58 protein-coding genes, 4 tRNA genes and 1 pseudogene (1 of these 63 cut by a window edge) are annotated in these 54,850 nt (G+C 66.3%); 31 read left to right on the top strand and 32 right to left on the bottom strand.

Annotation, left to right across the window (positions count from 1 at the left end; all coding sequences use genetic code 11):
* The 5 genes and pseudogenes from BST42_RS23750 to BST42_RS23770 all read right to left on the bottom strand — a co-directional run.
* Positions 1-269 (bottom strand): annotated as a pseudogene (locus BST42_RS23750) (hypothetical protein); the annotation flags it as partial.
* A gap of 116 nt (positions 270-385) precedes the next feature.
* Positions 386-823 (bottom strand): hypothetical protein, encoded by a 438-nt coding sequence (locus BST42_RS23755; protein ID WP_083121789.1) that lies wholly within the window; start codon positions 821-823, stop codon positions 386-388.
* 177 nt (positions 824-1,000) lie between these two features.
* Positions 1,001-1,091, bottom strand: a tRNA-Ser gene (locus tag BST42_RS23760).
* A 28-nt stretch (positions 1,092-1,119) separates the two neighbouring features.
* Positions 1,120-1,581, bottom strand: coding sequence for a nucleoside deaminase (locus BST42_RS23765; protein ID WP_083121790.1), 462 nt, complete (start codon positions 1,579-1,581; stop codon positions 1,120-1,122).
* The gene (locus tag BST42_RS23770) at positions 1,578-2,096 is read right to left on the bottom strand and encodes a tRNA adenosine deaminase-associated protein (RefSeq protein WP_036341938.1); all 519 of its coding nucleotides are present in this window, start codon (positions 2,094-2,096) and stop codon (positions 1,578-1,580) included. The genes BST42_RS23765 and BST42_RS23770 overlap by 4 nt, the downstream gene beginning before the upstream one ends.
* A gap of 96 nt (positions 2,097-2,192) precedes the next feature.
* Between BST42_RS23770 and BST42_RS23775 the strand changes: the two genes are divergently transcribed.
* Positions 2,193-3,137: a prephenate dehydrogenase gene (locus BST42_RS23775; protein ID WP_237159581.1), complete on the top strand. Its 945-nt coding sequence runs from the start codon at positions 2,193-2,195 to the stop codon at positions 3,135-3,137.
* On the opposite strand, the gene BST42_RS23780 is transcribed toward BST42_RS23775, so the two are convergent.
* The 5 genes from BST42_RS23780 to BST42_RS23800 are packed head-to-tail and all read right to left on the bottom strand — an operon-like array spanning position 3,100 to position 7,182.
* Entirely contained in the window at positions 3,100-3,702 is a 603-nt protein-coding gene (locus tag BST42_RS23780; protein WP_083121792.1) for a putative glycolipid-binding domain-containing protein, read from the bottom strand. The genes BST42_RS23775 and BST42_RS23780 overlap by 38 nt on opposite strands.
* Positions 3,699-4,487: an ABC transporter permease gene (locus tag BST42_RS23785; RefSeq protein ID WP_083121865.1), complete on the bottom strand. Its 789-nt coding sequence runs from the start codon at positions 4,485-4,487 to the stop codon at positions 3,699-3,701. Before BST42_RS23785 ends, BST42_RS23780 begins: the two co-directional genes overlap by 4 nt.
* Positions 4,484-5,128 (bottom strand): ABC transporter permease, encoded by a 645-nt coding sequence (locus BST42_RS23790; protein ID WP_083121793.1) that lies wholly within the window; start codon positions 5,126-5,128, stop codon positions 4,484-4,486. The genes BST42_RS23785 and BST42_RS23790 overlap by 4 nt, the downstream gene beginning before the upstream one ends.
* Positions 5,125-6,228 (bottom strand): ABC transporter ATP-binding protein, encoded by a 1,104-nt coding sequence (locus tag BST42_RS23795; protein WP_083121794.1) that lies wholly within the window; start codon positions 6,226-6,228, stop codon positions 5,125-5,127. Before BST42_RS23795 ends, BST42_RS23790 begins: the two co-directional genes overlap by 4 nt.
* Positions 6,229-7,182 carry an ABC transporter substrate-binding protein gene (locus tag BST42_RS23800; protein WP_083121795.1) on the bottom strand — a complete coding sequence of 318 codons (954 nt, stop codon included), beginning with the start codon at positions 7,180-7,182 and terminating at the stop codon, positions 6,229-6,231.
* 178 nt (positions 7,183-7,360) lie between these two features.
* Here BST42_RS23800 and BST42_RS23805 point away from each other — a divergent pair, with 178 nt between their 5' ends.
* A complete protein-coding gene (locus BST42_RS23805; RefSeq protein ID WP_237159582.1) occupies positions 7,361-7,684 on the top strand; it encodes a LapA family protein in 324 nt (107 codons plus the stop codon).
* On the opposite strand, the gene BST42_RS23810 is transcribed toward BST42_RS23805, so the two are convergent.
* From BST42_RS23810 to BST42_RS23820, 3 genes are read right to left on the bottom strand one after another with little or no spacing between them, the layout of a single operon-like run.
* Positions 7,681-8,706, bottom strand: a complete 1,026-nt coding sequence (locus tag BST42_RS23810) for a phosphotransferase family protein (protein WP_083121796.1) — start codon at positions 8,704-8,706, stop codon at positions 7,681-7,683. The genes BST42_RS23805 and BST42_RS23810 overlap by 4 nt on opposite strands.
* A 13-nt stretch (positions 8,707-8,719) precedes the next feature.
* Positions 8,720-9,328: a histidine phosphatase family protein gene (locus BST42_RS23815; RefSeq protein WP_083121797.1), complete on the bottom strand. Its 609-nt coding sequence runs from the start codon at positions 9,326-9,328 to the stop codon at positions 8,720-8,722.
* A 60-nt stretch (positions 9,329-9,388) separates the two neighbouring features.
* Positions 9,389-10,552 (bottom strand): CaiB/BaiF CoA transferase family protein, encoded by a 1,164-nt coding sequence (locus BST42_RS23820; protein ID WP_083121798.1) that lies wholly within the window; start codon positions 10,550-10,552, stop codon positions 9,389-9,391.
* 87 nt (positions 10,553-10,639) lie between these two features.
* Between BST42_RS23820 and BST42_RS23825 the strand changes: the two genes are divergently transcribed.
* The 5 genes from BST42_RS23825 to BST42_RS23845 are packed head-to-tail and all read left to right on the top strand — an operon-like array spanning position 10,640 to position 15,395.
* On the top strand, positions 10,640-11,683 hold the full coding sequence (locus BST42_RS23825) for a phosphotransferase family protein (RefSeq protein ID WP_083121799.1): 1,044 nt from the start codon (positions 10,640-10,642) through the stop codon (positions 11,681-11,683).
* The gene (locus BST42_RS23830; RefSeq protein ID WP_083121800.1) at positions 11,684-12,469 is read left to right on the top strand and encodes an SDR family NAD(P)-dependent oxidoreductase; all 786 of its coding nucleotides are present in this window, start codon (positions 11,684-11,686) and stop codon (positions 12,467-12,469) included.
* A 12-nt stretch (positions 12,470-12,481) separates the two neighbouring features.
* Positions 12,482-13,801 (top strand): acyl-CoA dehydrogenase family protein, encoded by a 1,320-nt coding sequence (locus tag BST42_RS23835; protein WP_083121801.1) that lies wholly within the window; start codon positions 12,482-12,484, stop codon positions 13,799-13,801.
* The gene (locus BST42_RS23840; protein WP_083121802.1) at positions 13,798-14,421 is read left to right on the top strand and encodes a TetR/AcrR family transcriptional regulator; all 624 of its coding nucleotides are present in this window, start codon (positions 13,798-13,800) and stop codon (positions 14,419-14,421) included. Before BST42_RS23835 ends, BST42_RS23840 begins: the two co-directional genes overlap by 4 nt.
* Positions 14,421-15,395 (top strand): NADPH:quinone oxidoreductase family protein, encoded by a 975-nt coding sequence (locus BST42_RS23845; protein WP_083121803.1) that lies wholly within the window; start codon positions 14,421-14,423, stop codon positions 15,393-15,395. The genes BST42_RS23840 and BST42_RS23845 overlap by 1 nt, the downstream gene beginning before the upstream one ends.
* A gap of 76 nt (positions 15,396-15,471) precedes the next feature.
* Here BST42_RS23845 and BST42_RS23850 read toward each other — a convergent pair whose 3' ends face one another.
* The 7 genes from BST42_RS23850 to BST42_RS23880 form a co-directional block, all read right to left on the bottom strand.
* A complete protein-coding gene (locus tag BST42_RS23850) occupies positions 15,472-17,349 on the bottom strand; it encodes an alkyl/aryl-sulfatase (protein WP_083121804.1) in 1,878 nt (625 codons plus the stop codon).
* 28 nt (positions 17,350-17,377) lie between these two features.
* Positions 17,378-19,282 (bottom strand): alkaline phosphatase family protein, encoded by a 1,905-nt coding sequence (locus BST42_RS23855; RefSeq protein WP_237159576.1) that lies wholly within the window; start codon positions 19,280-19,282, stop codon positions 17,378-17,380.
* Positions 19,283-19,439: 157 nt separating this feature from the next.
* Entirely contained in the window at positions 19,440-21,350 is a 1,911-nt protein-coding gene (locus BST42_RS23860; RefSeq protein ID WP_083121805.1) for an ArnT family glycosyltransferase, read from the bottom strand.
* The gene (locus tag BST42_RS23865; RefSeq protein ID WP_110918746.1) at positions 21,350-22,591 is read right to left on the bottom strand and encodes a bifunctional glycosyltransferase family 2/GtrA family protein; all 1,242 of its coding nucleotides are present in this window, start codon (positions 22,589-22,591) and stop codon (positions 21,350-21,352) included. Before BST42_RS23865 ends, BST42_RS23860 begins: the two co-directional genes overlap by 1 nt.
* Before the next feature lie 44 nt (positions 22,592-22,635).
* Positions 22,636-24,432, bottom strand: coding sequence for a glycosyltransferase family 39 protein (locus BST42_RS23870; RefSeq protein WP_083121806.1), 1,797 nt, complete (start codon positions 24,430-24,432; stop codon positions 22,636-22,638).
* On the bottom strand, positions 24,429-25,931 hold the full coding sequence (locus BST42_RS23875) for a sensor histidine kinase (protein ID WP_083121807.1): 1,503 nt from the start codon (positions 25,929-25,931) through the stop codon (positions 24,429-24,431). Before BST42_RS23875 ends, BST42_RS23870 begins: the two co-directional genes overlap by 4 nt.
* Positions 25,909-26,613: a response regulator transcription factor gene (locus BST42_RS23880; RefSeq protein ID WP_170310615.1), complete on the bottom strand. Its 705-nt coding sequence runs from the start codon at positions 26,611-26,613 to the stop codon at positions 25,909-25,911. Before BST42_RS23880 ends, BST42_RS23875 begins: the two co-directional genes overlap by 23 nt.
* Positions 26,614-26,773: 160 nt before the next feature.
* On the opposite strand from BST42_RS23880, the gene BST42_RS30365 reads away from it, so the two are divergent.
* From BST42_RS30365 to BST42_RS23920, 8 genes are all read left to right on the top strand, one after another.
* Positions 26,774-27,244 (top strand): DUF4249 domain-containing protein, encoded by a 471-nt coding sequence (locus BST42_RS30365; protein ID WP_110918747.1) that lies wholly within the window; start codon positions 26,774-26,776, stop codon positions 27,242-27,244.
* A gap of 7 nt (positions 27,245-27,251) precedes the next feature.
* The gene (locus BST42_RS23890; RefSeq protein WP_083121869.1) at positions 27,252-27,629 is read left to right on the top strand and encodes a DUF1622 domain-containing protein; all 378 of its coding nucleotides are present in this window, start codon (positions 27,252-27,254) and stop codon (positions 27,627-27,629) included.
* Between the two features lie 26 nt (positions 27,630-27,655).
* Positions 27,656-28,984: a threonine/serine exporter family protein gene (locus BST42_RS23895; RefSeq protein WP_237159578.1), complete on the top strand. Its 1,329-nt coding sequence runs from the start codon at positions 27,656-27,658 to the stop codon at positions 28,982-28,984.
* Between the two features lie 40 nt (positions 28,985-29,024).
* A complete protein-coding gene (locus BST42_RS23900) occupies positions 29,025-30,023 on the top strand; it encodes a phosphotransferase family protein (RefSeq protein ID WP_110918749.1) in 999 nt (332 codons plus the stop codon).
* Positions 30,020-31,198, top strand: a complete 1,179-nt coding sequence (locus BST42_RS23905; protein ID WP_083121810.1) for an acyl-CoA dehydrogenase family protein — start codon at positions 30,020-30,022, stop codon at positions 31,196-31,198. Before BST42_RS23900 ends, BST42_RS23905 begins: the two co-directional genes overlap by 4 nt.
* The gene (locus tag BST42_RS23910; protein WP_083121811.1) at positions 31,195-31,956 is read left to right on the top strand and encodes an SDR family NAD(P)-dependent oxidoreductase; all 762 of its coding nucleotides are present in this window, start codon (positions 31,195-31,197) and stop codon (positions 31,954-31,956) included. The genes BST42_RS23905 and BST42_RS23910 overlap by 4 nt, the downstream gene beginning before the upstream one ends.
* 90 nt (positions 31,957-32,046) lie before the next feature.
* Positions 32,047-32,316 (top strand): hypothetical protein, encoded by a 270-nt coding sequence (locus BST42_RS23915; RefSeq protein WP_083121812.1) that lies wholly within the window; start codon positions 32,047-32,049, stop codon positions 32,314-32,316.
* A gap of 96 nt (positions 32,317-32,412) precedes the next feature.
* Positions 32,413-32,712: a hypothetical protein gene (locus tag BST42_RS23920; RefSeq protein WP_083121813.1), complete on the top strand. Its 300-nt coding sequence runs from the start codon at positions 32,413-32,415 to the stop codon at positions 32,710-32,712.
* A gap of 10 nt (positions 32,713-32,722) precedes the next feature.
* Here the strand turns inward: BST42_RS23920 and BST42_RS23925 are convergent, their stop codons facing one another.
* Together BST42_RS23925 and BST42_RS23930 are read right to left on the bottom strand one after the other, a co-directional pair.
* Complete coding sequence (locus BST42_RS23925) at positions 32,723-32,920, bottom strand: three-helix bundle dimerization domain-containing protein (RefSeq protein ID WP_083121814.1); 198 nt, start codon at positions 32,918-32,920, stop codon at positions 32,723-32,725.
* A 68-nt stretch (positions 32,921-32,988) separates the two neighbouring features.
* Positions 32,989-33,540 (bottom strand): TetR/AcrR family transcriptional regulator, encoded by a 552-nt coding sequence (locus tag BST42_RS23930; RefSeq protein WP_083121871.1) that lies wholly within the window; start codon positions 33,538-33,540, stop codon positions 32,989-32,991.
* 90 nt (positions 33,541-33,630) lie between these two features.
* Between BST42_RS23930 and BST42_RS23935 the strand changes: the two genes are divergently transcribed.
* Both BST42_RS23935 and BST42_RS23940 read left to right on the top strand, forming a co-directional pair.
* Positions 33,631-34,038 (top strand): hypothetical protein, encoded by a 408-nt coding sequence (locus BST42_RS23935; protein ID WP_083121815.1) that lies wholly within the window; start codon positions 33,631-33,633, stop codon positions 34,036-34,038.
* Positions 34,035-35,486 (top strand): FAD-dependent oxidoreductase, encoded by a 1,452-nt coding sequence (locus tag BST42_RS23940; RefSeq protein ID WP_083121816.1) that lies wholly within the window; start codon positions 34,035-34,037, stop codon positions 35,484-35,486. The genes BST42_RS23935 and BST42_RS23940 overlap by 4 nt, the downstream gene beginning before the upstream one ends.
* A 33-nt stretch (positions 35,487-35,519) precedes the next feature.
* On the opposite strand, the gene BST42_RS23945 is transcribed toward BST42_RS23940, so the two are convergent.
* The 3 genes from BST42_RS23945 to BST42_RS23955 form a co-directional block, all read right to left on the bottom strand.
* On the bottom strand, positions 35,520-36,641 hold the full coding sequence (locus BST42_RS23945; protein ID WP_083121817.1) for a GGDEF domain-containing protein: 1,122 nt from the start codon (positions 36,639-36,641) through the stop codon (positions 35,520-35,522).
* Between the two features lie 180 nt (positions 36,642-36,821).
* A tRNA-Arg gene (locus BST42_RS23950) sits at positions 36,822-36,894 on the bottom strand.
* 41 nt (positions 36,895-36,935) lie between these two features.
* Positions 36,936-37,024, bottom strand: a tRNA-Ser gene (locus BST42_RS23955).
* An 84-nt stretch (positions 37,025-37,108) separates the two neighbouring features.
* On the opposite strand from BST42_RS23955, the gene hisC reads away from it, so the two are divergent.
* Entirely contained in the window at positions 37,109-38,167 is a 1,059-nt protein-coding gene (gene hisC, locus BST42_RS23960) for a histidinol-phosphate transaminase (RefSeq protein ID WP_083121818.1), read from the top strand.
* On the opposite strand, the gene BST42_RS23965 is transcribed toward hisC, so the two are convergent.
* A complete protein-coding gene (locus BST42_RS23965) occupies positions 38,157-38,744 on the bottom strand; it encodes a TIGR03086 family metal-binding protein (RefSeq protein ID WP_083121819.1) in 588 nt (195 codons plus the stop codon). The two genes, hisC and BST42_RS23965, sit on opposite strands and share 11 nt — an antisense overlap.
* A gap of 69 nt (positions 38,745-38,813) precedes the next feature.
* On the opposite strand from BST42_RS23965, the gene cysK reads away from it, so the two are divergent.
* The 3 genes from cysK to BST42_RS23980 all read left to right on the top strand — a co-directional run bounded on the left by cysK (position 38,814) and on the right by BST42_RS23980 (position 41,267).
* Positions 38,814-39,749 carry a cysteine synthase A gene (cysK, locus tag BST42_RS23970; RefSeq protein WP_083121820.1) on the top strand — a complete coding sequence of 312 codons (936 nt, stop codon included), beginning with the start codon at positions 38,814-38,816 and terminating at the stop codon, positions 39,747-39,749.
* Positions 39,750-39,753: 4 nt separating this feature from the next.
* Complete coding sequence (epsC, locus tag BST42_RS23975) at positions 39,754-40,338, top strand: serine O-acetyltransferase EpsC (RefSeq protein ID WP_083121821.1); 585 nt, start codon at positions 39,754-39,756, stop codon at positions 40,336-40,338.
* 104 nt (positions 40,339-40,442) lie between these two features.
* Positions 40,443-41,267 (top strand): crotonase/enoyl-CoA hydratase family protein, encoded by an 825-nt coding sequence (locus BST42_RS23980; RefSeq protein WP_083121822.1) that lies wholly within the window; start codon positions 40,443-40,445, stop codon positions 41,265-41,267.
* A 3-nt stretch (positions 41,268-41,270) separates the two neighbouring features.
* Here BST42_RS23980 and BST42_RS23985 read toward each other — a convergent pair whose 3' ends face one another.
* The 3 genes from BST42_RS23985 to BST42_RS23995 all read right to left on the bottom strand — a co-directional run bounded on the left by BST42_RS23985 (position 41,271) and on the right by BST42_RS23995 (position 42,410).
* On the bottom strand, positions 41,271-41,531 hold the full coding sequence (locus tag BST42_RS23985; protein ID WP_133057512.1) for a hypothetical protein: 261 nt from the start codon (positions 41,529-41,531) through the stop codon (positions 41,271-41,273).
* Between the two features lie 262 nt (positions 41,532-41,793).
* Positions 41,794-41,880, bottom strand: a tRNA-Ser gene (locus BST42_RS23990).
* A 17-nt stretch (positions 41,881-41,897) separates the two neighbouring features.
* On the bottom strand, positions 41,898-42,410 hold the full coding sequence (locus tag BST42_RS23995) for a MarR family winged helix-turn-helix transcriptional regulator (RefSeq protein WP_083121824.1): 513 nt from the start codon (positions 42,408-42,410) through the stop codon (positions 41,898-41,900).
* Between the two features lie 64 nt (positions 42,411-42,474).
* Here BST42_RS23995 and BST42_RS24000 point away from each other — a divergent pair, with 64 nt between their 5' ends.
* Positions 42,475-43,458 carry an NAD(P)H-quinone oxidoreductase gene (locus tag BST42_RS24000; RefSeq protein ID WP_083121825.1) on the top strand — a complete coding sequence of 328 codons (984 nt, stop codon included), beginning with the start codon at positions 42,475-42,477 and terminating at the stop codon, positions 43,456-43,458.
* A 12-nt stretch (positions 43,459-43,470) separates the two neighbouring features.
* Here the strand turns inward: BST42_RS24000 and BST42_RS24005 are convergent, their stop codons facing one another.
* Positions 43,471-44,667, bottom strand: a complete 1,197-nt coding sequence (locus tag BST42_RS24005) for a cysteine desulfurase-like protein (RefSeq protein ID WP_083121826.1) — start codon at positions 44,665-44,667, stop codon at positions 43,471-43,473.
* A 109-nt stretch (positions 44,668-44,776) separates the two neighbouring features.
* Between BST42_RS24005 and BST42_RS24010 the strand changes: the two genes are divergently transcribed.
* From BST42_RS24010 to wzm, 5 genes are read left to right on the top strand one after another with little or no spacing between them, the layout of a single operon-like run.
* Positions 44,777-46,759 carry a DUF6541 family protein gene (locus BST42_RS24010; RefSeq protein WP_083121827.1) on the top strand — a complete coding sequence of 661 codons (1,983 nt, stop codon included), beginning with the start codon at positions 44,777-44,779 and terminating at the stop codon, positions 46,757-46,759.
* A 28-nt stretch (positions 46,760-46,787) separates the two neighbouring features.
* Positions 46,788-47,297: a bacterial proteasome activator family protein gene (locus tag BST42_RS24015; protein ID WP_083121828.1), complete on the top strand. Its 510-nt coding sequence runs from the start codon at positions 46,788-46,790 to the stop codon at positions 47,295-47,297.
* A gap of 11 nt (positions 47,298-47,308) precedes the next feature.
* Positions 47,309-48,133, top strand: a complete 825-nt coding sequence (gene wzt, locus BST42_RS24020; RefSeq protein ID WP_083121829.1) for a galactan export ABC transporter ATP-binding subunit Wzt/RfbE — start codon at positions 47,309-47,311, stop codon at positions 48,131-48,133.
* Positions 48,130-49,044: a galactofuranosyltransferase GlfT1 gene (gene glfT1, locus BST42_RS24025; RefSeq protein WP_083121830.1), complete on the top strand. Its 915-nt coding sequence runs from the start codon at positions 48,130-48,132 to the stop codon at positions 49,042-49,044. Before wzt ends, glfT1 begins: the two co-directional genes overlap by 4 nt.
* Positions 49,041-49,871 (top strand): galactan export ABC transporter permease subunit Wzm/RfbD, encoded by an 831-nt coding sequence (wzm, locus tag BST42_RS24030; protein WP_083121831.1) that lies wholly within the window; start codon positions 49,041-49,043, stop codon positions 49,869-49,871. The genes glfT1 and wzm overlap by 4 nt, the downstream gene beginning before the upstream one ends.
* A gap of 67 nt (positions 49,872-49,938) precedes the next feature.
* Here wzm and BST42_RS24035 read toward each other — a convergent pair whose 3' ends face one another.
* The gene (locus tag BST42_RS24035; RefSeq protein ID WP_083121832.1) at positions 49,939-50,373 is read right to left on the bottom strand and encodes a pyridoxamine 5'-phosphate oxidase family protein; all 435 of its coding nucleotides are present in this window, start codon (positions 50,371-50,373) and stop codon (positions 49,939-49,941) included.
* A gap of 91 nt (positions 50,374-50,464) precedes the next feature.
* Positions 50,465-51,088, bottom strand: a complete 624-nt coding sequence (locus tag BST42_RS24040) for an HD domain-containing protein (RefSeq protein WP_083121833.1) — start codon at positions 51,086-51,088, stop codon at positions 50,465-50,467.
* Positions 51,089-51,194: 106 nt separating this feature from the next.
* On the opposite strand from BST42_RS24040, the gene BST42_RS24045 reads away from it, so the two are divergent.
* The 4 genes in view from BST42_RS24045 to BST42_RS24060 are tightly spaced (at most 44 nt apart) and all read left to right on the top strand, a layout consistent with a single transcriptional unit that may run on beyond the window.
* Positions 51,195-51,560 (top strand): GtrA family protein, encoded by a 366-nt coding sequence (locus BST42_RS24045; protein WP_083121872.1) that lies wholly within the window; start codon positions 51,195-51,197, stop codon positions 51,558-51,560.
* Between the two features lie 27 nt (positions 51,561-51,587).
* Complete coding sequence (dprE1, locus tag BST42_RS24050; protein ID WP_083121834.1) at positions 51,588-52,988, top strand: decaprenylphosphoryl-beta-D-ribose oxidase; 1,401 nt, start codon at positions 51,588-51,590, stop codon at positions 52,986-52,988.
* 19 nt (positions 52,989-53,007) lie between these two features.
* Entirely contained in the window at positions 53,008-53,787 is a 780-nt protein-coding gene (gene dprE2 / locus BST42_RS24055; RefSeq protein WP_083121835.1) for a decaprenylphospho-beta-D-erythro-pentofuranosid-2-ulose 2-reductase, read from the top strand.
* Positions 53,788-53,831: 44 nt separating this feature from the next.
* Positions 53,832-54,850: the 5' portion of a galactan 5-O-arabinofuranosyltransferase gene (locus BST42_RS24060; protein WP_083121873.1), read on the top strand. It continues 793 nt past the right edge of the window; the window shows 1,019 of its 1,812 coding nt (coding positions 1-1,019); its start codon is at positions 53,832-53,834; its stop codon lies beyond the right edge, outside the window.

Genomic DNA, 54,850 nt, shown 5'->3' on the forward strand with positions numbered 1-54,850 from the left:
CCCCCACCGCCGCCACCACCGCTGTGGTTGCCGCCGTTGAAGCCCGGCTCGGCGACCTCGGCCTCGGTGAGCTGATCGCTGGTGTCGGGAATGATCGTCGGGGCGCAGTTCATCGAGAAACTGTCCTCGGTGTCGGAGTCCGAGCACTGAGCCGCCAGCCTCGGCGCAGGGTCGGCGATGGCGAACACCGCGACGGCCGGGGCGGCCGCGATCGCCAATCCGATTGCGGCATAAAGCAATCGTCGGGTGCTGGTCGAAGCGGTCGTCATGTTCTCAAACCCCCTGGCATACCACGTTGAATCGTCAAAGCGCCAGGGTAGGTGAGGTTCCTGGGAATCGCGACGCGACCGGCGCTATTCACAGCCATGCCGCAGCCGGTGCGGTGTCAGCCGGCCGTACCGATGCCACTTCTGGAGATCGTGAAACCGCGAGCGCCCGCCGCGGTGCAGCTGACCCCACTCTCCTCGGACAGGCACTTGAATTGTCCGAGCGCCATCGTCTTTCCGTAGGCGAGGGTCGGGATCCCCTGTGCGGCGTTGCCGAGGCAGCTGACGCCGGTACACGACTTGAACGTGCCGTCGTTGTTCAACGTGACCGACTGGGGCGGGTTGTCGGTCTGGCAGTACACGCCGTCCTCGCCGACGCGGCCGCCGGTGTTGATCTCACAACTGATGTTGCGCGACGGCGAGTAGAAGCCGCAGTACTGGCCCACCGATGTGCAGACCGAATCGTCAGCCGCCGCACCCGGTGCACCGAGAAGCGAGCCGACGACGAAAACGGTTGTCGCCCCGACAAACACCCGAGCCCGGAAATCTTTCGCCATGCTTACTACTTTGACTGAAGGTCACGGGGTTTGCTGGCGATTCAGCAAAACAGGGGTCCGCGGTCGGCCCGCCGCGTCGAGCGTGCGGGTTGTCGTCGACATTTGGCGCCTTCTCCACCGAGATCCCGCACGGTCGGCGAACAAAAGCCCCGCAACCCACAGGGGGTTCGGGGCTTATGGCGGTGGCGGAGGGATTTGAACCCTCGGACGGGGGTTACCCGTCACACGCTTTCGAGGCGTGCTCCTTAGGCCGCTCGGACACGCCACCGCCGAAGAGCTTACGTGTCGCGGGCGGACTAACCCAAATCGCGTTGACGAGCGAAAAAGCCCTCCAACAGCGCGGCGCACTCGTCGGCAAGCACTCCCCCGCGCACCTCCGGCCGATGCGTCAGCCGCCGGTCGCGCACCACATCCCAAAGTGAGCCCGCGGCACCGGTTTTGGGTTCCCAGGCGCCGAACACCACCCGCGCCACCCGCGCCATCACCAACGCGCCCGCGCACATCGTGCACGGCTCGACGGTCACCGCCAGCGTCGTCCCCGCCAGCCGCCAGCCGTCGCCGTACACCCGGGCTGCCGCCCGCAGCGCCAGGATCTCGGCGTGGGCGGTCGGGTCACCGAGCTTTTCGCGGGCATTGGCTGCCCGGGCCAGCTCGGTGCCGTCGGGGCCGAAGACCACCGCACCGATCGGCACATCCTCGGAGCCGGCCAGCCCGGCGGCGTCGATGGCCGCGCGCACCAGAAGTTCGTCGGCGGTCACCGATCGAGTCGGTCGAGCACTGCTGACAGCTCGTCGGCGAAACCCATCTCTCGCGCGATCCGGCCGAGTTGTTCGTCGGCGTACAGATCGGTCTCGTCGAGGATCACGCTCAGCACCGGCTCGGGCAGCCCGATATCGGCCAGGACACCGAGGTCGCCCTCCTCAAAGGGGTCGGCGTCTTCGAGATCTTCCGGCGAAATGTCGGCGTCCAGAGTCTCCAGCGCCTCGGCGGCAATGTCGTAGTCCAGCGCTGCCGTCGCGTCCGACAGCAGCAGCCGGGTACCCGACGGTGCCGGCCGCACGATCAGGAAGAACTCGTCGTCGATGTCCAGCAGTCCGAACACCGCGCCGGCACTGCGTAATTCTCGCAACTCCGTCTCGGCGGCAGTCAGGCTGGTCAAAACCTTTGCGCTCATGGCCGAGCAACGCCACTTGCCGTCTTCGCGAACCACGGCGACCCCGAAGCCATCCGGGGCCTCCGACCCGGGGCTGTTCTGGGCACGCTGTGCTTCCATGGGCGCATACGCTAGTCGCTGATCAGGCCTTTTGACCAGGTACCCATCTGCTGTGCGGTTTGGATGTGTCAACCTGGACATGTGACGAAGACACCCGTGTGCGTCCTCGGTCTCGGGCTCATCGGCGGCTCGGTGCTGCGGGCGGCGGTCGCGGCCGGGCGTGAAGCACTCGGCTACAACCGATCCGTCGAGGGCGCCCAGGGTGCGCGGTTCGACGGTTTCTCCGCCACGACCGATCTCACCGAGGCGTTGGCGTGGGCGGCCGAGCGCGAGGCGCTGATCGTCCTCGCCGTCCCCATGCCCGCGGTGTCGCAATTGCTCAGCCACATCAAGGATGTCGCAGGCGAATGCCCGCTGACCGACGTGATCAGCGTCAAGCGGGCGGTGCTCGACGCGGTGCGCACGGCCGGCTTGCTTGACCGCTACGTCGGCGGTCATCCGATGGCCGGCACCGCCCACTCCGGTTGGACCGCGGGCAACGCCAGGTTGTTCGCGGGAGCGCCGTGGGTCCTCACCGTCGATGAGCACGTCGATGCTCGGGTGTGGGAGCAGGTGATGCACCTGGCGCTGGACTGCGAGGCCGTCGTCGTCCCCGCCACGTCCGACGAGCACGACGCGGCGGCCGCCAGCATTTCGCATCTACCGCATCTGCTCGCCGAGGCATTGGCGGAGACAGCCGGCGAGGTACCGCTGGCATTTGCTCTGGCGGCCGGCTCATTTCGGGACGGCACGCGCGTCGCGGCAACGGCCCCCGATCTGGTGCGCGCCATGTGCGAGGCGAACGCCGAGCAGCTGCTGCCAACCCTCGACCGCGCGTTGGAGTTGCTGAACCAGGCCCGCGCATCGCTTGCCGACCGGGGCTCGGTGGCCGAACTCGTCGAGGCCGGCCATGCCGCCCGCGCGCGCTACGACAGCTTCTCGCGCCCGCAGATCGTGACCATCGCGATCGGAGAAGAGGATTGGCGCGCCGAACTCGCGGCCGCCGGTCGGGCCGGCGGCGTGATCAGATCCGCTCTGCCAGTCCTGGGTAGTCGACGATAAAGCCATCGGCGTCGACCGTGATCGTGGTGTCGGCGACCGGCGAGTGCAGTTTGATGCCCTCCCCGGCGTCCGGCCCGGAGCTGCCATAGCTGATGGTGGCCTGCTTGACGGTCAGGTCGGGCAAACTCACATACACCACCGGCAGCGTCACCGACTCGACCCGTTGATACAGGCCGGTGCGCCGGATCGGCAGCGCGTTGAAGAACGGGCTGAAGACGACGTCGACGTCCAACGCCCCTTCGTAGGCACCTCGCGACTGGCCCTGGTGATCGGTGATGAGCCACATGCCTTCCTCGTCGCGGGCGATCGACAGCTGCCGATCCCGCTCGGCAAGGGTGACGCTCATGGACAGCCGTTTGGTCGCGCCTGTCTCGTCGGTCACCAGGTCATAGGAAGCACTGAAGGCCGGGTTGGTCTCGGCGGCCGCGGCGACGATGCGGCCGTAGGCCTTGATCCGCTTACCCGATAGCTGGACCCGGGCGGACTCCATCCGCGAATCGTCGTGCGCGCGCCAGGTCAGGATCGCCGGCCAGGCGCTTTCTGTCGCGTCGTTGGCTGCACTCACCCGTCTACCGTATGCGACGGGGCGCCCCGTTCGTAACCAGGTCGGGAAGTGCGGCTCATCTGTGATGTGGGTACGCGTGCGTCCAAACTGACCTCGTCGTCGAGCAACGGCTGCGGCATCCGCCGGAATCGGCCCGAGCCGGGCACCGAAGCCCACACGGCCAGCGCCAGCAGCGCATCGAGCACCAGGGCCAGCACCGTCACCAGCAACGCACCTACCAGGGCGAGATAGAACTGGCGGACCTTGATGCCGTCGATCAGGTAGCGCCCAAGGCCGCCGAGGCTGGCGTAGGCGGCCACCGTCGCCGTCGCCACCACTTGCAGGGTCGCCGTGCGCAGTCCACCCAGAATCAGCGGCAGCGCGTTGGGTACCTCGACGCGCAGCAAAACCCTGGTCTCGGTCATGCCCATCGATCGGGCGGCATCGACCACCGCCGGGTCGACGTTGGCAATCCCGGCATAGGTGCCGGCCAACAGTGGCGGGATGCCCAGCAGCATCAGCGCGACGGTCGGCGGCAGCAGCCCGAGCCCCCACAGCAACACCCCGAGCAGAAGTACGCCCAGCGTCGGCAATGCCCGCAGGGCGTTGACCCCGGTGACCACCAGGAAGGTGCCGCGCCCGGTGTGCCCGATCAGCATGCCGATGGGGACGGCGATGAGGGCGGAGACGACGACGGCGACCGCGGTGTACTGCAGGTGTTCGGCGATGCGGACCGCCAGGCCGGCCCGGCCGCCCCAATTGGCGCCGGTGAAGATGTAGGCCAGCGCCTGCTGCAGGAAGTTCATGAGCTCGCCTTCACCCGGGCCCACGGGGTGATCAGCCGCCCGGCCAGCAGGATCAGCACGTCGATGACGATCGCCAGCAGGAAGATCGCGATGATGCCTGCGAGGATCTGATCGCTCTTGTCGGCTTGGTATCCCTCGGTGAACCAGGTTCCCAGCCCGCCGATCCCGATGACCGAACCCACCGACACCATCGAGATGTTGGTCACCGCAACCACTCGAAGTCCGGCGATCAGGACCGGAATCGACAGCGGCAGTTCGATTTTCAGCATCCGCGAGACCCGGGTATAGCCGACCGCGGTGGCGGCGTCACGCACCTGGGCAGGTACCGCGTCGAGCGCCTCGGGCACGGCTCGCACCAGCAGCGCGGTCGTGTAAAGGGTCAAGGCGACGATGACATTGGCCTCGTCGAGGATTCGGGTCGGGATGATCAGCGGCAGCACCACGAACAATGCCAGCGATGGGATCGTGAAGATGATGCTGGCTGTCACCGTGGTCACCCGGCGCAGCGCGGTGGTCCGCCACACGTAGGCGCCCAGGGGCACCGCGATGACCAGACCCAGCACCACCGGAACCAGCGACAGCCGCAGGTGGATCACCGTCAGCGCCCACGCCTTGTCCAGATGGGTCAGTAGGTAATTCATTCGTGGGTCGTCCGTTGGGCCTCTAACGCTTCCAGAACGTCGTCGGCCTTGACCCCGCCGATCACCTGACCGTCGTCGTCGACGGCCACTCCCAGACCCGCCGGGGAGGACAGCGCCGCATCAAGGGCCAAGCGCAACGTACCGCCCGGAGTGAACAGCGATCCCCCCGCAATCGTGCTGTCGTACAAGGAACTTCCACTCCGATGTAGCTGCACGCCGTCGGCGTCCAGCCAGGCGTAGGGCCGACCGTCGTCCTTGGTCACCAGTCGCCAATCCCCGGGCGCGAGCGTCAGCGCATCGATCTCGGCCTCGGTGACCGTCTGAATGTCGTGCAGCGGCAATCCGGAGGCTTGGCGGAACTGCAGGCCGCGGTAGCCACGGTCGGTGCCGATGAACCCGGAGACGAATTCGTTTGCGGGATTGGACAACAACCGGGCAGGTGCGTCGTATTGCTGCAAGGTACCGCCGGGGCCGAACACCGCAACCCGGTCTCCCAGTTTGATCGCCTCGTCGATGTCATGGGTGACGAACACGATGGTCTTCTTCAATTCGCCTTGCAGACGCAGAATTTCGGCTTGCAGCTCATCACGCACCACCGGGTCGACGGCCGAAAACGGCTCATCCATCAGCAGCACGGGCGGATCGGCGGCCAGCGCGCGGGCCACCCCGACACGCTGCTGTTGACCGCCGGACAGTTGCGCGGGATAGCGATCACCGAGCTTGGGGTCGAGGCCCACCCGCTCCAGCACCGCGTAGGCGGACTTGCGGGCGGCCCGCCGGGACTCGCCTTTGAGCACCGGCACGGTTGCGACGTTGTCGATCACCCGCTGGTGCGGCATCAAACCGCCGCTCTGGATGACATAGCCGATCCCCAGACGCAGCTTGACCGGGTTGACCCCGGCGATGTCGCGGCCGTCAAGGGTGATCGTTCCGGAACTGGGCTCGATCATCCGATTGATCATCCGCATCGAGGTCGTCTTACCGCAGCCCGACGGCCCGACGAACACGGTCAGCGTGCCGGTCGGCACCTCCATGCTCAGATCGTCGACGGCGACGGTGCCGTCCGGGTAGGTCTTCGTGACGCCTGTGAAGGTGATCATCTATTTCCCGATCGGCTTGTCGAAACCGTTGTCACGTATCCACTTTCGCGCCGCCTCGTCGGGATCGACGCCGGAGTTGCCGGACACGGCGGTATTGAGTTCGATCAGTCCCTCGGTGCTCAGCTTCGCCGACACCGCATCCAGCACGGTCTTGAGTTCGTCGGACTTCTTCTGCGAACTGACCAGCGGCACGACATTGGCCGCCAGGAAGTTGTTCTTCGGGTCTTCCAGGACGACCAGCTTGTTCTGGGGAATGGCCGGCGAGGTGCTGAAGATGTCGGCAGCGGTGACGGTACCGTCGACCAGCGCACGCACCGTCGCAGGACCACCGCCGTCACTGATGGAGATGAAGTTGTCCGGCTTGATGTCGAGCCCGTACTTGGCCTTCAGGCCGGGCAGGCCCTCGGTGCGACTCTGGAATTCCGATGGCCCACCGAACTTGACCTCCGCGGAATGTGCGGCCAAGTCGCCGATGGTCTTGAGATTCCACTTCTGCGCGGTGGCTTCGGACACGGCGACGGTGTCGGTGTCGTTGGCCGGCGAGGGGGTCAGGATCGACAGATCGCCGGGAAGCACCCGGAACAACGCCAACTCGACTTGATCCGGGGTAGTCACCGTGGTCTTGGAATCGAAGTACTGCAACAGGTTTCCGGTGTACTCCGGCACCAGGTCGATGGAATGGTCACGCACCGCGGGAATGTAGGTCTCGCGGCTACCGATACCGAACTGCCGGCCCACGGTGAAACCGTTGGCCTCCAAGGCTTGGGCGTAGATCTCGGCGATGATCTTCGACTCGGGGAAATCCGCCGAGCCGACAACCAGATTCTTCAGATCACCTGATGCCGATCCACCACCGAGCGGGTTTGCGCTGCCACAGGCGGCCACCACCGGCAGCACGAGAGTGAACAGTATCGCCGCAAACCACAGTCGCTTTCCGCCCCGCGACGCATTCATGCGCGTCCTTTCACCCCGACCCGTTTTTTCGACAGTAACGGCACTTACCGTCCTGCGCCGAGGTTTAGATCAGGGCAAACGTCACCGATCTGTCATCTCCCCATTGTTTCCGCGCGGTCTGGGAGGGAACAATAGACGGGTGACGACCAGTGAACCGATGGGCGAGCACCACGAGCCGATGCCGCCGAGCCCGCAGGCACCCCCGGCGGCGGCCAGCACGCCCGCGTCGGTCAAAGAAGTCAAGTTCACCCGTGCGGCGGCCCTGTGGTCTTCGCTCATCGCCGGACTGCTGGTTCTGACGATCCTGCTGGTCTTCATCGCCCAGAACACCGAATCGGCCTCGTTCGCGTTCTTCGGCTGGCACTGGTCGCTTCCGCTGGGTGTCGCGATCCTGATGGCGGCTGTGGCCGGCGGCCTGGTGACCGTCCTGGCGGGGGCGGCGCGCATCTTCCAACTCCGCCGTGCCGCGAAGAAGAACCTGAAGGCAGCCCGCCAGATTTAGCCGAACGCCTCGAGCCCGCGGCTGATCAGCACCGCGACAGCCTCTCCCGCCTGGTCGTCGCTGGCGGTTACGTCCGCGGCCATCCGGCGCCGGAAGTCGATGCCGGCCACGATGATCGCCAACTTGAAGTACCCGAGGGCCATCTGGAAATTCCAGTGTGCCAATGGGTTTCCGGACATCACCGAATAGCGCTGGGCCAGATCGTCGGCCGACGGCATCTGGGGAGCCGTCCATGACTTGCGCTCCTGGCTGAGCAAGTCCAACATCGGATCCCGTTGCACACACATCACGGCGACGTCGGCCAGCGGGTCACCGAGCGTGGACATCTCCCAATCCAGCACCGCCCGAACAACTGTCGGGTCCCCGGGGTCGATGATGGTGTTGTCGATGCGGTAATCGCCGTGCACGATCGAGCTACGACTTTCCGACGGCACCGCGCCGGCCAGTTTGGAATGCAGCCGTTCGACGTCGGCGTCGCGCGGATCGTCAGGCAGCCGAACATGCTGCCACTGCGAACCCCAGCGCCGCACCTGCCGTTCGAGATATCCGACGGGCTTGCCGAAGTCGCCCAAGCCCACGCTGTCAGGGTCGATCTCATGGAGGTCGGCAAGCACCCGGATGAGACTGTCGACGCAATCACTGACCACGGCGGCGTCGCCGAGCGCATCCAGTTCGGCGCGGGTGCGGACCACTTGGCCCGCCACGTATTCCACCATCTGGAACGGTGCGCCCCCGACCGAGTCGTCGTCGCGCATGGTGACCGCGGGCGCGACCGGCACCGGGCTGCCGGCCAGCGCGGCCACCACCCGGTACTCGCGAGCCATATCGTGCGCCGACGGGGTGAGACCATGCAGCGGCGGGCGGCGCAAGACCCACTTGGAGGCGTCGTCGAAAATCAGAAAGGTCAGGTTCGACCGGCCACCGGAGATTAACTCCGCCTGCAACTCTCCGCTGCGCGGAATGCCCGCCGATCGCAGATGCCGGTCGAGTGCCGCCAGGTCGAGACCGTCGGAAGAAGTCACCCGCTATGTATAGCTAATAGCGCTGGTTGCGCGGCAGGAGATCCCAAACATGTTCGGTGGTGTTGACCGCCGCCACCGTGCCGAACCCGCTGCGGGCGTACAGCAGGCGGGTGATCGACACGTAATCGATGGGGAACGACAGCAACCGCTTGGTGCCGAGCAGTTCGTGCAGGATCACGTTGATCACGCCGCCGTGACTGAATACGGCGACGGTCTCGTCGTGGTCGGCCGCCGTGACGATATCGGTCAGCGCCGCACCCACCCGGCCGCGGAACTCGTCCTCGTCGACGGTGCTCGGCAACCGGCCATCGGCCATCCGCGCCCACTCCTCGGGCCGCTCTTTGCGCACCTGTTCGATCGGCACGTAGTGGGACAGCCCGCGGTCGTACTCGGCCAGCCGGTCGTCGATGTCGACGGTCAGCCCGGTGGCCTTCGCGACCGGCTCGGCGGTCTGCAGCGCACGCCGCTGCGGGCTGCTGATCAGCCGGGCGAGCGGGAATCGGTCCAGCGCCTCAGGCAGCCGCCGAGCCTGGTCCCAGCCCTCGTCGGACAGTTCCGGATCACTGCCTTCACCGGCCTCGGTGCGGTGTGGCAGGGCATGCCTGACGAGCAGCAGCTGCATGGGTGCGGTGGTCCTTTCACGCGCCGAGCGTGCGAGTTGTCGCGGATTCTTCGACGATTTTCAACGATATCCCGCACGTTCGGCGAGCTCGGCGAGAACCTCGTCGGTGTGCTCACCGAGCTTCGGGGCGGCCGACCGCGGCGCCCACGGGGTGCCGTGGAAGTCGGCAGGGGTGGCGATCATCGGGCCGCCGTCGGGCACGTCGACCAGACCGCCCGCGGCGTGGAACTGCTCGTCGGCGAGGACGTCCTCCATCGAGTTCACCGGCGACCAGAACAGGTCGGGCTCGGCGTCGAACGTGGCAGCCCACTCCGCGAGCGTCTTCGTCGCGAAGATCTCGTCGAGGGTCGCAATGAGCTCACGGGAGTTGATCGCGCGGTCTCGGGCAGTCGCAAACCGGTTGTCGGTCAACCACTCCGGGCGCCCGACCGCGCGGCACAGCGACGGCCAATGCCGGTCGGCTTCCAGTCCGACGATCCAGAGTCGCCGCCCGTCGGCCGCCAGGTAGTTGTTCATACACGGGTTGAACATCGTCTCGCGCTGACCGATCGCGATCGGATTGCCGGTCAGCAGGAAGGTGTTCAGGTCGAAGCTGACGGTGTATGCGCCCTGGCGGTAGAGCGAGGTCGTCACCAGCTGCCCTTCGCCGGTGCGGGCGCGGGCCACCAGTGCGGCGTTGATGGCTGCCGCCAGCGTCATACCCGTCATGTGATCGCCCATGCCGCCCCGCTGGAACGGCGGGCTGTCGCCGGGACGGGTGAGCAGATCGGCCACCCCGGAGCGGGCCCAGAACGCGGCGACGTCGTAGGCCGGGCGGTTCGCTTCGGGTCCGGTCTCGCCGTAACCGGTGATCAGGCCGTAGATCAGCCCCGGATTGAGGGCGGCCACCGACGGATAGTCCAGATCGAGCCGTCCGAGCGCGTCCGGCCGGACGTTGGTGAGGAAAACGTCTGCCTCCGTGAGTAATTGGCGCGCGGTCGCCAGCCCACCGTCGGTGGTGAGGTCGAGCACGATGCTGCGCTTGGACCGGTTGTCCATCTCGAACGGCGGGTTGGTGCCGTCGTCGAGTCCGAGCATCCTGCCGAACATCCGGCCCGGGTCGCCGGTCGGCGGTTCGATCTTGACGACGTCGGCACCCCAGTCGGCCAGGATTCCTCCGGCGGCCGGCCCGGCGACCCACACCCCGAGCTCGACAACCTTGATGCCCTCCAGCGGTCCGGCCATCGCCGCCCCTTTCGCTATGCGTTCGCCAAAGGCTAGTGGTTCCGCGTTCGGAGAATGCTATTCTCCGAACGGAGATTGAGGAGTTCCATGACGAGAACGGAAAGTCCCGCGGACCTCGACACCGCGACGCTTGGCCGATGGCTCGACACCCAGGACGCCCCCGGCCATGGCGAGGAGCCCGTCGCCGAGATTCTCAAGGGCGGCTCGCAGAACATGCTGTACCGGATCACCCGCGGTGGTGAAGGCATGGTTCTGCGGATGCCGGGGCCGCGCGCCGACGACCGGCGCCTCGGTGAGCTGCTTCGCGAGATCCGCCTGGAACGGGCGTTGAAGGGCACTGACGTGCCGCACGCCGAACTGGTCGCCGCCGATGAGAGTGGTGAGGTGCTCGGCAAGCCGTTCTATCTCATGAAGGAAGTCGACGGCTGGAGCCCGATGGAGGGCGGCTGGGAGTCGCCGTTCGACACCGACCTCGACGCCCGCCGCGACCTCGCGTTCCAGCTGATCGAGGGTGCGGCGAAGCTCGGCCGGGTGGATTGGAAGGCGCAAGGCCTGGACGGGTTCGGCAAACCCGACGGGTTCCACGACCGACAGGTGGATCGCTGGTTGGCGTTCCTCGCCGCGTTCCAGGTGCGCGAACTGCCTGGGCTGGACGTCGCGTCGCAGTGGTTGCGCGACAATCGGCCCGCCCACTACACCCCCGGGATCATGCACGGCGACTATCAGTTCGCCAACGTCATGTACGCCCACGGCGCACCCGGGCGGCTGGCCGCGATCGTCGACTGGGAGATGACCACGATCGGCGACCCGCTGCTGGACGTGGCATGGGCGCTGCTCGGCTACGACGGCGAACATCCCAAGGACACCGGCTTCTACCTGCCGATGGACGGTATGCCCACCCGCAGTGAACTGTTGGCGCACTATGAGAAGGTCAGCGGGCTGGGATGCGAGAACATCCACTACTACCTGGTGCTGGCCAATTGGAAGCTGGGCATCGTGCTGGAGAAGACCTACGCCGCCGCGGTCAACGGTGGCACGGCAGACCCGAAAGTGGTCGAGGCCTTCGGCGCGATGGTGCCCGATCTGATCGCCACCGCGGCCCGGTTGGCGCAATCCGGTGAGGAGGCCTGAATGGGCTACGCAGACGCTCTTTTCGATCTGACCGGCCGCGTGGTGCTGGTCACCGGCGGCAGCCGCGGCCTGGGCCGCGAGATGGCGATGGCGGCCGCGCGCTGCGGCGCTGACGTGGTGATCGCCAGCCGCAAGTTCGACACCTGCGTTGCGACAGCCAAGGAGATCGAGGCCGAAACTGGCTGTACCGCAATGCCGTTTCGCGTGCACGTCGGTCGCTGGGATGAGCTCGACGGGTTGGTCGAGGCGGTTTACGACCGCTTCGGCAAGCTCGATGTGCTGGTGAACAACGCCGGCATGTCACCGACCTACGACAAGCTGACCGATGTCAGCGAGAAACTCTTCGACGCGGTGATGAACCTGAATCTGAAGGGGCCGTTCCGCCTTTCGGCGCTGGTGGGTGAACGCATGGTCGCCGACGGGGGCGGTGTGATCATCAACGTCAGCACCCACGGTTCGTTGCGGCCGCATCCGTCGTTCATTCCGTACGCGGCCTCCAAGGCCGGGCTGAACGCGATGACCGAGGGCCTGGCCGCGGCATTCGGGCCGACGGTGCGGGTCAACACGTTGATGCCCGGGCCGTTCCTCACCGACATCAGCAAGGCGTGGGGCCTAGGGCTCGGCCCAACAGATGGGCCCAGTGGTACCGAGAATCCATTCAGCCGCCACGCCCTGCAGCGGGCCGGTGAACCAGCCGAAATCATCGGCGCCGCACTGTTTCTGATGTCCGATGCCTCCAGCTTCACCACCGGCTCGATCCTTCGGGTCGACGGCGGAATCCCGTAAAGGAGTACGACGATGGCATGGGACTTTTCCACCGAGCCGGAATTCGAGGAGAAGCTCGAGTGGATCCGGAACTTCGTGCGCGACGAGGTCGAACCCCTTGAAGTCATCTTCCCGAGCTGCGAGTTCCTGCCGCTGAACGACGAGCGCCGCAGGATTGTCGACCCGCTCAAGCAGAAGGTACGCGACCAGGGTCTGTGGGCGCCGCACCTCGGGCCCGAGCTCGGCGGCCAGGGCTTCGGGGCCGTCAAGCTCACGTTGATCAACGAAATCCTGGGCCGCGCAACGTGGTCGTCGATCATCTTCGGCACCCAGGCGCCCGATACCGGTAATGCCGAGATCCTCGCCCGGTTCGGCACCGAGGAGCAGAAGCAGCGGTACCTGACGGGGCTGCTGTCCGGGGAGATCTTCTCGACGTTCTCGATGACCGAACCGCAGGGTGGATCCGATCCCCGGGTGTTCACCACCCGCGCGGTGCGCGACGGCACCGGAGAAGACTCCGACTGGGTCATCAACGGCCGCAAGTACTGGTCGTCGAACGCCTCGGTGGCGTCGTTCTTCATCGTGGTCGCGATCACCGACCCCGACGTGCCCGTCCACACCGGCGCCTCGACGTTCCTGGTTCCCGCCGACACCCCCGGCGTCCACATCGAGGCGACGCACCACCTGGTCGGCTCGCACTCCCACGACCCCGGGCACTCACTGGTGCACTACGACAATGTCCGGGTCCCCGCGTCGGCGATGCTCGGCGAAGAAGGCCACGGCTTCGGCGTCGCCCAGTCCCGGCTGGCCGGCGGGCGCCTGCATCACGCGATGCGCTCCATCGGGGTGGCCCAACGCGCGATCGACGCGATGGCACGCCGTGCGAAAAGCCGCTTCACCCAGGGAAGTCTGCTGGCCGACAAGCAGCTCATCCAGGAGATGGTGGCCGACTCATTCGTGGAGCTGACCCAATTCCGGCTCATGGTGTTGCATGCCGCGTGGCTGGTCGACACTGCCGGTGAGCGGGCCGCGCGGGAGGAGATCGCGGCCTGCAAGATCGCGACCGCCAGTGTGCTGAAGTCCATCGGCCTGCGTGCGATCCAGGTGCACGGCGGCCTCGGACTGACCGACCAGATGCCGCTGACCAGCGTGCTCATGGGTGGGATCACACTGGGGATGGCCGACGGCCCCACCGAGGCGCACAAGGTCAACCTGGCCCGCCAGCTCCTCAAGGGCTACGAGGCGGAGGATTCGGTGTGGCCCAGTGAGTTCCTGCCCAATCGGATCGAGCGAGCCCGGGAGAAGTACGGCCACCTGGTCGATCGCATTCCCGCGCTTCCTGTTTCGCCGTGACAAGCAGGGCCGCGGCCGCCGTGGTGCGGGCGCTTGACGACCGGCAACGCGAGGCCACCGAGGATGTGGAGCGCATCCTGGCCGCCGCACTGCGGGTGCTGCAGCGGGTCTCCCCCGACGCCCCGCGAGTCAGCGACATCGTCGCCGAGGCGGGCGTCTCCAACAAAGCGTTCTACCGCTACTTCGCCGGCAAGGACGATCTGATGTTGGCGGTCATGGAACGTGGTGCGGGAATGGTGGTTTCGTACCTGCAACACCAGATGGCCAAGGAAGCCACCCCGAAAGGAAAGATCACCCGCTGGATCAGCGGGGCGTTGGCCCAGGTCGCCGATCCGGAGCTGATCGGCATGAGCCGGGCTCTGGTGGTGCAGATGTCCGATTCGGACAAGCGCCGGCTCGGCGAAGAGGAAATCCTGGCCGCCATGCGCGAGCTGCTGGTCGAGCCGATTCGCCAGCTCGGTAGTAGCGATCCCCAGCGTGATGCCGACGCGGTGTTCGTGTGTACCGTCGGCACGATGCGCCGCTATGTGAACTCCACCGACCAACCGGGTCGCAAGGACATCAATCACCTCGTCGGGTTCTGTCTGCGAGGCCTCGGCCTCCCGGAAGCGACCAGCTGATGCGCGCCGTCGTCTGCCGCGAGTACGGCACCCCGGAAGACCTGGTACTGGACGAATTGCCAGACCCCACACCGGGTCCCGGTCAGGTGGTCGTCAAGGTGCATGCCGCCGCGGTCAACTATCCCGACGTGCTTCTGATCGCAGGCAAGTACCAGATCAAGGTACCGCCGCCGTTCAGCCCGGGCAGTGAGTTGGCCGGTGAGGTGCTGGCCGTCGGCGACGGCGTCGAGTTCCGGCCGGGCGATCGAGTGTCGGCCACCACGTTCGTCGGCGGGTTCGCCGAGCAGGCGCTGGTCGACGCGCGTGGTCTGACCCGCGTTCCGGACGGCGTCGACTATGCCGATGCCGCCGCGTTCGGGGTCACCAACCGCACGGCCTACTACACCCTGCGCACCGTCGCTCCCGTCCGGCCCGGCGACTGGGTGGTCGTCCTGGGCGCCGGCGGTGGTGTCGGCCTGGCCGCCGTCGACATCGCGGTTCTGATGGGCGCCAAGGTCATTGCCGCCGCGTCGGGCGCCGAGAAGCTCGAGGTGTGCCGCCGGCGCGGCGCCACAGAGGTCATCGACTATGACCGGGAGGACCTCAAGAGCAGGCTCAAGGAGATCACCGGTGAGGCGGGCACACGCGTGGTGCTCGACCCGGTCGGCGGCCGCTACTCCGAGCCCGCCCTGCGCAGCCTCGGCCGCGGCGGAAAGTTCGTGACGCTGGGCTATGCGGCCGGCGAGATCCCCCGGATACCGTTGAACCTGGTGATGCTCAAGGGGATCACAGTGCAGGGCATGGAGATCCGGACGTTCGCCACCGACTATCCCGACGACATCGCGCGCGACGACGCCGAGCTTGCGCAGTTGTTCGCCGAGGGCAAGCTGCGTCCCTACCTCGGGGCGCGGTTCCCGCTGGAGCAGGCGGCGACCGCGCTGCGCTACGTAGCCGACCGCAAAGCGATCGGCAAAGTCGTCATCGACGTCACCTAGGCCTCGCGAGCAGACACAAACTCCCCCGACACGCCGGTGAAAATGGGGAGTTTGTGTCTGCTCGCGGGAGAAATGTCTAGGGCGTGATGATGTTGAAGCTCGGGTCCGGCTGATCCAGCGCACCGAGAAAGGTCTGCAGCGCTTGCGGATCGCCGGTGGTCTCCAGACCCGGTGACGTGAAATCGCCTGCCGCGGCGGCCAGTAGCCGCAGTTTGGTGGCCATCCGGATGGTGGCGGTCGCCGTCGACTCGTCTGCCGGGCACTGCCGGTAGACCAGCACACCGTTGCGCAGGGTGAGCCGGTAGTTGGCGTCGAGGTCGGCGAACGTCACATCGAGCGCGATGTCCAGATCCCACGACCGCGGCCCGTTGACGCTGATCGCCAGCACGTCGAACATCTGCTCCGGGGTGAGCTGGGCCAGTAGCGTCGTCGGCGACACCTGGGTGGGCGTGCCGAAGTTGCCGTCGCGCAGCTCGGTGGCACCGGACAGGAAGAAGTTGCGCCACGTCGCACACTCGGCGCCGTACGCCATCTGTTCGAGTGTGTCGGCATACAACTCCCTGGCACCCGCATGCTGTTCGTCAGTGAAGATGACGTGATCGAGTAGCGTTGCCGCCCAACGGTAGTCACCGGATTCCGCAGCCGTGCGGGCCAGCTCGACCACCCGGTCGGCACCACCCATCGCCTCGACGTAGCGCGGCCCGATCGCTTCCGGCGGGTGCGCCCACAACCGCGCCGGGTTGCCGTCGAACCAGCCCATGTAGCGCTGGTAGACGGCTTTGACGTTGTGGCTGACCGATCCGTAGTAGCCGTGCGCATGCCACGCCTTGTGCAGCGCGGGCGGCATCTGGAAGCCTTCCGCGATCTCGATGCCGGTGTAGCCCTGATTGAGCTGCCTTAGCGTCTGGTCGTGCAGGTAGGCATAGAGATCGCGCTGGAGGGAAAGGAATTCGACGATATTGTCCTGCCCCCACGTCGGCCAGTGATGCGAGGCGAACACCACGTCGGTGCGGTCGGCGAACGTCTCGATGGCCTCGGTCAGATACCCGGACCATCCGTGCGGGTCACGGACCAGTGCCCCGCGCAACGTCAACAGGTTGTGCAGATTGTGCGTCGCGTTCTCCGCCATGCACAACGCGCGGAACTTCGGGAAGTAGAAGTGCATCTCGGCGGGCGCCTCGGTGCCCGGGGCCATCTGGAATTCGATCTCGACGCCGTCGATGGTGTGTTTCTCACCGGTGGTGGTGATGTCGATGGTCGGCACGATGATCGCCACCTCGCCGGTCGACGGGGTCTGGCCCAACCCGCAGCCGACCTGCCCTTGCGGGCCACGTTCGAGGACGGCGCCGTACATGTAGCCGGCACGACGGGCCATCGCCGTCCCGGCATAGACGTTCTCCTGGACGGCGTGCTCGGTGAACCCCTCCGGGGCCAGCACCGCAACCTTGCCCGCATCGACGTCGGCCTGGGTGGTCACGCCGAGGACTCCGCCGAAGTGGTCGACGTGGGAGTGCGTATAAATGACCGCGACCACGGGCCGGTCACCACGGTGCGCGCGGTAGAGCGCCAACGCGGCCGCGGCCGTCTCGGTGGAGACAAGCGGATCGATCACCACGATGCCTGTGTCACCCTCGATGAAGCTGATGTTGGACAGATCCAGTCCGCGAACCTGGTAGATGCCCTCGACCACCTCGTAGAGGCCCTGTTTGGCCGCCAGGATGGACTGTCGCCACAGACTCGGGTGGACCGATGCCGGCGCATCTCCGTCGAGGAATCCGTACGCGTCGTTGTCCCACACCACCCGTCCGTCGGCGGCTTTGACCACGCACGGACTCAGGGCGGCGATGAAGCCGCGGTCGGCGGCGTCGAAGTCCGAGGTGTCCTCGAACGGCAGGGACTCCAGGTGCTCGGCATGGGCGGCCTCGATGACGGCGGAAGGCGGCTTGGGTGTCATACCGTAATCCTCGCCTAGGACGACCTCGTCAGGTCCAGAATCCGTTGAGAGGTTGGGCATACTTGTCGTTGTTGGTCATCGGCGGCAACCCGAGCGCGTCCTCGATGGTGCGCAGCGTGCTGTAGTGGTCGTAGTGGTCGGTGACGACGAAGGCGCCGCCTTTCATGCCGCCCGCGCTCACCGCCATCGGCGAGGGGATCACCACCGTGACGACATGGTTGCCCTCGTTGCCGAAGCCCAGCGTGATGTTGTTGTTGTCCTCGTCGAACGTGACGATCAGCACCGACTTGGTGGTGTTCCAGACCTCCGAGTTCATGATCGTCGGCACGTTGTCCGCCAAGAACTGGTCGAGCGCGGGGACGTTGTACTGGTGGCGCGGATCGATCTGCGAGAACGCGAAGTGCGCGACTCCGGCCAAGGAGCTGACCGGGCCTTCACCGTTGGAGTCCTCGTCGGCGGCGAACCACACGAAATCAGGTGTGGTCGCGTCTGATTGGAGGTCGGTCGCCATCTGGGTCAGCGGGAACATGTGCGCTGCCGCATAGGACTGGTTGTCACCGATGCCGGCGAATGCCGGCCAGGGCGTCTGGTCGGTCGAGTAGTTCGCGGTATTGACCAACGGCTGGCCTGGCGTCATGCCTTGGGCGTAGGCAGCCCACGTCTTGCTGTGGGTGTCCAGGTTGACGGCGAGGTTGTTCGGATCGGTGATGCACACCGACTTGCAGTTGTAGGTCTTGCCGTAGACCTGGCCGCCGACGATCGCGTAGTAGTTCGGCAGGCTGGGGTGGGTCACCGCGTAGTAGTTGTTGGCGAGCCCGTAGCCGTTGATCAAGCTGTTGAGGAACGGCGCGTTGGGGCTTCCGACGATGTCGTTGTAGCCCTTGTTCTCCATGTAGACCAGGAAGACATGGTCGAGCGGCTGGACATCGGACACCGGCGGCGCCGGCGCTGGTGGTGCGGGTTGCGCGGTGCCGATGCTGAAGGACAGGTTGTCGGCGTACGCGTTGTTGTACCGGGCCGTGAAACCGATCACCACCGGATTCAGGTCGTGCATGGTCAAGGTGACGACGGCGCTGCGGGTGCCGACCGGGACGGTTCCGATGGCGGTGCGTTGCCGGAACCCGGTCTGCCCCCACCGATCCAGGTTGGAGACCGGCCCGATCGTCGAACTTCCGAGGTAGAGCTGATTCTGGTCGAGGAAGGTGACTTTCACACTGGCGAAGGACGGATCCAGTAGATAGCCGCCCAGGTAACCGTTGAGGTTGAACGGTACTGTGCCGCTGTCGATCTCCGCACTGGAGGCACTGAGGTCCACGGTCTGGGAAAGCTTGGACGTGGCCACGTCTCCGCCACCGAAGAACTGGGCGCCGCCTCCGGGAGGCGCCGCGTTGACGCCCGGGAACGAGACGATGGCGGGGAGGTTCGGCCATGCGAAGCTCAGCCCCACCGGCCACGCGTTGCGTAGTTCGCCGTACTGAACCACGGTCGGGGTGCCGGTTGCCGTCCACCCCGGCACACTGACGGTGCTGTTGCCGTACCCGGCCGGATCGCCGAGCTCGGCGCCCGGGTTCGTCAGCAGATTGGGCCCGGTTGCCGGAACAGCTGTGGTCGTGACCACGCCCGCCTTGCCGATACCGGTGATGCGACGCAGCTCATTGCCTGCGTAGGCCAGCATCGATGAGACTGCCGCCGGAGAAGGCGGCGTGCCGTCGCCGACCAGAGAATGCAACGCGGTGGCAATCGAGTGCGCGGTGGGAGGATGGCCGACCGGAGCCGAAAGTTGCGCTGGTTTGGCCACTTTGGCAGACCCCGGGCCGGCAGCCAAACTGGGCGTCACCCGGTGCGTCTTGCCCACTGCCGCGGGTTTCGGCTTGGCGGCCGATGCCGTGCTACCCGAGGCGGTCGAGGTGTTCGATGGCTGGGCGTCCGCCACACAGGGCGTACTTGCCAACCAGGAACCGATCCCCAGGGCTACCGCGAGCGCCCCGACCCTGCCGATATGTGCTGCATTGCGCATGACCCGTACTCCCGCCGACCCGATAGACCAGATCGTACGAAGTACGGGCCCTGCGCGGACCGTAATTGACGGGTTACTTCGGGGCGCTCAGGTCGTACACCTCGGTGCCACCCACATCTTGTGCGGTGAAGTGCTGCTGCACCCACTCGGTGATCTGGGTGCCGGGGCCGGAGTCACCACCGGGCCCTCCGCGATGGCCGCCACCGGGACCGTTGCCCGCGATGAAGTAATGGACCTGCCCCGTCGCGACGTAGGTCTGGAACTGTTCCAGTGTCGGTGAGTTGTCGCCGCCGCTGAACCCGCCGATCGACATGATCGACGTGCCAGTGGCCAGCTCAAGGCTGCCGGCCGTATGTGAGCCGACAGTTGCTGCGGCCCAACGGTTGTCAGCCTGGGTCAGCAACACCTTGAGTTCAGCGTTCTCCGAGGCCTGGACGCCCTGTCCACCCGGACCGCCGGGACCGCCGAAGCCGAACCCCATGTTCGATCGTGCTGGGCCTGACGTCGGGATACCGCCCCCGTGATTACCGGCGACCGTCTCGACGGTGTATGCGGCGGTGGCGACCAACCCGAACAGCAAGCCTGCCGCGGCGACCGCGACCGTCCAGCGGCCGAGGCGGTGGCCCCCCGCCAGCAGGACCGCGGACACCAGGATCGAGCCTGCCAGAACCACCCACCGCAGCCAGGGGAGCCACTCGGGTGTGCGGTCGAGCAAGAGGAAGTTCCACACCCCGGTCACCACAAGCATCGCCGAGAGGACCACGCGTGACGCGACAAACTGCCTGCCACGCCAGAGTTCTCGCACACCGATGCCGATCACTGCGCCGATCGCCGGCGCCAGAGCGATCGTGTAATAGGGATGCATGATCCCCTTCATGAAGCTGAACACCACGACTGTGACCACCAGCCAGCCGCCCCACAGCAACAGCGAAGCGCGGGTTCGGTCGGTACGCGGCGCGCGCCTGGTGAACCACAGCCCGGCAACCAAGGCGATCAGCGCGGCGGGCAACAGCCAGGAGATCTCGGTGCCCATCGACTCCCCGAACATCCGGGTGATGCCGGTGGACCCGCCGAACATCGCGCCGCCCATCGGTCCGGGGCCCCCCTCGGACGTCGAGCTGCCGCCCGGATTCCCGTCGCCGCCGAACACCCGGCCCAGACCGTTGTAACCCAGCGCCAGCTGTAGCAGGCTGTTGTCGGTGGATCCGCCGATATAGGGCCGAGAATCACTGGGCCACAAGCTGACCAGAGCCAGGTACCACCCGGCGGACACCACCATGGCGACCAAACCGGTCGCCAGAAGACGCAACCGCAGCCAGACACTTCCCGGGACTGCGACCAATACCACCAGCGCGAGCGCCGGGGTGACCAGCAGGGCCTGCAGGAGCTTGGCCAGGAACGCGAACCCGATGGCCACGCCGGCCAGGGCGATCCAGCGGGTGGGGTTGGCCTCCAGCGCGCGGATCACGCAGTACGCGGCCACCACCATCAACAGAACGAGAAGAGCGTCGGGGTTGTTGAACCGGAACATCAACGCCGCCACCGGGGTCAGCGCCAGCACCGCACCCGCGAGCAGACCGGCGCCGTAGCCGCTGATCCGACGTACCGTGCTGTAGACCAGCGCCACGGACGCCACACCCATCAAGGCCTGCGGCACCAGCATCGACAGCGTGCCGAATCCGAAGATCCGCCCGGACAACGCCATCACCCACTGCGCGGCAGGTGGCTTGTCCACCGTGATCGCGTTGCCGGCGTCGATCGAGCCGAACAGCAAGGCCTTCCAGCTCTGGGTGCCGGCCTGCACCGCCGCCGCGTAGTACTCGTTGGCCCACCCGGCGGCGTCCAGTCCCCACAGATAGAGCACGGCGGTGACCGCGAGGAGTAGTCCCAGCGCCGGGCTCACCCAACGCGGCCGCGGCGAGCGCGGTTGGGCCTGCGGCGCGATGTCCGTCGGCCTCTCGGTGTACTCAGCGAGCATGGTCATTACTTTCCTCCAACAATCTGGCCGGTGCGCCGGGGGTGAAACACCCAGCCGCGCAACAGCACGAAGCGAACGATGGTGGCCATCAGGTTGGCCGCGATGAGCACCAAGAGTTCGACCGCGCGGTGCGGTTCGCCCAGCATGTGCAGCAGCGCCAGGGCACCGCTGGTCAGGCCCAGCCCGATACCGAAGACCACGAAGCCCTCGAACTGATGGCGTGCCACACCGCCTCGGCCGCGGACCCCGAAGGTGAACCGTCGGTTGGCTGCGGTGTTGACGATCGCCGTCAGCAGAAGCGCCACCAGGTTGGCGCCCTGGGCGCCGATCGGGCGCAGCAGCAGGAACAACAGCAGGTAGGCCAGCGTGGACGCGATGCCGATCGCCGCGAACCGCACGCCTTGGTTCAACAGGGATTTCGGCGCCCCGGCCTGGTTACCGAATTGCGCACCGATCGCCTTGACCGGGATCTGTCCGGTGCCGAATCCCTTGAGCAAGCGTGCGATTCCTTTCAGGTCGGCGACCGCGGTGGCCACGATGTCGACCCGGCTGTCGGGGTCGTCGATCCAGTCGACGGGAACTTCATGGATACGCAGGCCGCTGCGCTCGGCCAGCACCAGGAGTTCGGTGTCGAAGAACCAGCCGGTGTCCTCGACGTAGGGCAACAGCTCGGCCGCGACATCGGCGCGGATCGCCTTGAAACCGCACTGGGCGTCACTGAACTTGGCGGCCAGCGTCGAACGCAGGATCAGGTTGTAGCAGCGCGAGATGACCTCGCGCTTGGCGCCGCGCACCACGCGGGAGCCGCGACCCAGCCGTGTGCCGATCGCCAGATCGGAATGGCCCGACACCAGCGGTGCCACCAGCGGTGCCAGTGCCGCCAGATCGGTCGACAGGTCGACGTCCATGTAGGCGAGCACCGGCGCATCCGAGGCCGACCACACCGCGTGCAACGCCCGCCCCCGGCCCTTCTGCTCGAGGCGCACCATGCGAACCTCCGGCAATTCGTCAGCCAGACGCGCGGCCACCGCGGGGGTGTCGTCGATGCTGGCGTTGTCGGCGATCGTGATGCGGAACGAGAACGGGAAGTCCTCGCGCAGGTGGCGGTGCAACCGGTGAATCGAGTCGGCCAGCACGGCCTGCTCGTTGTACACCGGGACGACGACATCGAGCACGGGCACACCGCGGTCGGCGGCGGTCAGTGCGGCGTTGCGTCGGCGTGCCACGGGGATGTCGGTGATGGTCATGCGTTTATCGTCGGCCGTGGCGGTGAGGGCCCAATTTGTCTTTGCTATGCGGCGGCTGTGAATCCGCGGGACAGGTCGTACACGGTTACGCCGTCGACCTCGCGAGACGCGAAATTCGCGCTCACCCAACGCTGAATCTGCTCGGCGGCATCACTGCCCGACCGGTTGCCGAACATGAATCCGGGCATGTCGCTGCGGATGAACCAGTGGATGCGGCGCTGGGTGACGTAGGCCTGAAATTGGTCGAGGGTAGGAGCGGGGTCGGTGCCGTTGAAGCCGCCGACGGCCATCACCGGCAATCCGGTCGCGAGCTGGTAACCGGCGGCGTTGCTCGAACCGACCACGGCGCCCGCCCAGGTGAATTGGCCGGCGTCCTGGCGTAGGGATGCCGTCAGCGCAGCGCCCGGCCGAGGTGCGTCGAACATGCCGCCCGGCGGTCCGCCCCGCCCGCTCGATGGGCCCACCGACGGGATGGCACCGCTGTGCGGTGCGGCGACGGTGGCCAACGAGAACGCAACCGGTCCGGCCAGCACGGCGACCACGGCCAATATCCCCACCGCCATGCCGACCCGGCGCGGCAGGCGCGACACCACCAGCAACAGAAGGGCACAACCGATGGCGGTCACCACGACGACCACCCGAAGCCACGACAACCACTCCGAATCGCGCTGTAGCAGAAGGTAAGCCAGCACACCGGTGATGACAACGATCCCGGAGAGCGTGGTCGCCGCGCGAATATCGGTGCGCTGCCGCCACAGCAGCGCAGTGCCGACAGCCAGGCCGCCACCGATCGCGGGGGCCAGCGCCACGGTGTAGTACGGGTGCAGGATGCCGTTGGCAAAGCTGAACACCACCGCGGTGACGAGCAGCCAGCCGGCCCACAGCAGCAGCGCAGCCCGAGTGAGGTCGGTGCAGGGTGCGTGGCGGGTGATCACCAGCCCCGCGACGATCGCGATGACCGCGGCCGGCATCAGCCAGGCGATATGGGTGCCCATCTCCGCACCGAACAGTCGCGCCCACCCGACATCGGAGTTCATGTTGCCGAGGCCGCCGACTTCCTCGCCGGTGATCCGCCCGAGACCGTTGTAGCCCAAGGCCAACTCGAGGATCGAATTATGCTGTGAACCACCGATATACGGCCGCGCAGTCGCAGGCCAAACGGCGACCAATAGCAGATACCAGCCACCGGACGCCACCAGGGCGGCCACCGCGGCCGCCAGGCGCACGAGGCGTGTCCGCAGCGGCACCGCGGCAGCGACCAGATAGACCGCGCCGAGTGCGGGCAGCACCAAAAAGGCCTGCATCATCTTGGCGAGGAAGCCGACCCCGACCGCCACTCCCGCCAGCGGCATCCACCACCACGCGGCGTCGCCGTCCAGTGCCCGCAGCGTGGCGTAAGCGGCCACGACCAGCGAAAGAACCAGCAGCGCATCGGGATTGTTGAACCGGAACATCAGCGCCGCGGCCGGCGTGAGCGCCAGCACCGCGCCGGCCAAGAGTCCGGGCAGGGGTCCGCTGACGCGGCGGACCGCCGCATACAGCACCGCCACCGCCGCGATGCCGAACAGCGCCTGCGGCACCAGGATGCTCCAGGGATTGACCCCGAACATGCGCGCCGAAAGGCCGGTCACCCACAGTGCGGCGGGCGTCTTGTCGACGGTGATCGCGTTGCCTGCGTCGCTGGACCCGAACAGCCATGCCGTCCAGTTCTCCGCACCGGCCTGCGCCGCCGCCGAATAGAACGGATTCGCCCAGCCGCTGGCGCCCAGGTTCCACATGTACAGCACAGCCGTGACGGCAAGCAGAACCGCGAGAGCGCCATAGTCCTTGCTGCGGATCATGATTGGGCCGATCGGGGCAACCGCACCGTGAATTCGGTCAGGCCCGGCACGCTGGCCAGCTCGATGACGCCGCCGTGAGCACGCACCACGGCCGAGGCGATCGCCAGGCCGAGGCCGGTGGACCCGCCCTTGCGGGATCGCGACGTGTCCCCGCGCGCGAATCGTTCGAACACCTCGGACTGCAGTTCCGCCGGGATGCCGGGCCCGTCGTCGACCACCCGGAGCACTGCGGCGTCGGGCTCCGCGTGCAGTGACAACGTCACCGTCGTCCCGGGTGGGGTGTGAGTGCGGGCGTTGGCCAGAAGGTTGGCCACGACCTGGTGCAATCGGGCGTCGTCGCCGATGACATACAGCGGATCCGACGGGACGTCGAGGTTCCATTCGTGGTCGGGTCCGGCGATGTGCGCATCGCTGGCGACGTCGGCCGACAGCCGGGACAGGTCGACCGGCTGTCGTTCCAGTGGGCGCCCGGAGTCCAACCGAGCCAGCAACAGCAAGTCCTCGACGAGGTGGGTCATGCGTTCGGCCTCCGACTCCACCCGGCCCATCGCGTGCGCCACGTCGTCGGGCACCTGATCCCGTTTACGTTGTGCCAGTTCGGTGTAGCCGCGGATGGCTGCCAGGGGGGTGCGCAGCTCGTGGCTGGCATCCGCGACAAACTGGCGCACCCGGCTCTCGCTGGCCTGTCGCGTCGACAGCGCGGTCGAGATGTGGTCGAGCATCCGATTCAGCGCCAGCCCCAGCCGGCCCACCTCGGTATAAGGATTCGCATCGGTGTCCGAGACGCGCACGGGCAGTTCCACCTCGCCACGGTCCAGCGGCAGGTTCGCCACCTCACCCGCGGTGGCCACGACCCGCGTGAGCGGCGCCAGCGCACGACGGTTGATCACGATGCCGACAGTCGTGGCCACCACCAGCGCCGCCACCGTCACCACCGCGAAGGTCAGCGCGACTCGCAACAACGTCGCGTTGAGATTGACCAGACTCAGCCCGATCACCAGCGTCTCACCGGTCAGCCTGCTGCGAACCGCGACCACCCGGTAGTCGCCGAGGCCGTCGAGGTTGCGCGTGACTGGGCGGCGTTGCTCAGCGTTCCGGGTGAGTTCGGCTGTCGCGCCGGACGGTACCGGCGCGCGCACGCCGCCCGGACCGAGCAGACCCGCGTCGCTGGCGGTGCCATCGGTGATCACGGCCGCGACCATTCCGATCGGCTGTCCGGGAGCGTCCAGGAACTGCGGCCCCGGCCCGGGCCGCGGCCACGGTGGCCGGTTGTCGCGCAACGCGGGCGGTAGCGGTGGCGGTAGCGGTTCGCCGTAGATGATGGCCGACCGGTGGGCGGTCTCGCGCAGCTGGTTGTCGACCTCGCCGATCAAATACTGGTGCAGCGCAAGGATTGTCACCGCCCCGATACCGAAGCAGACGACCAGCAGCAGACACAGCTGACCGATCAGCAGCCGTGCGCTCAGAGACCTGGTGTTAGCTCGCAGGTTTGAGAACATAGCCCGCGCCGCGCAACGTGTGGATCATCGGATCGCGGCCGCTGTCGATCTTCTTACGCAGGTATGAGATGTACAGCTCGACGATGTTGGACCGACCCCCGAAGTCATAGCTCCACACCCGGTCCAGAATCTGGGCTTTCGACAACACCCGCTTGGGGTTGCGCATCAGGAAGCGAAGCAGCTCGAACTCGGTGGATGTCAGCGAGACCGGTTCACCGCCTCGGGTCACCTCGTGGCTGTCCTCGTCGAGCACCAGGTCGCCCACCACGATCTGCGCACCGCTGTCCTCGGTGGTCACGCCGGTACGGCGCAGCAGGGCCCGCAGCCGCAGCACGACCTCTTCGATGGAGAACGGCTTGGTGACGTAGTCGTCACCGCCCGCCGTCAGCCCGGCGATGCGATCCTCCAACGCGTCTTTCGCGGTCAACAGCAGTACCGGCAGCTGGGGGTTCTGTTCGCGCAGCTTGCGCAATACATCCAGTCCGCTCATGTCGGGCAGCATGATGTCGAGCACCACGGCGTCGGGTCGCGCGCTACGGGCCGCGGTGATCGCCGACGCACCGTCGGCGGCGGTGGCGATGGTCCAACCCTCGTAGCGCAGTGCCATCGACACCATCTCGGCCAGCACCGTCTCGTCGTCCACCACCAGGACGGTGATGGGGTTTCCGTCGGCTCGGCGCATCACGACACGTTCCGCCGCTGAAGAGGTCATGTTCTCCAGTATGAGAGCGGCGATGGGTGGTTCCTATGGCGTTCCTATGCCCCCGCTGTGAAACCTGATCCACAGAACGGGCTGATCGCGCACACAGCGGACACACAGCTTGGCTGCCCACCGTGGGGTCATGAGTGTCGAACAGCAGCCGGTGTGGGGTGCGCCCGCCGAGCACCCCAAGACCTGGTCGAACCGCACGACGGCGGCTGCGGTGGGTATCGCCGCCGCACTCGCCGTGGTCGGTGGCGTGGTCATCTACGCCACCGCAGGCAGCGGCGACGGCCACGCGGGCGGCCCACCCGGTTGGGGTGGCGGCGGCCCGGGCGGTCCCGGCGGGTTCCAGCGGTCGCTGCACGGCGAGAGCGTCGTCTCCGACGGCAAAGGCGGCTTCAGCACCGAACTCACCCAGACCGGCGACGTCACCGCCGCGTCCGACAGCTCGGTGACGGTCCGCAGCCAGGACGGCTTCAGCCAGACCTATGTGCTGAACACCGACACCCGTAAGCCATCACAGCCGCTGCAGACCGGCACGCAGGTGTCGGTGCGCGCGACAGAACAGGACGGCGCGGCTACAGCGACGATGGTGATGCCCGCCAGATAATTTGGCGGTGAACTTTTTCGAGGTCATCGAGACGGTGGGCAAGGCGATCGACGCGACGGGGGTCGCCGTGATCGCGATCGGCGCGCTGCTCTCGGCCACGGGAGTGCTGCGCCGGTTGCGGACCGGGGACGCCTACCGGGCGTTCCGCCAGCAGCTCGGGCGATCGATCCTGCTGGGCCTGGAGCTTCTGGTCGCCGCGGACATCATCAGAACCGTCGCAGTCACACCGGATGCCCGCAGTGTGGCGGTGCTGGCGGGCATTGTCCTGATCCGGACGTTCCTGAGTTTCTCGCTGGAGTTGGAGATCACCGGCTACTGGCCGTGGCAGAAGAACCGCCAGCCGCAGGCCGCCACGGACCCTGCCGGGCAGTCCGCCACGACCTGACGCCAACAGTTCGCAAGGATGCGGGTATGGATGCGGGTATGGACGACAGGCGACGGGCTCGGCGCACACGGATCTTCGACGCGATCCGCAAGATTCCCCCGGAGCCGCTGGGTCCACCGGACTCGCACGACCAGGTGGAAGTGGCGGCGATGCTGCGGGAGATCGGCATCGCCCTGCTCGAAGTGGAGCAGCCCACTCAGCTGGTGTATGCCCGGCTGCTGGAAATCGCCGCGCAGTACACCACCGCGCCGGTGCGCATCGTCGTACTCCCCACCGTGCTGATGATCCAGGTGGGCACCGTCGCCTACGAGGTGGACACCTCCACCACCTACTCGGTGCAGCTGAACATGGCCGGCCGCATCGACGACATCGCCAGTCTGGCGTCCGTCGGCGCGATCACACCCGCCGACGCGGTCGAGTCGACGAAGCGGGCGCGCGCCCTGCGCCCGCGATTCGGCCCGATCGCCACAACCCTCGGATATGCCGTCACCACAGTCGGTTTCGGCATGGTCATCAATCCGACTTGGGCCTCGCTGCCGGGTTACGTGTTCCTCGGCTTGGTGGTCGGCGCGATCGCCCTACTCGGACGCCCGTTCCCGTCGCTGAGCCCGGTGCTGCCCACGCTGGCCGCGATGATCGTGACGATGCTGGCGACGTGGTTCGTGGCCGATACCGCCAATGACGGTCTGTTGCGGGTGATCGCGCCGGCCCTGGTGGCGATGTTGCCCGGCATGTCGCTGACGATCGGTGCGATGGAGTTGGCCAGCAACCAGCTGATCGGCGGCACCAGTCGGCTGGTCTACGGCATCGCTCAGTTGGCGCTTCTGGTGTTCGGCGTCGCGTTGGGTGTACATGTCGCCGGGGAGGTGCTTCCGCAGACACCGTCGACCCAGATGGGGCCGTGGGCGCTGTATGTGGCGATCATCGTGGTTGGGTTCGGGCTGTACGTCTACCTGTCCGCGCCAAAGGGTTCGCTGATGTGGTTGATGGCCGCGATCGCGGTCGCGCTGGTGGGCCAGGCGATCGCCGGAAAGTTCGTGGCGGCAGCGTATTCCGGCTTCATCGGTGCGTTCCTGACGGTGCCGTTCGCGATGCTGGCATCCCGGATCAAGACCTCACCCCCGGCGATCGTGATGATGCTTGCGGCGTTCTGGGCGCTGGTCCCCGGCGCGCTGAGCTTCGAGTCTGTGAGTCAGGCCGCCACCGGCGGCAACATCGGCGTGGCCAGCCTGGGCGTGACCGGAGCGGCGATCCTGTCCATCGCGCTGGGCACCGTGATCGGCTGGAGCGTGTTCCGCACCATCGATGCCCGGTTGCCCTGGCCGAAGGGATTGGCTCAACCAACCGTACGGTAGGTTCACCTGGGTGGATGAGCTGAGCGCGGTCAGCGCATGGATGTCGGAACAGGGCCTCGGTGACGGCCCGCTTGACAACGTCTCCGAAATCACCGGCGGCACCCAGAACGTCATGCTCCGTTTCACCCGTTCGGGTCGCGAGTACGTGTTCCGCCGGGGACCCCGCCACCTCCGCCCGGTGAGCAACAAGGTGATCCTGCGCGAGACCCGGGTGCTGCACGCGCTGGCCGCTACCGATGTCCCCCACCCGCGAATGATCGCGGTGTGCGACGACACCGCCGTGCTCGGCGATGCGGTGTTCTATCTGATGGAGCCCGTTGACGGCTTCAACGCCGGCTCGATGCTGCCGCCACTGCACGCCGGTGATGCCGGCATCCGGCACGGGATGGGACTGTCGATGGCCGAGGCGGCCGCCAAGCTCGGTGCCGTCGACCACGTCGCGGTCGGTCTGTCCGACTTCGGTAAGCCGGACGGATTCCTGGAACGTCAAGTGCCGCGGTGGCTTTCCGAGCTCGAGTCCTACAGCGGGTTCGACAACTATCCGGGACCCGATATCGGCGATGTCGACGCCGTCGCCTCCTGGCTGCAGCAGAAGCAGCCCACCGACTGGCAGCCGGGCATCATGCACGGCGACTACCACGCGGCCAACGTTATGTTCTCGCCGACCGGCCCCGAGGTGGTGGCCATCGTCGACTGGGAGATGTGCACCATCGGCGATCCGCTGCTGGATCTGGCCTGGATGCTGGCCACCTGGTATGCGCCCGGCCGTGATTCGGTGCTGGGCAACGCTCTGATGGGCGCCGGCGGTCTGGCCACCCCCGATGAGCTGATCGAGCGGTACGCACAGAACACCACCCGCGACCTGTCCAACATCGACTGGTACACCGTGCTCGCGTGTTTCAAGCTCGGCATCATCCTCGAGGGATCGAATGCCCGTGCCGCCGCAGGGCTGGCACCCAAGGAAGTCGGCGACCATCTACACATCGCGACCGTGCGCTTGTTCGAGCGTGCCCTAGCTCTCATGGAGGGACAACGATGATCGATTTCGAGATTCCCGACGACCTGGCCGCGCTGCGCGATGAGATCCGCGCGTTCGTCGTCGAGAAAATCGTTCCCTACGAGCGAGATCCACGCGTCACCCGGCACGGCCCCAACGAGGACCTGCGCACCGAGTTGGTGGGGCTGGCCCGCGACGCCGGCCTGCTGACGTTCCAGGCTCCGCACCGCTTCGGAGGGCGTGAGCCGTCGCACCGCGAGCAGGCGGTGTTGTTCGAGGCGGCCGGCTGGTCGACGCTGGGTCCGGTCGCGCTGAACTGCGCGGCGCCCGATGAGGGCAACATGTACCTGCTGTCCAAGATCGCGACCGAGGAGCAGGCCGACGAGTTCTTGGTTCCGGTGATCGACGGCCGCCAGCGCTCGGTGTTCGCGATGACCGAACCCGGCGGCGCCGGATCAGATCCGAATCAGCTTGCCACCGAAGCTATTTTCGACGGCACCGACTATGTGATCAACGGACGCAAGTGGCTGATCACCGGAGCCAACAAAGCGCGGACGTGGATCATCATGGCGCGAGTTGCGCCGAATGCGCATGGCCCCGACGGCCCGACCCTGTTCTTGTGCGATGGCCAGACGCCGGGCATCGAGCTCGAGCGCGTGATGGACACCATGGACCGCAATTACGTGGAGGGCCACGGCGTTGTGCGGTTCAACGACCTGCGACTGCCGGCCGCCACCGTTCTGGGCGAAGTGGGCCAGGCACTGCGCTACGCCCAACTGCGCCTGGCGCCAGCACGTTTGACGCACTGCATGCGTTGGCTGGGCGCGGCATCGCGGGCGCAGTCGATCGCTATCGAACATGCCCGGACCCGAACCGGTTTCGGCAAGCCGCTCGGCGAACACCAGGGTGTCAGCTTCATGCTGGCCGACAACGAGATCGCCCTGCAGCAGTGCCGGCTGGCGATCTGGTGGGCCTGCTGGACGCTGGACGGGGGCGCCAAGGGACGCCACGAGAGCTCCATGGTCAAGGCTTACGTGTCCGAGGAGCTGTTCAAGGTGGCCGACCGATGCGTGCAAATCCTGGGCGGTATGGGCATCTCCGACGAAACCCCGGTCGGTGCAATCTTTTCCGACATGCGGGCGTTCCGGCTCTATGACGGCCCCACCGAAGTCCATAAGTATGCGATCGCCCGCCAGGTGCTGAGGAACCCGTCATGAGCATCCTTGATTCGTTCCGGCTCGACGACAAGGTCGTCATCGTCACCGGCGCGTCGTCGGGTTTGGGCGTGTCGTTCGCGCAGGCCTTCGCCGAAGCAGGCGCCCACCTGGTGCTGGGGGCTCGACGAGTCGAACAGATGGCGGGCACTGCGGCCCTGGTCGAGGAGGCCGGCCGCAAGGTGTACACCCGCAAGACCGATGTCGTCGACCCCGATCAGTGCGAACAACTCGTCGAGTCGGCGATGAAGGTATTTGGCCGAGTGGACGTGTTGGTCAACAACGCCGGCGTGGGAACCGCTGTGCCGGCCACCCGCGAGACGCCCGAACAGTTCCGCAAGGTGGTCGACGTCAACCTCAACGGTTCGTACTGGATGGCACAGGCGTGCGGCCGGGTCATGCAACCCGGAAGCTCAATCATCAATATTTCCAGCATTCTTGGCATCACCACGGGTGGTTTGCCGCAGGCCGCGTACAGCGCGTCGAAGGCAGCCGTAATAGGACTCACCCGGGATCTGGCCCAACAGTGGGGGCCGCGCAAGGGAATTCGCGTCAATGCCCTGGCTCCCGGGTTTTTCCAGAGCGAGATGACCGACGAATATCAGCCCGGCTACCTGGAGACACAGCTACCGCGAGTCATGGTGGGCAGGATGGGTGATCCCGCCGAATTGGCCGCTACCGCAGTGTGGCTGGCATCACCGGCCGGTGGATACGTGACGGGCCAGACAATTATCGTCGACGGTGGCTTGACCATCACGTAGTGATAACGATCACGCGGCGATTCGGGGCCTCTCAGGGCTCTCACACGATTGCGACATCCATCTTTAAGAAGGGTCTGGGACGCTCGAGCGATGTGGATGAACCTGTACGCGGTGTCGGCGGTCATCGTTGCTGTCGTCACCTGGCTGGTCAGTCCGCACTTTCAGTCATCTGATCCGCCGAGCGACGCCGCCCGCGGTTTCTGGTCCGTCGTAGCTGGTGTGCTGTGGCCCGTCATCGTGGTTGGCGCCGTCCAATTGGTGGCTGTCCGCTACGTCGTGCAGCGGTTGCGTTCCGAACCGGTCGAGGTGACCGATCTGCCCCCGCCGGCGGTCCTGCAGGAAGCCTGCTCGCGTTCCTGACGGCCGGGCAGTTCGACCGTCCGAGAATTTGCGTCGTATCTGCGACACCTCTTGCCGACATCGGCGATTATTGACGCCTACCGAAGAGGAGATCTCGTGACGGTGCGCGAAAGACTGGTGTCGGCGGCCCTTGCAACCGCGACGATGGCCGCGATCATGCTCTCGGCAGCCGCGACCGCCGCGGCTGACGACTCGGGCAGCGGCCTGTTGTGGCCGGATCCCACCGAGCCGTATTACTGGGATGCGAATGAGAACGCCGGCGGTACCGGGCCTGCGCCGCTTCCGACCGATGATCTGTATTGGAAGGAAGGCCAAGACGCCGGCGGCACGGGCAACGCTCCTCAGCCGAGCGGTCCCGAGTACACCGACGAGGGTGCGAACGCCGGGGCCGTCTAGCCCCGGTGGGTCACGACGACCAGACGAGCAGCGAGTCGCTGCGCGAGAGTTCTTTCCGCGCGCGACGCTCGACCAGAAGCGGGACGAACTCCCGAATCGTGCTGTCCTGAAAGTGATTGTGGGCGTTGGCAACTGTCTGCGCTACGTCGTCACGAGGAACGTCGGAATAGGTCGCAGCCAGGCGGTCGATGACCTGCTCGATCAACATAACTTCACTTACGGTTCCCACTCTATTAACTCTGAGCCATCGGAGCGGCGCCGTCAATCTGACGTCCGTCACGGTGCCGGGTCGCTGAGGTAGTGCGCCACTACCGGCCGCAGCCACTCGGCGAGCGTCGCATCGTCCATCGCCACGAGCGGCGGTAGTCCAAGTACGTAACGCCCGACCGCCAGACCCAGCATCTGCGATCCGACGAGCGCGGCGCGTTCCGCGGGCCGGTCTGGCACCACGGCGGCCAGCGCGGGACTCACCTGGTCGACGAAGACTCCCAGCAGCGCGTCGGCGGCGACCCCGTTGGTGGCCGCCGAGCGCAGCAGCGGCAGAAACGGGCCGTCCGGACCCCACACGTCGACGAATAGCGGAAGGACGAGGTCGACGACGCGATCGGGGGCGACGCCGGCAAGGTCGGGGAAGGTGATCGCGAGTCGCGACGCGGCGGCGAAGAGTTGGGCCTTGGTGCCGAAGTAATGCATGACCAGGGCCGGATCCACTCCCGCCGCCGAGGCGATGGACCGGATGGTCGTGCGCTCGAAGCCCCGATCGCCGAACTGGGAGCGGGCTTCGGCCAAGATCCGCGATCGGGTCACTTCGCCGTCGCGCGATTTCACGGTCACCGTCGCAGTCTATTCAACAACTGTTGACAACTCCAAGCAGCGGTTCTAGCGTCGAGTTCAACAACTGTTGAGGAGGCACCTGGTATGACCGTCACTGCCATTCAGATCGGGCTCGATCCCGACGTGATCGACTACTCGTCCCCGGACTTCACACAGTTCCGCGGACTGTCGAAGGACCAGCTTCGCGCCGCCAACGACGAAAACCTGGCGGCTCTGCGGGCCGCCGGCTACCAAGTCGACAACTGCCTGATCGACTTCGGCGCGGCCGGCGCCGAGAAGGCCCGGCAGTGGCTCGACGCCAAGCATTACGACGCGGTGCTGATCGGCGCGGGCGTGCGCATGGTCGCAGGCAACACCCTGCTCTTCGAGTCCATCGTCAACGCCGCCCACGTGACCCAACCGGGCTGCCGGTTCGTCTTCAATCAGGCAGCCAAGGCCACCCCCGACGACATCCGCCGCTGGTACCCCGATCCGGAAGGAGCGCTGCGATGACCGACCATGACGTCGACGTACTTGTCGTAGGAGCCGGGCCCACCGGCCTGACCGCGGCCGGGGATCTGGCCCGGGCCGGCCGCTCGGTGACGGTCCTGGAGCGCTGGGCCACCGTCAACCCGTCGAGTCGCGCGTTCGCGGTGATGGCCCGCACGCTCGAAGTGCTCGATGCACGCGGACTGGCCGAGGACGTGCTGGCTCACGGCCAGCGCGCGTCGCAGATACGGATCTTCGGTGACGCACGTCTCGATCTGACTCATCTGGACTCGCCCTATCGATTCGTCCTGATCACGCCGCAGACCAATGTGGATGCCGCACTTGCCCGTTACGCAGAAACGCAGGGGGCCGACATCCGGCGCGGTGTCGAGGTCGTGGATCTGGTGCAGGACGAAACCGGCGTGACCGTCACCGCGCGGACGAACGACGACGCGGGACCGCTCCAGCGGTTCCGTGCCAGATACGTGATCGGGGCGGACGGCGCGCACAGCACGGTGCGCCGGCTGGTCGGGGCGCAGTTCCCCGGCAAGACGCTGCTGTCGTCGATTGTGCTGGCCGACGTGAAGCTGGCGCACGGTCCCGACGACGGGCTCAAGCTGGGCAACACCCGGCAGGTGTTCGGATTCCTCGCACCGTACGGCCGCGGTGACGCCGACGGCGCGTGGTACCGCGCAATGGTGTGGGACCGCGACCATCAGGTGCCCGACACCGAACCCGTCGACAACACCGAGGTGATCGAGGTTCTGAACCGGGCCTTCAACGCGGATATGGGGGTGCTTGAGATCAGCTGGAAGTCCCGATTCCATTGCGACGAAAGGCAAGTCGCACAGTATCGGCACAGCCGGGTGTTCCTGGCCGGCGATGCCGCGCACGTGCACTCCCCGGTCGGTGGGCAAGGAATGAACACCGGCATCCAGGACGCGGCCAACCTTGCGTGGAAGCTGGCCGCGGTGCTCGGGGGCGCCGACGACAGTTTGTTGGACAGCTATCAGGACGAGCGCCATCCGATCGGACGACGGGTGGTGTTGCAGTCCGGAGTGATGACGCGCGCGGTGACGCTGTATCCGCGGTTCGCGCGGTCGATGCGGAATCTGCTGGCGCCCAAGCTTCTTCGGGTGCCGGTGGTGCGCGACGCGATGGCGGGCAGCTTCGCGGGGACCGGCCTTCGGTATGGCCGCCGAGGACCGGTCGGCACCCGGGCAACACCGATACCGCTGGCCGAGGGCCCGTTGACCGAACTGCAGCGCACACCGCAGTTCGTGGTGATCCGCGAGCGCGGGGCCGATCCCGTCGCGGTGTCCGGGGTGCTGCAGGCCAAACGGACCGACGACGGTCCGGCGGTATTGGTGCGGCCGGACGGCTACATCGCGTGGACGGGCTCGTCAGCCGACCACGGCTGGCGGCTGGTGTTGAAAGCGTGCGCACCTGCGCAGGCCGCAACTGCACCCTGAAACCCTCCAGCCCTTCAGGTTTCGGTTGCGCTGTCAGCTGACCGGGGGTAGGTGGACAGTGGTGTTGCCCCCGGTTCGCTTGGCGTCGAACATTGCGATGTCCGCCCGCTGCACGAGCGAATCGAGAACCGCAACCGGGTCATCTCCGGCAGAAGCGAAGACGTCCAAGGCAACGCTGGTGACGCCGACACTTGCGGTGATCGAGTAGTCGGCAGGAGCAGCGACTGCGTTGCGGATGTGTTCGGCCGAGGCACTCGCCAGCCCGGACTCGACCAGGTCGACGACAACGAACTCCTCACCGCCGATACGGGCCACCAGCGCGCTGCCGCCCGCAGCTGACACGATCCGGCCAGCGCAGAGGGCCAGAACCTCGTCACCGGCGATGTGCCCGAAAGTGTCGTTGATCGCCTTGAAACGGTCCAGATCCACGACGATCACCGCCACGTCGGTGGCCTCGGCGACGACGTCCCGGATCAGATCTGCGATGTGAAGGTGCAGACCTCGCCGGTTGAGCAGACCGGTCAGCGGATCGGTGATCGATTCGTTCGCGTCGTTACGCAGCGACCAGATCGCGAGCTGAATCCCCAACGGGGTCCAAGCCACGGGGGCCACGGCGGCAATCGTCTTGACGGTGAAGGCAGAGATGTCCAGATGGGTGGCATCACTGACCCGCAGAGCGAAGGCAGTGGTCGCCAGAAGAAGCCAGAGCACGTGCGCTGCAAGTTGTTTCGGACCGTCGAAGAACATCAGGTATACCGAGATCATCGCGAAGGCATTGAAGGCGAACAAGCCGAGCAACCAACTTGCATCCACTACCGCCACCGCGGCTATCCCGATGTCTGCGGAGATGACGAAAGCGAGCGAAACACGGCGCGACGGCCATGGCCGATAACACCAATTCCAACCCCAAAAAAGCTGCAGCACAGCGAACATGGCCACGACAACCTGCGACCCGGGGGTTCGTGCCGAGGGAAGCAGGACGAACAGGGACAGCAGTCCGTTGGTCCCCGTGCCGATACCGATGAGCACTTGGATCGGCCCGGACTTCGCGCGTTTGGTGAAGTACTCCACCTGCGCCGCGTAATCGACCGGTTCGCTCCACCACTCACGAAGGTGGTTACCGAACCCGGCAAAGTCGTCAAAGGTGGCCTGCAAAGGCGAGCCCCTGTCCAGCTGTCATGTCGGACTGCGTCAAACTATTTGAACCGACAATAACCGCTGGAAGTTAGCCGCGCGAACCAACTGTGACAAATTTGCCACAAAGGGCACCCCGCGGGCGAGTCATTACACCGTTGCTGAACGCAAAGTTGGGCCGCCGGCCCCATTCATGCGAAGTGCGCCCGAAGGGATTCGAACCCCTAACCTTCTGATCCGTAGTCAGATGCTCTATCCGTTGAGCTACGGGCGCCGTTCTGTCTTCAGTTGTCGTGGCTGACGAATCAGCCGCGGCGGAGGCGAGAGGATTTGAACCTCCGGTCCCCTGTAAGGGGGACAACTCATTAGCAGTGAGTCCCATTCGGCCGCTCTGGCACGCCTCCTGAACTACCTGAGCGTACCGGAGCCTGCTTGATGCCCCGAACCGCCGATGGATGAGAGTACACAGCCCACTTAGACTTGGACAAATGACCGCCCGCCTGCGCCCTGAACTGGCCGATCTACCGGCCTACACCCCGGGTAAGACGGTGCCGGGTGCCATCAAGCTGGCCAGCAATGAGACCGTGCACGGCCCGTTGCCCAGCGTGCGCGAGGCGATCGCCGCATCCGCCGAGACCATCAACCGCTACCCCGACAACGGCTACGTGGAGCTCAAAGAGCACCTGGCCAAGCATGTCGACTTCGCCCCCGAGAACATCGCCGTCGGCTGCGGATCGGTGAGCCTGTGCCAGCAGCTCATCCAGATCACCGCCTCTGTCGGCGACGAGGTGGTCTTCGGCTGGCGCAGCTTCGAGATCTATCCGCTGCAGGTCCGGGTCGCCGGCGCCACCGCCGTCCAGGTGCCGCTGCGCGACTACGCGTTCGACCTGGATGCCATGCTCGCCGCGATCACCGACCGCACCCGCCTGATCTTCGTCTGCAACCCGAACAACCCGACCTCCACCGTCGTCGACCCCGAGGCGCTCGCCCGGTTTGTCGCCGCCGTGCCGTCGGACATCCTCATCGCCATCGACGAGGCCTACGTCGAGTACATCCGGGACGGGATGGTGCCGGACAGCCTCGGGCTGGTCCGAAGCCATCCCAATGTCGTTGTGCTGCGGACTTTTTCGAAAGCATACGGACTGGCCGGGCTGCGGATCGGTTACGCCGTCGGCGATCCCGACATCATCACCGCGTTGGGCAAGGTCTACGTGCCGTTCACCGCGACCACCGTCTCGCAGGCCGCGGCGATCGCCTCGGTGAATGCCGCTGACGAACTGCTTGCCCGGACCGACGCCGTCGTCGCCGAACGCCGCCGGGTCTGCGCCGCGCTCACCGAGCTCGGTTACAGCTTCCCGCCGTCACAGGCGAACTTCGTGTGGCTGCCATTGACGCCGGAAGAGACGCCCGACTTCGTCGAGCAGGCCGCCGACGACCGCGTACTGGTGCGCCCCTACGGCACCGACGGCGTCCGGGTGACGATCGGCGCACCCGAGGAGAACGACGCGTTCCTCGAGTTCGCCCGGAAGTGGATCGCTAACCGCTGACCGGGGTACGGCCGGTGAAGGCAACCAGCCGGTCCAGCTTCGAAGCGTGCGCCGCGACGTCGACAGGGTCGTCGAAACCTGCCCTGACGCGACCCTCCGGGGTGATGATGCGGTGCGCCAGGCCCGACACATACTCGGTCAGCGAATCCGGGGCATCGATCGGGCGGCCGATCGCCGACGCGTAATCCCACGCATGGATCAGGAATTCGACCGAGAGGATGCCGGCCATGAGCCGCGCAGGCGCCTCGTTCTCGCCGAACGGCACCGTGCCGTCCAGCCCGCGACGCCGCCAGGCGTCGACCGCAGGGCGGGCCGCCGCGATCACCTGACGCTCGACGGAGTCATCCGGGTTGCGATCCGGGAACTGCGCGCCGGCCGCGCCACCCAACAAGGTGATCGAATTCAGCAGGTGATCGGTGAGCCCGGCAACGTCGAACTCGCGGCACGGCGTCTGCTTGTTCAAATCATCGGAAGCAATACCGTGCATCACTTGTTGGAGAACCTGGAGCGACGCTTCAGCACTGGCCAGTTCGTCGGTCGGTGGAGCTTCCGGTCCTGAGGTCAGTTCGTCAGCCATGCCCCAACCGTACGACCAGCGACCGACAGAATAGTGTTCGGTGGGGTGCCACGAGAAGGGACGCGCAGCATGGGCAAGATCTATGACAACGTCACCGAACTGGTCGGCCACACGCCGCTGGTACGACTCAACCGCCTGACCGAGGGCCTCGACGCCGAGGTCGCGGTCAAGCTCGAGTTCTACAACCCGGCCAACAGCGTCAAGGACCGCATCGGAGTGGCGATCATCGACGCGGCGGAGGCCTCCGGCGAGCTCAAGCCCGGCGGCACGATCGTCGAGGCCACCAGCGGCAACACCGGCATCGCGTTGGCGATGGTCGGCGCGGCCCGCGGTTACAAGGTCATCCTGACGATGCCGGAGACGATGTCGACCGAACGCCGGGTGATGCTGCGTGCCTACGGCGCCGAGATCGTGCTCACCCCCGGCTCCGAAGGCATGGCAGGCGCGGTGGAGAAGTCCCGCCAGATCATCGCCGAAACCGACAATGCCGTCTCGGCGAACCAGTTCGGCAACCCGGCCAACCCGGCCATCCACGAGAAGACCACCGCGGAAGAAGTCTGGAACGACACCGACGGCAAGGTCGACATCTTCGTCGCGGGCATCGGCACCGGCGGCACCGTCACCGGGGTGGGACACGTACTCAAGCAGCGCAAGCCCGGCGTCCAGATCGTCGGCGTCGAACCCAAGGACTCGCCGTTGCTGACCGAAGGCAAGGCCGGGCCACACAAGATCCAGGGCATGGGTGCCAACTTCGTTCCCGACGTACTCGATCGCGGCGCCTACGACGAGATCGTCGACGTCGAACTCGACGACGCCATCAGGGTGGCCCGCGAGTTGGGCACCGCGGAGGGCATTCTGGGTGGCATCTCGTCCGGCGCGATCGTGTGGGCCGCACTGGAGATCGCCAAGCGTCCGGAGAACGCAGGCAAGCTCATCGTGGCCGTGGTGTGCGACTACGGCGAGCGCTACATCTCCACACCACTTTTCGAGCACATCAGGGACTGACTTCATGGGCCTGCTGTCCACACTGCGTGAGGACCTGAGCAACGCGCGTGGCCACGATCCGGCTGCCCGCGGCGATGTCGAGAACGCGTTGGTCTACTCCGGGCTGCACGCCGTCTGGTCCTATCGGCTGGCACACCGGCTGTGGGCCCGGCCGGCGCTGCGTGGGCCGGCCCGGGTGCTGTCCCAGCTGACCCGGTTCGCCACCGGTATCGAAATCCACCCCGGCGCGACCATCGGCCGCCGGTTCTTCATCGACCACGGAATGGGCGTCGTGATCGGCGAGACCGCCGAGATCGGCGACGACGTGATGCTCTATCACGGCGTGACGCTCGGCGGACGTTCACTGGAACACGGCAAACGCCACCCCACCATCGGAAACCGAGTGGTCGTGGGCGCCGGAGCAAAAATATTGGGCCCCTTGGTTATTGGTGACGACAGTGCTATCGGCGCGAACGCCGTCGTCACCCACGACGTGCCTGCCGATTCGATCGCCACCGGAATTCCCGCCGTCGTACGCCCGCGCACCGAACGGCAGCGCGAACAGTTGGTGGATCCGACGTACTACATCGATCCTGCGATGTACATCTGATCGGCATCGAATCCCACCGATGCGAAATGTCCGAACTGCTCCGCGCCGACCGCACGTGACCCTGGAGTAACGCGGGCGGCGGTGGGCGTCGTAGCCTTCAGGGCATGAGCCAGCAGTATGAATCCCTCACCGTCGAGGTCAAGGACCACGTTGCCCAGGTCACGCTGATCGGCCCGGGTAAAGGCAACGCCATGGGCCCGGCGTTCTGGACCGAGATGCCGGTGGCCTTCGGCGAGCTGGATGCCGATCCCGACGTGCGGGCGATCGTGCTGACCGGCTCCGGCCGCAACTTCAGCTACGGGCTGGACCTGGTCGCAATGGGCGACACCATCGGCAGCGCGATGTCCGGAGAGGTCTCGGCCCGGCCACGCGTCGAATTCCACGGCAAACTCAAGCGCATGCAGCAGTCGATCACCGCGGTGGCCGACTGCCGCACCCCGACGATCGCCGCCATCCACGGCTGGTGCATCGGTGGAGGCGTCGACCTCATCAGTGCGGTGGACGTCCGCTACGCCAGTGCCGACGCCAAGTTCTCGGTGCGCGAGGTCAAGCTGTCGATCGTCGCCGACGTGGGCAGCCTGGCTCGGTTGCCCTACATCCTGTCCGACGGACATCTTCGCGAATTGGCGTTGACGGGCAAGGACATTGATGCCGCGCGGGCCGAGAAGATCGGTCTGGTCAACGACGTGTATCCGGACCCCGAGGCCACGCTGGCCGCGGCGCACGAGACCGCCGCCGAGATCGCGGCGAACTCGCCGCTGGTGGTGCACGGCATCAAGGACGTCCTCGACGAGCAGCGCACTGCCGACGTGGCGGCCAGCCTGCGCTACGTTGCGGCGTGGAATTCGGCGTTCCTGCCGTCCAAAGACCTCAACGAAGGCATTGCAGCCATGTTCGCCAAGCGCAAGCCGGAGTTCACCGGCGAATAGCGGTTACTTGCCGGCCTTGATGGCCGGTACCGCTTTGGTGACCTCGAGGGCTGTCGGCTCGTCGGTGGGTTGAGTCGTCGTGGTCGCACCCATGTTCATCGCGGCGACGGCGGGCGAGGAGTAGGCGGGGAACTTCGTCTCGTCGCCGGAGTCGGCCGTGTGGGTCAGCGACGCCGGGGCGGGGTGGGTGAGCCCGAACAGGCCGAGGACCGCGATAGCACCGCCACCGACGACCGTTCCCAGCAACCTCTTATCCAGAGCCAAGCTATTCCGAAGCTTTCGAGGGGAGGACATGTTGACCAGCACCTTTCACGATGTTTCGGACCGGCGCCACCCAACCGGGCCGCTCCACAAGAATGGTCCGGCTACCTTTCGGCGCCTTACATCCTTTGTATGCCCAGCCACCGATGGAATGCACGCGTCCCAAGCTGATCCACAGAAGTCCTGCGCCCGCCACACAGGTGATCACGAGCGAAATGCCAGGAGTGAGATGGGCGTCCGCCAACCCGGCAGGACGCCCACGCAGCGGTGGCGGAGGGATTTGAACCCCCGGACGGTGTTAGCCGTCTCTCGCTTTCAAGGCGAGTGCATTAGGCCGCTCTGCCACGCCACCGCCGACAAGACTAACGGTTAGACGCGGCCGACCCTCGTCGAGTTGCCACCGTTCTTCAAGGCGGCACTGATCCGGCGGCAGTTCTCCCCCATCGCCGCCATCTGCGGACGAGACAACGGCGTCAGGAAGTTCTCCCGGACCCCCTTGGCGTACGTCAGCATCGCGTCCTCGACAACCTCACGGCCGAGGTCGGTGATGCTCGCCAACACTCCGCGACCGTCGTCGGGGCTCGCCTCTCGACGCACCAGGCCCGCGGTCTCCAACCGACGAATCTGGCGCGTCACCCGACTCGGCAGCGACATGAGCTGATCGGCCAGATCCCCCATCCGCGCCGCGCCGGTCTCCGAGTTGTCCAGAATTTCCAACAGACGAACGTCGACCAAGCTCAACTTGTGCTTGTCGACGAGCCCCCGATTCAGTGTTCCGTACAGCCGCAGTGCGGCGTCGAGGAAGTTCTGCCAAGATCTCTCCTCGGCTATATCCAACCCCGGCATCTCACTAGCGGTCCGCCCCGCAATCATCCCTCCCATTGCGCAATCGTAAGCGACACAGCGCCGTACGAGGCCGAAATGACTCGGGAGTAACCTGACGCCCATGTTGGCCATCGTCGCTGAATCGTCCGACCGCCTGACCTGGCGCGAAGTGCCTGATGTGTCGCCCGGACGGGGCGAAGTTCTGATCCGGGTCAACACCGCAGGTGTCAACCGGGCCGACCTCCTGCAAGCGGCCGGAAACTATCCACCACCCCCGGGAGCCAGCAACATCCTCGGTCTCGAGGTGTCCGGCGTCATCGAGAGCCTCGGCGAAGGTGTGACGGGATGGACTGTCGGACAAGACGTTTGCGCACTCTTGGCCGGAGGCGGTTACGCCGAGTATGTTTCGGCGCCCGCCGGTCAGGTCATGCCCGTCCCCCTCGGGGTATCGCTACCCGACGCAGCCGCGCTGCCTGAAGTCGCCTGCACGGTGTGGTCCAACATCGCCATGACCGCGCATCTGACCGACGGCGAACTGTTGCTCATTCACGGCGGGGCAAGCGGGATCGGCACTCACGCCATCCAGGTCGCCACCGCCCTGGGCAATCGAGTGGCGGTGACGGCAGGTTCGCGAGCGAAGCTCGACCTGTGCCGCGAGCTGGGCGCCGAAGTCCTAATCTCTTACCGCGATGAAGATTTCGTCGCGTGCGTCAATAATGCCACTGACGGGCGCGGGGCCGACGTCATCCTCGACATCATGGGCGCGGCCTACCTCGATCGAAATCTCGACGCACTCGCACCCGACGGACGGATGACGATCATCGGCATGCAGGGCGGGATCAAAGCGGAATTCAACATTGCCAAGGCAGTCGCCAAGCGGCTGCACGTAATCGGTACCTCGTTGCGCGGCCGGCCCATCGACGGACCGCACGGAAAGAGGGCCATCGTCGAGGAGGTGGTGGCCTCGGTCTGGCCGCTGATCGCCGACGGTCGGGTGCGCCCCATCATCGGAGCGCGGTTCCCCATCGCCGACGCCGCCGAAGCGCACCGGGTGCTGACCGCCGGCGAGACGTTCGGGAAAGTGTTGCTGACCGTCAACGAGTGACGAGGGCCGGATTCAGCCGAGCGACGCGAGCGCCCGCACCAGCTGATCGACTTCGGCCATCGTCGAGTAGTGCGCCAACCCGACGGTCACCGCACCCCCGATGTCGTTGACGCCGATCAGGTCGAGCACCCGCGAGTTGGCGTTGCACACGGCCAGAATTCCGTTGTCCGCCAACCGCTGGACCACCCGCTCGGCGGGCACCCCGGTCACCGCGAAACTGACGACCGGGATGTGCGCCTCCGGCCGGCCGATCACCATCACCAGGGGCAGCGACCGCAGCGAGCCCATCAAGTAGTCGAAGAGTCCGCTGAGATACGACCCTGCGGATTGCATTGAGAGAGCAAGCCTTTCGCGTCGGCTACCCCGCGCCGACTCATCCAGTCCGGCCAGATACTCGATGCTCGCGACCACTCCGGCCAGCAGACCGTACTGGTGGCCGCCGAGTTCGAGTCGTTCCGGTCCGCTGGCGTACGGGTTCATCGACACCGACCCGAAGCTGTCGATGAGCGACGGGTTGCGGAACACCAGCGCACCGATCGGCGGCCCGCCCCACGCCGGTGCGTTGAGCGCGACGACGTCGGCCTCGGTCTCGTCGAGATCCATCAACTGATACGGCGCCGCGGCCGAATGATCCACGACCACCAGCCCGCTGACGTCGTGCACAAGCTTGGTGACGGCACTCACGTCGGTGATCGTGCCCAAGGTCGAGGACGCCGACGTCATGGCCACCAATCGGGTGGGCGGCGTGATCAAACTCTCCCACTGCCACGACGGCAGCTCGCCGGTCTCGATGTCGACTTCGGCCCACTTGACCTTGGCCCCATACCGGTTGGCTGCGCGCAGCCACGGCGCGATGTTGGCCTCGTCGTCGAGCCGGCTGACCACCACCTCGTAGCCGATCCCGGCCCGCGAGGAGGACGCATCGGCCAACGACGTCAGCAGGATCGAGCGATCGGCGCCTAGCACCACCCCGCTCGGATCGCCGTTGACCAGGTCGGCCACCGCCTGGCGGGCGGCGTCCAGAACGGCGACGCTGCGCCGGGCCGCAGGATGCGGGCTGGCCGTGTTCGGCACCGAACCCCGGAACGCCGTCGAGACCGTGGTGGCCACCGACTCGGGAATCAGCATCCCGGCCTGGGCGTCGAAGCGCATCCACCCGTCGCCCAATGCTGGGTGCAGACCACGCACCCGGGCGACGTCGTATGCCATGAGCCCACCTTAGAGCGTCGGTGATTGCGCTATTGAGACAGCGATGGCGCCTGCGGTCCTCGTCGAAGGGCGATAAGGGCAGGTTCACCTGGCCAGCCATACTAGTCCAGTGAGCTTCGGGTTCGGAGTCCTGATCGCGGTCTTGTTGCTGATCCTGCCGGGTGCGGTGGTGGCGATGGCCGGGCGGCTGCGCTGGTACGTCGCACTCGGCGTGGGCCCGGTGCTGACGTACGGCGTTGTGGGCCTGGCCATCATCCCGTTCGGTGCGATCGGCATCGCCTGGAACGCCTGGACGGCGCTGCTGGCACTGGCCATTGTCACGGCCGCCGTCTTCGGTTTGCGGATTCTGCTCGCCCGGTATCGCACCGACGACCCGACCGCCGACGAGGTGTCGCTGTGGCCCGCGCTGACGGTGGCCGCCGGGGTGATCCTGGGCGCAGTGTTGATCGGGATCGCCGCCTGGCGGGGCATGCCCTACTGGCAGTCCATCCCGAGCAACTGGGACTCGGTCTGGCACGCCAACACCATCCGCTGGATCCTCGACACCGGTCAGGCGTCGTCGACGCACATGGGTGAGCTGCGCAACGTCGAGACCCATGCGCAGCTCTACTACCCCTCGGTCTTCCACGCGCTGGGGGCCGTGCTGGCACAGCTGACCGGCGCGGCACCGACCACCGCGTACACGCTCAGTTCGCTGTCTGCGGCGGTGTGGTTGTTCCCGCTCAGCGCGGGCCTGTTGACCTGGCAGCTGCTCCGCTCCCGCGGCACGTCGCAGTGGCGTACCGCCGGTGCGGCGGCCACTGCGGCCGCGTTGGCCGCGTCGTTCACCTCGGTGCCCTACGTCGAGTTCGACACCGCCTCGATGCCGAACATGGCCGCCTACGGCGTCGCCATCCCGGCGTTCGTGCTGATCGCGTCGTCCCTGCGGAACCGCGATCGCATCCCGATGGCGGTGATCGCGCTGGTGGGCGTCTTCTCGGTGCACATCACCGGCGGCGTCGTGGTGGTCACCTTCGTCGTGGCGTGGTGGCTGCTGGACGCGTTGTGGCGGCCGGTGCTCGGCAGGGCGCGCGACTTCCTCACCCTGACGATCATCGCGGTGCCGACTCTCGCGGTTCTGCTGCCGCAGTTCCTCGGCGTGCTCCAGCAGGCCGAGGTCATCGCCGGGCACGCATTTCTGACCCATCAGGGCCGCAAACGCACGCTGTTCAACGCGGTCGTCCAGCACACCAGGCACCTCAACGACTATCCGATCCAGAACGTCATCATCGCCCTGGCCGGAGCCGGGTTCATCCTGCTGCTGGCGAAAAGGATCTGGTGGCCTGCGGCGGTGTGGCTGGTGCTGATCGTGTCGATCGTGCATTCCGGAGCGCCGTTCGGCGGCCCACTCGGCACCATCGTCGGCAAGTACAGCGACCTGTTCTACAGCGACCCTCGACGGCTGTCCGCGGTGGTGACGCTGCTGTTGACACCGATGGCCGGGATCGCGCTCTACTCGCTGGCGTTGCTGCTGGTGGCCGGCGCCCGACGGTTGATCCGACGCTGGGCCGCGGCCAGGGAGCCCGACCGCGGGTTCTGGATCGGCGCCACCGCGGTGCTGCTGGTAGCCGTCAGCGTCGGGCTGGCCTGGCACTACTTTCCGCGGCACCGATACCTGATGGGCGAGAAGTACGACCGGGTGATCGTCGACGACAAGGATCTGCAGGCTTTTGCCTACCTCGCGACTCTGCCCGGCGCCCGCGACACCCTGATCGGCGACGCGAACGTCGACGGCACCGCGTGGATGTACGCGGTGGCCGGCCTGCACCCGCTGTGGACGCATTACGACTACCCGGTGCAGCAGGGCCCGGGTTACCACCGGTTCATCTTCTGGGCCTACGCCGACGACGCCGACCACGATCCGCGGATCGCCGAGGCGGTGAAGGCACTGAACATCCGTTACGTGTTGACGAGCGCACCGGTGGTTCGCGGGTTCGTCATGCCCGACGGACTAGTGTCACTAGACAAGTCCAAGTCGTGGGCCAAGATCTACGACAACGGCGAGGCCCGCATCTACGAATGGCGCGGATCTGCACCGCAGGACACCCGGTAACAATGGGCGACGAGGGAATGCTCACTCCATGACGACGAACACAGACGACGACAACATCGAGATCATCACCGGCTCCGACGAGGGCGAGGGTGACGCCGACGGCCGCTCGGTGACCGACCTGGTGGAACAGCCTGCCAAGGTGATGCGCATCGGCACGATGATCAAGCAGCTGCTCGAAGAGGTGCGCGCAGCACCGCTGGACGACGCCAGCCGCACCCGGCTGCGTGAAATCCACGCGACCTCGATCCGCGAGCTCGAAGACGGCCTGGCCCCCGAGCTTCGCGACGAGCTCGAGCGGCTGGCCTTGCCGTTCACCGAGGACAGCATTCCGTCCGACGCCGAGCTGCGGATCGCGCAGGCGCAGCTGGTCGGCTGGCTCGAGGGCCTGTTCCACGGAATCCAGACCGCGCTGTTCGCCCAGCAGATGGCGGCGCGCGCGCAGCTGGAGCACATGCGCGGCCAGGGTGCGTTGCCGCCCGGCATCGGACAGCCCGGCCCGCCCGGAGCCCCCGGTCACGGCACCGGGCAGTACCTCTAGCCGAGACCCCGGTGCCTGCCGACGACCCCTATATCGAAACCCGCGACGCCTGGGTTGAGTTTCCGATCTTCGACGCCAAGACGCGGTCGCTGAAGAAGACCTTCCTGGGTGCCGCCGGCGGCGCGATCGGTCGCAACACCGAGAACGTCGTCGTGATCGAGGCCCTGCGGGACATCACGCTGTCGCTGAAGATGGGTGACCGCGTCGGCCTGGTCGGCCACAACGGCGCGGGCAAGTCCACGCTGCTGCGGTTGCTGTCCGGGATCTACGAACCGACTCGCGGGTCGGCCACGGTCCGCGGCCGCGTCGCGCCGGTGTTCGACCTCGGCGTCGGGATGGACCCGGAGATCTCCGGCTTCGAGAACATCATCATCCGCGGCCTGTTCCTGGGGCAGACCCGCAAGCAGATGATGGCCAAGGTCGACGAGATCGCCGACTTCACCGAACTCGGTGAATACCTGTCGATGCCCCTGCGCACCTACTCCACCGGCATGCGGGTGCGACTGGCCATGGGCGTGGTCACCAGTATCGATCCGGAGATCCTGCTGCTCGACGAGGGCATTGGCGCGGTGGACGCGGACTTCCTGAAGAAGGCGCAGACACGGCTGCAGAAGCTGGTTGAGCGTTCCGGAATCCTGGTGTTCGCCAGCCATTCCAACGAGTTCCTGGCGCGGCTGTGTAAGACCGCCATGTGGATCGACCACGGCACCATCAAGATGTCCGGCGGCATCGAAGACGTCGTTCGGGCGTACGAGGGCGAGGACGCGGCCCGGCATGTGCGGGAAGTGTTGGACGAGCACAAGTCCGATTGGTCCGACGGGGTCGCCACCCCGTGACCGACCTGGTGTGCGCCGTCGTCGTCACTCATCGCCGCCTCGACGAACTCGCCAAATCGCTGGGTGTTTTGACCACCCAGACCCGGATGGTCGACCACCTGATCGTGGTCGACAACGACAACGACGAGCGGGTGCGCGACCTCGTCGCCGGCCAGCCTGTGCCGACCACCTATCTGGGATCTCGCCGAAACCTCGGTGGTGCAGGAGGATTCGCGCTCGGCATGCTGCACGCGCTGTCGCTGGGTGCGGACTGGGTGTGGCTGGCCGACGACGACGGGCGCCCGATGGACGGCGACGTGCTGGCCACATTGCTGTCCTGCGCACAACGCCACGGTTTGGCCGAAGTGTCGCCGATGGTCTGCGATATGGACCACCCCGACCGGTTCGCCTTCCCCGTTCGGCAGGGTCTGGTGTGGCGTCGTCATCCGGCCGAGCTGGGAACCCAAGACCTGCTCCCGGGATACGCATCACTGTTCAACGGCGCGTTGTTCCGGGCGGAAACCCTTATGGCCGTGGGCATTCCCGATATCCGCCTGTTCATCCGTGGTGACGAGGTCGACGTGCACCGTCGACTGGTGTTGTCGGGCTTGCCGTTCGGCACCTGCCTGAAGGCCACCTACCTGCACCCGTACGGCAGTGACGAGTTCAAGCCCATCCTCGGCGGGAAAATGCACACCCAATATCCGGAAGATCCGTCCAAGCGGTACTTCACCTATCGCAACCGCGGGTACCTGCAGGCACAGCGCGGCATGCGCAAGCTGGTACCGCAGGAGTGGGTGCGATTCGGGTGGTTCTTCTTGGTCCAGCGCCGCGACCCGAAAGGCTTCGCCGAATGGATTCGGTTGCGGCGCTTGGGTAGGCACGAAAGGTTCTTCCGGGGCGAGCGAAGCGACGGGAAAGGAACACGATGACGATCGTCGACGCCGCCGCGCAGTCGAAGACCTTCACACGCGCGTGGGGCGATCTGCTCGACGGGTACCGCAAGCGCGAACTGTGGCTGCACCTCGGCTGGCAGGACATCAAGCAGAAGTACCGCCGCTCGGTGCTCGGTCCGTTCTGGATCACGATCGCGACCGGAACCACCGCGGTCGCGATGGGCGGGCTGTACTCACAGCTGTTCCACCTCAAGCTGTCCGAGCACCTGCCGTATGTGACTCTCGGCCTGATCATCTGGAACATGATCAACGCCGCGATTCTCGAGGGCGCTGATGTCTTCATCGCCAACGAAGGTCTGATCAAACAGCTGCCGACACCGCTGAGCGTGCACGTCTACCGGCTGGTGTGGCGGCAGATGATCCTGTTCGGCCACAACATCGTGATCTATGTGGTGATCGCGATCATCTTCCCGAAACCGTGGTCCTGGGCGGACTTGTCGGCGATCCCGGCGCTGCTGTTGATCATGCTGAACTGCGTGTGGGTGTCGTTCTGCTTCGGCATCCTGGCCACTCGCTACCGCGACATCGGCCCACTGCTGTTCTCGATCGTGCAGTTGCTGTTCTTCATGACGCCGATCATCTGGAACGACAACACCCTGCAGCAGCAGGGCGCCGGTCGCTGGGCCAAGATCATCGAACTCAACCCGCTGCTGCACTACCTCGACATCCTGCGGGCCCCGCTGCTGGGCGCCGATCAGCACCTGCGGCATTGGGCTGTCGTGATCGGACTGACGCTGCTCGGCTGGCTGCTCGCGGCGTTCGCGCTGCGGCAATACCGGGCGCGGGTGCCGTACTGGGTGTGACTCGCGCCGAGTGTGCGTCTGGATACGAATCCGCTGCGATTTTCGTATCCAGACGCACACTGGACGATTAACCGGGGTAGGACCCTCGGTCGGGCTCCGGCCCGAAGACAAAACGCCTGCCGGACACCTCATTTGGGGTGATCCGCACGAACCGCAGCTTCTCGGTCGCGATCCAGGGCAGCAGCTGCGCGCGCTCCGCTTCGTGAATGTCATCCGCCGCGGTGAGCACGCGAGCGGTGCCGCGGATGATGACGCTCCAGCCCTCCGAGACGGTGTGGTCGTCGACTTCGAAGAGCACCTTGTCGTTCATCACCGTGCTGAACAGCTTGGTGCCCTCGGCGGTCCGGAACAGCACCGTGTGGTTCTGCGTCACGAAGTTGACCGGGAAGATCTCCAGCTGATCGCCGATCTGAGTGACCAGGCGCCCCAGCGCAACGCTTTTCAGGCGATCCCAACTCTCGTCGTCGCTGAGTACCACGATGGGGTCCTGTTCGACTGTCATGTGCGAGATCTTCCCCAGTCAACGTCCACGCCAATAGGGTCGAACGGCCTTCGGTGAAGGTCAGGCGTCACTACCAGTGCTGATGACGCGCTCAATCGGTCAACGTCGCCAGCTCCGCCCGCAGGTTGCCCTGGGCCGATGACTCCCACTTGCGGCGGGCGTACTCGGTGCGGAAAACACCCGGCCCGCCCAGCAGCGCCACGAGCACTTGCACCCGCCCCCGGCGGAACACCTCGCTGGGGACGTGGCTGTACTCGGCCCGGATCGCGGCGGTGTTGCGCTCGTAGCGTTCCCTCGGCACGGCCAACGCCGCCAGGTCGGCATCGGAGAGCACCTCGCCGTTGTGATCCCCCGGCGCGGGATCGTGCGAGACGGTCAGCCGAATCAGCCGGGCCACCTCGTCGACCAGCTGCGGCTGAACACCCAGCCGCGAGAGGTCCTGCTCGGCGAGCTGGGCGCTGCGCTCCTCGTCGTCGGGAAGTCCGGCATAGACCGCGTCGTGGTACCAGGCTGCGAGCCGCACAGCGTCCGGGTCGTCGGCGAATTCGGCCAGTTCCTCGACGTGGCGAAGGATGTCCCGCAAGTGCTCGAGGGAGTGGTAGCGGCGGTGGGCTTCAGACCACGACGCCACCAAGTCGCGGCCCACCTCGGCCACGGCCGGGTCGTCGGTGTATCGGGACAGCAGTGCCGCCCACGCCTCAACCAGATCCTGCACACCACCATGGTGCACTCGGCCGGCGCCGCGAGTGAAACGGCACCACCAGTAAGCTTCCCGCGTGGCCGAATCAGCCGAGACGGCGTCCCTGAGCCTCAAGACCCAGATGGTGCGCTTCATCGTCACCGGCGGACTGTCGGCCATCGTCGACTTCGGGCTCTACGTGCTGTTCCTCAAGCTGGGCCTGCAGGTCAACGTGGCCAAGACGCTGAGCTTCATCGCAGGCACGACCACGGCCTACCTGATCAACCGTCGGTGGACCTTCCAGGCGCCGCCGAGCACGGCCCGCTTCATCGCCGTGGTCGTCCTCTACGCCCTCACGTATGCAGTACAGGTCGGCATCAACTACCTGTTCTATCTGAAGTTCGCCGGCCATTCCTGGCAGGTTCCGGTGGCCTTCGTCATCGCGCAGGGCACCGCCACAGTCATCAACTTCGTGGTCCAGCGAGCAGTGATATTCCGGTTGAAGTAGGGGGGCCGGGTAACCTTTGGCACTGATATGGCTACCGCACTTCCCCTCACGCCGCGTTCCCTGACCGGATTCGGCCGAACTGCGCCGAGCGTGGCACAGGTGCTCTCCACTCCTGACGTGGAGGTGATCGCCGACGCCGTCCGGCAGGTCGCCGACGCCGATTCCACCAGCCCGTCGTATCTGCGCCGCGGGATCGTGGCACGCGGCCTCGGCCGCTCGTATGGAGACCAGGCCTGCAACGGCGGCGGAATCATCGTCGACATGACCCGGCTGAACCGGATCCACTCGCTGTCCGCCGACACCGCGGTGGCCGACGTGGACGCCGGGGTTAGCCTCGATCAGCTGATGAAGGCCGCGCTGCCGTTCGGACTGTGGGTGCCGGTTCTGCCAGGCACCCGGCAGGTCACCGTGGGGGGCGCCATCGGATCCGACATCCACGGCAAAAATCACCACAGCGCAGGCAGTTTCGGTAACCATGTGCTGTCGCTGGACCTGCTGATGGCCGACGGCGAGGTTCACACCCTGACGCCGGAGGGCCCCGACCGCGAGTTGTTCTGGGCCACGGTCGGCGGAAATGGCTTGACGGGCATCGTGATTCGCGCGCGCATCGCGATGACGCGCACCGAGACGGCATACTTCATCGCCGACGGCATCGCCACCGCTGATCTGGACGAGACGGTGGCGGTCCACCAGGACGGCAGCGAGGCCAACTACACCTACTCGAGCGCCTGGTTCGATCTGATCAATCCGCCGCCGAAGCTTGGGCGCGCCGCGGTCAGCCGGGGCAGCCTGGCACGACTGGACCAGCTGCCGGACAAACTCGCGAAGAATCCGCTGCAGTTCACCGCGCCCAAGCTGCCTGCGGTGCCGAACCTGTTCCCGGTCAGCGTGATGAACAAGCTGTCACTGAGCCTTGTCGGCGAGGCGTTCTATCGGGTCAGCGGCAACTACCAGAACAAGATCGTCAATCTGACGCAGTTCTACCACATGCTGGACATCACGACCGGATGGCAATACGCCTACGGCCCAGCGGGTTTCGCGCAGCACCAGTTCTTGGTGCCGCCGGACGCGCTGGACGAATTCAAGGACATCATCCGCTGGATTCAAACCCAGGGCCACTATTCGGCGCTGAACGTGTTCAAGCTCTTCGGTCCCGGCAACCCGGCGCCGCTGAGCTTCCCGATGGCCGGCTGGAACGTGGCCATGGACTTCCCGAACAATCCGGGTGTCAACGGATTCCTCAACGAGCTCGACGATCGAGTCATGAAATTCGGGGGACGCGTCTACACCGCCAAGGACTCACGGGTGAGCGCCGAGAAATTCCATCGCATGTATCCGCGGATCGACGAGTGGATTGCACTGCGCCGCAAGGCTGATCCGGACGGCGTGTTCGCCTCCGACATGGCCCGCCGACTCGAACTGCTGTAGAAAGGCATCCCCCACAGACATGATCGACGCCACTGGCAATCCGCAAACCATCCTGCTGCTGGGCGGAACATCCGAAATCGGCCTCGCCATCTGCAAGCGCTACCTGCGCAACGCCAAGGCCCGGATCATTCTGGCCGATCTGCCGAACGCACCCAAGCGTGACGACGCCATCGCCCAGCTGGAAGCCGCCGGCGCCAGTTCGGTCGAGTATCTCGACTTTGACGCTCTCGACACCAAAAGCCACCCGGACGTCATCGAAAAGGCTTGGGCCAAGGGTGATGTAGATGTGGCGATCGTCGCGTTCGGCATCCTCGGCGACGCCGAGGAGCTCTGGCAGAACCAGTCGAAGGCGGTCCTGAGCGCCCAGATCAACTACACCGCTGCCGTCTCGGTGGGCGTGCTGATCGGCGAGAAGATGCGCGCCCAGGGCTTCGGCCAGATCATCGCGATGTCCTCGGTGGCTGGGGAACGGGTGCGCCGCAACAACTTCGTCTACGGCTCCACCAAGGCCGGCTTGGACGGCTTCTACCTCGGACTCGGAGAAGCCCTGCGCGAGTACGGGGTTCACGTCCTCGTCATCCGTCCCGGCCAGGTGCGCACCACCACGACGCTGGAGCACTGGAAAGCCACCGGCGCCAAGGAAGCGCCGTTCACGGTCAACGCCGAGGATGTCGCCGAACTGGCGGTCACCTCGGCGGCCAAGGGCAAAACCCTGGTGTGGGCGCCCGGCCAGGTGCGGGTGCTGATGTCCGTGATCCGGCACATCCCACGCCCCATTTTCCGCAAGCTGCCGATCTAGCAGGCCGCCCGGTGTCCAAGGGCGCGCTGGCCACCGTGGGCCAGATGGTTGTGGCAGTCGTTGCAGCCGTGGCTGTTTCGACCATCGCGCTGATCGCGATCTCCCGGGTGCAGTGGCCGGCCTTCCCGTCGTCGAACCAACTGCACGCACTGACCACCGTCGGACAGGTGGGGTGCCTGGTCCTGCTGCTTGGCACCGGATTCGTCTGGCGGCGGGGCTATGAGTGGATCGCCCGGATCGCCGCGGCGGTGTTCCTGGCGGCGTTCACGGTGGTCACCCTCGGCATGCCGCTCGGCGCGACCCGCCTCTATCTGTTCGGCATTTCCGTCGACCAACAGTTCCGCACCGAGTACCTGACCCGTCTCACGCAGAGCCCGGCACTGCACGACATGACCTATATCGGTCTGCCGCCGTTCTATCCGCCAGGCTGGTTCTGGCTGGGCGGGCGCATCGCCGCCCTGACCGGGACCCCGGGCTGGGAGATGTTGAAGCCGTGGGCCATCGTCTCGATCGCGATCGCCGTCGTGCTCGCGATGACGTTGTGGTCGGCCATGATTCGGTTCGAGTACGCCCTGATCGTCACCGTCGCCACCACCGCGGTGACCCTGGCCTACAGTTCGCCGGAGCCTTACGCCGCGATCATCACCGTCCTCATCCCGCCGGTCCTGGTGCTGGCGTGGTCGGGACTGCGCGGTGGACCCCGACAGGGCGGCTGGGCCGCCGTCGTCGGCGTCGGAGTGTTCCTCGGCGTCTCGGCCACCTTCTATACCCTGCTCGTCGGCTACACCGCGTTCACGGTCGTGGTGATGGGTCTGATCGTGGCGATCGCGCGGCGCAGCGCCGAGCCGCTGCTGCGGCTCATGGTCGCCGGTGTCATCGCCCTTGCCATCGCCGCCGTCACCTGGCTGCCGTTCCTGTTGCACGCCGTCCGGCATCCGCTCAGCGACACCGGCAGCGCCCAGCACTACCTGCCCGCCGACGGCGCGGTCCTCACCTTTCCGATGTTGCAGTTCTCCCTGCTGGGAGCGCTGTGCATGCTCGGAACGCTGTGGCTGGTATGGCG

Origin of the sequence: Mycolicibacterium rhodesiae (assembly GCF_002086695.1) — a bacterium.
GTDB lineage: Bacteria > Actinomycetota > Actinomycetes > Mycobacteriales > Mycobacteriaceae > Mycobacterium > Mycobacterium rhodesiae.

Excerpts from the sequence above, each read along its gene's own strand:
- BST42_RS23755 (WP_083121789.1), bottom strand. The coding sequence starts at position 823 with ATGGCGAAAGATTTCCGGGCTCGGGTGTTTGTCGGGGCGACAACCGTT.
- BST42_RS23770 (WP_036341938.1), bottom strand. The coding sequence starts at position 2,096 with ATGGAAGCACAGCGTGCCCAGAACAGCCCCGGGTCGGAGGCCCCGGAT.
- BST42_RS23785 (WP_083121865.1), bottom strand. The coding sequence starts at position 4,487 with ATGAACTTCCTGCAGCAGGCGCTGGCCTACATCTTCACCGGCGCCAAT.
- BST42_RS23790 (WP_083121793.1), bottom strand. The coding sequence starts at position 5,128 with ATGAATTACCTACTGACCCATCTGGACAAGGCGTGGGCGCTGACGGTG.
- BST42_RS23795 (WP_083121794.1), bottom strand. The coding sequence starts at position 6,228 with ATGATCACCTTCACAGGCGTCACGAAGACCTACCCGGACGGCACCGTC.
- BST42_RS23800 (WP_083121795.1), bottom strand. The coding sequence starts at position 7,182 with ATGAATGCGTCGCGGGGCGGAAAGCGACTGTGGTTTGCGGCGATACTG.
- BST42_RS23805 (WP_237159582.1), top strand. The coding sequence starts at position 7,361 with ATGCCGCCGAGCCCGCAGGCACCCCCGGCGGCGGCCAGCACGCCCGCG.
- BST42_RS23815 (WP_083121797.1), bottom strand. The coding sequence starts at position 9,328 with ATGCAGCTGCTGCTCGTCAGGCATGCCCTGCCACACCGCACCGAGGCC.
- BST42_RS23820 (WP_083121798.1), bottom strand. The coding sequence starts at position 10,552 with ATGGCCGGACCGCTGGAGGGCATCAAGGTTGTCGAGCTCGGGGTGTGG.
- BST42_RS23825 (WP_083121799.1), top strand. The coding sequence starts at position 10,640 with ATGACGAGAACGGAAAGTCCCGCGGACCTCGACACCGCGACGCTTGGC.
- BST42_RS23830 (WP_083121800.1), top strand. The coding sequence starts at position 11,684 with ATGGGCTACGCAGACGCTCTTTTCGATCTGACCGGCCGCGTGGTGCTG.
- BST42_RS23835 (WP_083121801.1), top strand. The coding sequence starts at position 12,482 with ATGGCATGGGACTTTTCCACCGAGCCGGAATTCGAGGAGAAGCTCGAG.
- BST42_RS23845 (WP_083121803.1), top strand. The coding sequence starts at position 14,421 with ATGCGCGCCGTCGTCTGCCGCGAGTACGGCACCCCGGAAGACCTGGTA.
- BST42_RS23850 (WP_083121804.1), bottom strand. The coding sequence starts at position 17,349 with ATGACACCCAAGCCGCCTTCCGCCGTCATCGAGGCCGCCCATGCCGAG.
- BST42_RS23860 (WP_083121805.1), bottom strand. The coding sequence starts at position 21,350 with ATGACCATGCTCGCTGAGTACACCGAGAGGCCGACGGACATCGCGCCG.
- BST42_RS23865 (WP_110918746.1), bottom strand. The coding sequence starts at position 22,591 with ATGACCATCACCGACATCCCCGTGGCACGCCGACGCAACGCCGCACTG.
- BST42_RS23870 (WP_083121806.1), bottom strand. The coding sequence starts at position 24,432 with ATGATCCGCAGCAAGGACTATGGCGCTCTCGCGGTTCTGCTTGCCGTC.
- BST42_RS23875 (WP_083121807.1), bottom strand. The coding sequence starts at position 25,931 with ATGTTCTCAAACCTGCGAGCTAACACCAGGTCTCTGAGCGCACGGCTG.
- BST42_RS23880 (WP_170310615.1), bottom strand. The coding sequence starts at position 26,613 with ATGCGCCGAGCCGACGGAAACCCCATCACCGTCCTGGTGGTGGACGAC.
- BST42_RS30365 (WP_110918747.1), top strand. The coding sequence starts at position 26,774 with ATGAGTGTCGAACAGCAGCCGGTGTGGGGTGCGCCCGCCGAGCACCCC.
- BST42_RS23895 (WP_237159578.1), top strand. The coding sequence starts at position 27,656 with ATGGATGCGGGTATGGACGACAGGCGACGGGCTCGGCGCACACGGATC.
- BST42_RS23900 (WP_110918749.1), top strand. The coding sequence starts at position 29,025 with ATGTCGGAACAGGGCCTCGGTGACGGCCCGCTTGACAACGTCTCCGAA.
- BST42_RS23905 (WP_083121810.1), top strand. The coding sequence starts at position 30,020 with ATGATCGATTTCGAGATTCCCGACGACCTGGCCGCGCTGCGCGATGAG.
- BST42_RS23910 (WP_083121811.1), top strand. The coding sequence starts at position 31,195 with ATGAGCATCCTTGATTCGTTCCGGCTCGACGACAAGGTCGTCATCGTC.
- BST42_RS23915 (WP_083121812.1), top strand. The coding sequence starts at position 32,047 with ATGTGGATGAACCTGTACGCGGTGTCGGCGGTCATCGTTGCTGTCGTC.
- BST42_RS23925 (WP_083121814.1), bottom strand. The coding sequence starts at position 32,920 with ATGTTGATCGAGCAGGTCATCGACCGCCTGGCTGCGACCTATTCCGAC.
- BST42_RS23935 (WP_083121815.1), top strand. The coding sequence starts at position 33,631 with ATGACCGTCACTGCCATTCAGATCGGGCTCGATCCCGACGTGATCGAC.
- BST42_RS23940 (WP_083121816.1), top strand. The coding sequence starts at position 34,035 with ATGACCGACCATGACGTCGACGTACTTGTCGTAGGAGCCGGGCCCACC.
- hisC (WP_083121818.1), top strand. The coding sequence starts at position 37,109 with ATGACCGCCCGCCTGCGCCCTGAACTGGCCGATCTACCGGCCTACACC.
- BST42_RS23965 (WP_083121819.1), bottom strand. The coding sequence starts at position 38,744 with ATGGCTGACGAACTGACCTCAGGACCGGAAGCTCCACCGACCGACGAA.
- cysK (WP_083121820.1), top strand. The coding sequence starts at position 38,814 with ATGGGCAAGATCTATGACAACGTCACCGAACTGGTCGGCCACACGCCG.
- epsC (WP_083121821.1), top strand. The coding sequence starts at position 39,754 with ATGGGCCTGCTGTCCACACTGCGTGAGGACCTGAGCAACGCGCGTGGC.
- BST42_RS23980 (WP_083121822.1), top strand. The coding sequence starts at position 40,443 with ATGAGCCAGCAGTATGAATCCCTCACCGTCGAGGTCAAGGACCACGTT.
- BST42_RS23995 (WP_083121824.1), bottom strand. The coding sequence starts at position 42,410 with ATGGGAGGGATGATTGCGGGGCGGACCGCTAGTGAGATGCCGGGGTTG.
- BST42_RS24000 (WP_083121825.1), top strand. The coding sequence starts at position 42,475 with ATGTTGGCCATCGTCGCTGAATCGTCCGACCGCCTGACCTGGCGCGAA.
- BST42_RS24005 (WP_083121826.1), bottom strand. The coding sequence starts at position 44,667 with ATGGCATACGACGTCGCCCGGGTGCGTGGTCTGCACCCAGCATTGGGC.
- BST42_RS24015 (WP_083121828.1), top strand. The coding sequence starts at position 46,788 with ATGACGACGAACACAGACGACGACAACATCGAGATCATCACCGGCTCC.
- wzm (WP_083121831.1), top strand. The coding sequence starts at position 49,041 with ATGACGATCGTCGACGCCGCCGCGCAGTCGAAGACCTTCACACGCGCG.
- BST42_RS24035 (WP_083121832.1), bottom strand. The coding sequence starts at position 50,373 with ATGACAGTCGAACAGGACCCCATCGTGGTACTCAGCGACGACGAGAGT.
- BST42_RS24045 (WP_083121872.1), top strand. The coding sequence starts at position 51,195 with ATGGTGCGCTTCATCGTCACCGGCGGACTGTCGGCCATCGTCGACTTC.
- dprE1 (WP_083121834.1), top strand. The coding sequence starts at position 51,588 with ATGGCTACCGCACTTCCCCTCACGCCGCGTTCCCTGACCGGATTCGGC.
- dprE2 (WP_083121835.1), top strand. The coding sequence starts at position 53,008 with ATGATCGACGCCACTGGCAATCCGCAAACCATCCTGCTGCTGGGCGGA.